This is a genomic window from Klenkia sesuvii, from assembly GCF_037083825.1.
GTDB classification, from domain to species: Bacteria; Actinomycetota; Actinomycetes; order Mycobacteriales; family Geodermatophilaceae; genus Klenkia; species Klenkia sesuvii.
This window is the reverse complement of the sequence record NZ_JBAPLU010000013.1, coordinates 56,881-114,039: the sequence shown is the minus strand read 5'-3', so window position 1 is coordinate 114,039 and position 57,159 is coordinate 56,881. Positions and strand designations below refer to the sequence as shown.

Annotated in this window: 55 protein-coding genes and 2 tRNA genes (1 of these 57 only partly in view); 43 read left to right on the top strand and 14 right to left on the bottom strand. The window is 74.7% G+C overall.

Going from position 1 to position 57,159, the window contains the following annotated elements; genetic code table 11:
* The first annotated feature begins 377 nt into the window (after positions 1 to 377).
* From TEK04_RS13875 to cimA, 3 genes are all read left to right on the top strand, one after another.
* Complete coding sequence (locus TEK04_RS13875; protein WP_336404935.1) at positions 378 to 3,923, top strand: S8 family serine peptidase; 3,546 nt, start codon at positions 378 to 380, stop codon at positions 3,921 to 3,923.
* Between the two features lie 104 nt (positions 3,924 to 4,027).
* Complete coding sequence (locus TEK04_RS13870) at positions 4,028 to 5,050, top strand: 3-isopropylmalate dehydrogenase (RefSeq protein ID WP_336404934.1); 1,023 nt, start codon at positions 4,028 to 4,030, stop codon at positions 5,048 to 5,050.
* Positions 5,051 to 5,472: 422 nt separating this feature from the next.
* The gene (cimA, locus tag TEK04_RS13865) at positions 5,473 to 7,059 is read left to right on the top strand and encodes a citramalate synthase (protein ID WP_336404933.1); all 1,587 of its coding nucleotides are present in this window, start codon (positions 5,473 to 5,475) and stop codon (positions 7,057 to 7,059) included.
* Here cimA and TEK04_RS13860 read toward each other — a convergent pair.
* Both TEK04_RS13860 and TEK04_RS13855 read right to left on the bottom strand, forming a co-directional pair.
* Positions 7,046 to 7,180, bottom strand: coding sequence for a VOC family protein (locus TEK04_RS13860; RefSeq protein ID WP_336404932.1), 135 nt, complete (start codon positions 7,178 to 7,180; stop codon positions 7,046 to 7,048). The genes cimA and TEK04_RS13860 overlap by 14 nt on opposite strands.
* Positions 7,181 to 7,205: 25 nt before the next feature.
* A complete protein-coding gene (locus TEK04_RS13855) occupies positions 7,206 to 7,337 on the bottom strand; it encodes a VOC family protein (RefSeq protein ID WP_336404931.1) in 132 nt (43 codons plus the stop codon).
* Between the two features lie 54 nt (positions 7,338 to 7,391).
* Between TEK04_RS13855 and TEK04_RS13850 the strand changes: the two genes are divergently transcribed.
* The 9 genes from TEK04_RS13850 (at position 7,392) to galK (ending at position 15,773) form a co-directional block, all read left to right on the top strand.
* Positions 7,392 to 8,195: a fumarylacetoacetate hydrolase family protein gene (locus TEK04_RS13850; protein ID WP_336404930.1), complete on the top strand. Its 804-nt coding sequence runs from the start codon at positions 7,392 to 7,394 to the stop codon at positions 8,193 to 8,195.
* Positions 8,192 to 9,682: a glutamate--tRNA ligase gene (gene gltX / locus TEK04_RS13845; protein WP_336404929.1), complete on the top strand. Its 1,491-nt coding sequence runs from the start codon at positions 8,192 to 8,194 to the stop codon at positions 9,680 to 9,682. The genes TEK04_RS13850 and gltX overlap by 4 nt, the downstream gene beginning before the upstream one ends.
* A gap of 347 nt (positions 9,683 to 10,029) precedes the next feature.
* On the top strand, positions 10,030 to 11,100 hold the full coding sequence (locus TEK04_RS13840) for a CPBP family intramembrane glutamic endopeptidase (RefSeq protein ID WP_336404928.1): 1,071 nt from the start codon (positions 10,030 to 10,032) through the stop codon (positions 11,098 to 11,100).
* 65 nt (positions 11,101 to 11,165) lie between these two features.
* A tRNA-Gln gene (locus TEK04_RS13835) sits at positions 11,166 to 11,237 on the top strand.
* A 45-nt stretch (positions 11,238 to 11,282) separates the two neighbouring features.
* Positions 11,283 to 11,355: transfer RNA gene (locus TEK04_RS13830), tRNA-Glu, on the top strand.
* Positions 11,356 to 11,473: 118 nt separating this feature from the next.
* Positions 11,474 to 12,652, top strand: coding sequence for an LLM class flavin-dependent oxidoreductase (locus TEK04_RS13825; protein ID WP_336404927.1), 1,179 nt, complete (start codon positions 11,474 to 11,476; stop codon positions 12,650 to 12,652).
* A gap of 84 nt (positions 12,653 to 12,736) precedes the next feature.
* The gene (locus TEK04_RS13820; RefSeq protein WP_336404926.1) at positions 12,737 to 13,528 is read left to right on the top strand and encodes an SDR family NAD(P)-dependent oxidoreductase; all 792 of its coding nucleotides are present in this window, start codon (positions 12,737 to 12,739) and stop codon (positions 13,526 to 13,528) included.
* A gap of 77 nt (positions 13,529 to 13,605) precedes the next feature.
* Positions 13,606 to 14,679 carry a galactose-1-phosphate uridylyltransferase gene (galT, locus tag TEK04_RS13815; RefSeq protein ID WP_336404925.1) on the top strand — a complete coding sequence of 358 codons (1,074 nt, stop codon included), beginning with the start codon at positions 13,606 to 13,608 and terminating at the stop codon, positions 14,677 to 14,679.
* Complete coding sequence (gene galK, locus TEK04_RS13810) at positions 14,676 to 15,773, top strand: galactokinase (protein ID WP_336404924.1); 1,098 nt, start codon at positions 14,676 to 14,678, stop codon at positions 15,771 to 15,773. The genes galT and galK overlap by 4 nt, the downstream gene beginning before the upstream one ends.
* A gap of 125 nt (positions 15,774 to 15,898) precedes the next feature.
* Here the strand turns inward: galK and TEK04_RS13805 are convergent, their stop codons facing one another.
* A complete protein-coding gene (locus TEK04_RS13805) occupies positions 15,899 to 16,633 on the bottom strand; it encodes a mechanosensitive ion channel family protein (protein ID WP_336404923.1) in 735 nt (244 codons plus the stop codon).
* Positions 16,634 to 16,813: 180 nt separating this feature from the next.
* Here TEK04_RS13805 and TEK04_RS13800 point away from each other — a divergent pair, with 180 nt between their 5' ends.
* The gene (locus TEK04_RS13800) at positions 16,814 to 18,493 is read left to right on the top strand and encodes a sodium:solute symporter family protein (protein ID WP_336404922.1); all 1,680 of its coding nucleotides are present in this window, start codon (positions 16,814 to 16,816) and stop codon (positions 18,491 to 18,493) included.
* A 10-nt stretch (positions 18,494 to 18,503) separates the two neighbouring features.
* Entirely contained in the window at positions 18,504 to 18,767 is a 264-nt protein-coding gene (locus tag TEK04_RS13795; RefSeq protein WP_336404921.1) for a hypothetical protein, read from the top strand.
* A gap of 15 nt (positions 18,768 to 18,782) precedes the next feature.
* Here the strand turns inward: TEK04_RS13795 and TEK04_RS13790 are convergent, their stop codons facing one another.
* Positions 18,783 to 19,472 carry an IclR family transcriptional regulator gene (locus TEK04_RS13790; protein WP_432277343.1) on the bottom strand — a complete coding sequence of 230 codons (690 nt, stop codon included), beginning with the start codon at positions 19,470 to 19,472 and terminating at the stop codon, positions 18,783 to 18,785.
* An 83-nt stretch (positions 19,473 to 19,555) separates the two neighbouring features.
* Between TEK04_RS13790 and leuC the strand changes: the two genes are divergently transcribed.
* Entirely contained in the window at positions 19,556 to 20,968 is a 1,413-nt protein-coding gene (leuC, locus tag TEK04_RS13785; protein WP_336404919.1) for a 3-isopropylmalate dehydratase large subunit, read from the top strand.
* The gene (gene leuD, locus TEK04_RS13780) at positions 20,968 to 21,561 is read left to right on the top strand and encodes a 3-isopropylmalate dehydratase small subunit (RefSeq protein WP_336404918.1); all 594 of its coding nucleotides are present in this window, start codon (positions 20,968 to 20,970) and stop codon (positions 21,559 to 21,561) included. The genes leuC and leuD overlap by 1 nt, the downstream gene beginning before the upstream one ends.
* A gap of 100 nt (positions 21,562 to 21,661) precedes the next feature.
* Here leuD and TEK04_RS13775 read toward each other — a convergent pair whose 3' ends face one another.
* Genes TEK04_RS13775 through TEK04_RS13765 form a run of 3 tightly spaced genes read right to left on the bottom strand, consistent with a single transcriptional unit; the run spans position 21,662 to position 25,434 of the window.
* Positions 21,662 to 22,591, bottom strand: coding sequence for an NUDIX hydrolase (locus TEK04_RS13775; RefSeq protein WP_336404917.1), 930 nt, complete (start codon positions 22,589 to 22,591; stop codon positions 21,662 to 21,664).
* Positions 22,575 to 24,647 carry an RNA degradosome polyphosphate kinase gene (locus tag TEK04_RS13770; RefSeq protein WP_336404916.1) on the bottom strand — a complete coding sequence of 691 codons (2,073 nt, stop codon included), beginning with the start codon at positions 24,645 to 24,647 and terminating at the stop codon, positions 22,575 to 22,577. The genes TEK04_RS13775 and TEK04_RS13770 overlap by 17 nt, the downstream gene beginning before the upstream one ends.
* 37 nt (positions 24,648 to 24,684) lie before the next feature.
* A complete protein-coding gene (locus TEK04_RS13765) occupies positions 24,685 to 25,434 on the bottom strand; it encodes a CofC family guanylyltransferase (protein ID WP_336404915.1) in 750 nt (249 codons plus the stop codon).
* Positions 25,435 to 25,741: 307 nt separating this feature from the next.
* Here TEK04_RS13765 and TEK04_RS13760 point away from each other — a divergent pair, with 307 nt between their 5' ends.
* The 7 genes from TEK04_RS13760 to TEK04_RS13730 all read left to right on the top strand — a co-directional run bounded on the left by TEK04_RS13760 (position 25,742) and on the right by TEK04_RS13730 (position 32,666).
* Entirely contained in the window at positions 25,742 to 27,592 is a 1,851-nt protein-coding gene (locus tag TEK04_RS13760) for an HNH endonuclease signature motif containing protein (protein WP_336404914.1), read from the top strand.
* Between the two features lie 97 nt (positions 27,593 to 27,689).
* A complete protein-coding gene (locus tag TEK04_RS13755; protein WP_336404913.1) occupies positions 27,690 to 27,896 on the top strand; it encodes a hypothetical protein in 207 nt (68 codons plus the stop codon).
* Positions 27,897 to 27,965: 69 nt separating this feature from the next.
* Complete coding sequence (locus TEK04_RS13750) at positions 27,966 to 28,772, top strand: lysophospholipid acyltransferase family protein (protein ID WP_336404912.1); 807 nt, start codon at positions 27,966 to 27,968, stop codon at positions 28,770 to 28,772.
* Positions 28,769 to 29,764, top strand: a complete 996-nt coding sequence (locus TEK04_RS13745; RefSeq protein WP_336404911.1) for an NAD(P)H-dependent glycerol-3-phosphate dehydrogenase — start codon at positions 28,769 to 28,771, stop codon at positions 29,762 to 29,764. The genes TEK04_RS13750 and TEK04_RS13745 overlap by 4 nt, the downstream gene beginning before the upstream one ends.
* A complete protein-coding gene (locus TEK04_RS13740) occupies positions 29,761 to 30,888 on the top strand; it encodes a cystathionine gamma-lyase (protein WP_336404910.1) in 1,128 nt (375 codons plus the stop codon). Before TEK04_RS13745 ends, TEK04_RS13740 begins: the two co-directional genes overlap by 4 nt.
* A 24-nt stretch (positions 30,889 to 30,912) precedes the next feature.
* A complete protein-coding gene (locus tag TEK04_RS13735) occupies positions 30,913 to 32,022 on the top strand; it encodes a D-alanine--D-alanine ligase family protein (protein ID WP_336404909.1) in 1,110 nt (369 codons plus the stop codon).
* Positions 32,019 to 32,666: a DUF7373 family lipoprotein gene (locus tag TEK04_RS13730; protein ID WP_336404908.1), complete on the top strand. Its 648-nt coding sequence runs from the start codon at positions 32,019 to 32,021 to the stop codon at positions 32,664 to 32,666. The genes TEK04_RS13735 and TEK04_RS13730 overlap by 4 nt, the downstream gene beginning before the upstream one ends.
* 15 nt (positions 32,667 to 32,681) lie before the next feature.
* Here TEK04_RS13730 and TEK04_RS13725 read toward each other — a convergent pair whose 3' ends face one another.
* The 3 genes from TEK04_RS13725 to TEK04_RS13715 form a co-directional block, all read right to left on the bottom strand.
* Positions 32,682 to 32,993, bottom strand: a complete 312-nt coding sequence (locus TEK04_RS13725) for a YchJ family protein (RefSeq protein WP_432277342.1) — start codon at positions 32,991 to 32,993, stop codon at positions 32,682 to 32,684.
* 68 nt (positions 32,994 to 33,061) lie between these two features.
* The gene (locus TEK04_RS13720) at positions 33,062 to 33,571 is read right to left on the bottom strand and encodes a DUF3515 family protein (protein ID WP_336404906.1); all 510 of its coding nucleotides are present in this window, start codon (positions 33,569 to 33,571) and stop codon (positions 33,062 to 33,064) included.
* Between the two features lie 116 nt (positions 33,572 to 33,687).
* Complete coding sequence (locus tag TEK04_RS13715; protein ID WP_091065957.1) at positions 33,688 to 33,921, bottom strand: Lrp/AsnC ligand binding domain-containing protein; 234 nt, start codon at positions 33,919 to 33,921, stop codon at positions 33,688 to 33,690.
* Between the two features lie 107 nt (positions 33,922 to 34,028).
* Between TEK04_RS13715 and TEK04_RS13710 the strand changes: the two genes are divergently transcribed.
* The 3 genes from TEK04_RS13710 to TEK04_RS13700 are packed head-to-tail and all read left to right on the top strand — an operon-like array spanning position 34,029 to position 36,176.
* Positions 34,029 to 35,051 (top strand): thiamine-phosphate kinase, encoded by a 1,023-nt coding sequence (locus tag TEK04_RS13710; protein ID WP_336404905.1) that lies wholly within the window; start codon positions 34,029 to 34,031, stop codon positions 35,049 to 35,051.
* Positions 35,038 to 35,535 carry a GNAT family N-acetyltransferase gene (locus tag TEK04_RS13705; RefSeq protein WP_336404904.1) on the top strand — a complete coding sequence of 166 codons (498 nt, stop codon included), beginning with the start codon at positions 35,038 to 35,040 and terminating at the stop codon, positions 35,533 to 35,535. The genes TEK04_RS13710 and TEK04_RS13705 overlap by 14 nt, the downstream gene beginning before the upstream one ends.
* Complete coding sequence (locus TEK04_RS13700) at positions 35,535 to 36,176, top strand: cytidylate kinase-like family protein (RefSeq protein WP_336404903.1); 642 nt, start codon at positions 35,535 to 35,537, stop codon at positions 36,174 to 36,176. The genes TEK04_RS13705 and TEK04_RS13700 overlap by 1 nt, the downstream gene beginning before the upstream one ends.
* On the opposite strand, the gene TEK04_RS13695 is transcribed toward TEK04_RS13700, so the two are convergent.
* Positions 36,148 to 36,765: a TetR/AcrR family transcriptional regulator gene (locus TEK04_RS13695; protein ID WP_336404902.1), complete on the bottom strand. Its 618-nt coding sequence runs from the start codon at positions 36,763 to 36,765 to the stop codon at positions 36,148 to 36,150. The genes TEK04_RS13700 and TEK04_RS13695 overlap by 29 nt on opposite strands.
* A gap of 157 nt (positions 36,766 to 36,922) precedes the next feature.
* On the bottom strand, positions 36,923 to 37,105 hold the full coding sequence (gene rpmB / locus TEK04_RS13690; protein ID WP_432277341.1) for a 50S ribosomal protein L28: 183 nt from the start codon (positions 37,103 to 37,105) through the stop codon (positions 36,923 to 36,925).
* A 151-nt stretch (positions 37,106 to 37,256) separates the two neighbouring features.
* On the opposite strand from rpmB, the gene TEK04_RS13685 reads away from it, so the two are divergent.
* The 12 genes from TEK04_RS13685 to TEK04_RS13630 all read left to right on the top strand — a co-directional run bounded on the left by TEK04_RS13685 (position 37,257) and on the right by TEK04_RS13630 (position 49,940).
* Positions 37,257 to 38,993, top strand: a complete 1,737-nt coding sequence (locus TEK04_RS13685; protein WP_336404900.1) for a DAK2 domain-containing protein — start codon at positions 37,257 to 37,259, stop codon at positions 38,991 to 38,993.
* A 1-nt stretch (position 38,994) separates the two neighbouring features.
* Positions 38,995 to 41,193 carry an ATP-dependent DNA helicase RecG gene (gene recG, locus TEK04_RS13680; RefSeq protein WP_336404899.1) on the top strand — a complete coding sequence of 733 codons (2,199 nt, stop codon included), beginning with the start codon at positions 38,995 to 38,997 and terminating at the stop codon, positions 41,191 to 41,193.
* 73 nt (positions 41,194 to 41,266) lie between these two features.
* Entirely contained in the window at positions 41,267 to 41,824 is a 558-nt protein-coding gene (gene rsmD / locus TEK04_RS13675; protein WP_336404898.1) for a 16S rRNA (guanine(966)-N(2))-methyltransferase RsmD, read from the top strand.
* Between the two features lie 7 nt (positions 41,825 to 41,831).
* A complete protein-coding gene (coaD, locus tag TEK04_RS13670; RefSeq protein WP_336404897.1) occupies positions 41,832 to 42,320 on the top strand; it encodes a pantetheine-phosphate adenylyltransferase in 489 nt (162 codons plus the stop codon).
* Complete coding sequence (locus tag TEK04_RS13665; protein WP_336404896.1) at positions 42,317 to 43,006, top strand: hypothetical protein; 690 nt, start codon at positions 42,317 to 42,319, stop codon at positions 43,004 to 43,006. The genes coaD and TEK04_RS13665 overlap by 4 nt, the downstream gene beginning before the upstream one ends.
* A gap of 101 nt (positions 43,007 to 43,107) precedes the next feature.
* Positions 43,108 to 43,704, top strand: a complete 597-nt coding sequence (locus TEK04_RS13660; protein ID WP_336404895.1) for a YceD family protein — start codon at positions 43,108 to 43,110, stop codon at positions 43,702 to 43,704.
* 2 nt (positions 43,705 to 43,706) lie between these two features.
* Positions 43,707 to 43,886 carry a 50S ribosomal protein L32 gene (gene rpmF / locus TEK04_RS13655; RefSeq protein ID WP_091242789.1) on the top strand — a complete coding sequence of 60 codons (180 nt, stop codon included), beginning with the start codon at positions 43,707 to 43,709 and terminating at the stop codon, positions 43,884 to 43,886.
* 20 nt (positions 43,887 to 43,906) lie between these two features.
* Entirely contained in the window at positions 43,907 to 44,647 is a 741-nt protein-coding gene (rnc, locus tag TEK04_RS13650) for a ribonuclease III (RefSeq protein WP_336404894.1), read from the top strand.
* A gap of 3 nt (positions 44,648 to 44,650) precedes the next feature.
* A complete protein-coding gene (gene mutM / locus TEK04_RS13645) occupies positions 44,651 to 45,547 on the top strand; it encodes a bifunctional DNA-formamidopyrimidine glycosylase/DNA-(apurinic or apyrimidinic site) lyase (RefSeq protein WP_336404893.1) in 897 nt (298 codons plus the stop codon).
* Positions 45,544 to 45,813 (top strand): acylphosphatase, encoded by a 270-nt coding sequence (locus tag TEK04_RS13640; RefSeq protein ID WP_336404892.1) that lies wholly within the window; start codon positions 45,544 to 45,546, stop codon positions 45,811 to 45,813. The genes mutM and TEK04_RS13640 overlap by 4 nt, the downstream gene beginning before the upstream one ends.
* A 179-nt stretch (positions 45,814 to 45,992) precedes the next feature.
* The gene (locus tag TEK04_RS13635; RefSeq protein WP_336404891.1) at positions 45,993 to 46,184 is read left to right on the top strand and encodes a hypothetical protein; all 192 of its coding nucleotides are present in this window, start codon (positions 45,993 to 45,995) and stop codon (positions 46,182 to 46,184) included.
* A 96-nt stretch (positions 46,185 to 46,280) separates the two neighbouring features.
* Entirely contained in the window at positions 46,281 to 49,940 is a 3,660-nt protein-coding gene (locus TEK04_RS13630) for an AAA family ATPase (protein ID WP_336404890.1), read from the top strand.
* On the opposite strand, the gene TEK04_RS13625 is transcribed toward TEK04_RS13630, so the two are convergent.
* Positions 49,909 to 50,706 (bottom strand): endonuclease/exonuclease/phosphatase family protein, encoded by a 798-nt coding sequence (locus tag TEK04_RS13625; protein WP_336404889.1) that lies wholly within the window; start codon positions 50,704 to 50,706, stop codon positions 49,909 to 49,911. The two genes, TEK04_RS13630 and TEK04_RS13625, sit on opposite strands and share 32 nt — an antisense overlap.
* A 51-nt stretch (positions 50,707 to 50,757) precedes the next feature.
* On the opposite strand from TEK04_RS13625, the gene TEK04_RS13620 reads away from it, so the two are divergent.
* Both TEK04_RS13620 and ftsY read left to right on the top strand, forming a co-directional pair.
* The gene (locus TEK04_RS13620) at positions 50,758 to 51,642 is read left to right on the top strand and encodes an NAD-dependent epimerase/dehydratase family protein (protein ID WP_336404888.1); all 885 of its coding nucleotides are present in this window, start codon (positions 50,758 to 50,760) and stop codon (positions 51,640 to 51,642) included.
* Between the two features lie 133 nt (positions 51,643 to 51,775).
* On the top strand, positions 51,776 to 52,981 hold the full coding sequence (gene ftsY, locus TEK04_RS13615) for a signal recognition particle-docking protein FtsY (protein WP_336404887.1): 1,206 nt from the start codon (positions 51,776 to 51,778) through the stop codon (positions 52,979 to 52,981).
* Positions 52,982 to 52,985: 4 nt separating this feature from the next.
* Here the strand turns inward: ftsY and nicT are convergent, their stop codons facing one another.
* Positions 52,986 to 54,074: a Nickel transporter NicT gene (gene nicT / locus TEK04_RS13610; RefSeq protein WP_336404886.1), complete on the bottom strand. Its 1,089-nt coding sequence runs from the start codon at positions 54,072 to 54,074 to the stop codon at positions 52,986 to 52,988.
* Between the two features lie 217 nt (positions 54,075 to 54,291).
* Here nicT and TEK04_RS13605 point away from each other — a divergent pair, with 217 nt between their 5' ends.
* From TEK04_RS13605 to TEK04_RS13595, 3 genes are all read left to right on the top strand, one after another.
* Positions 54,292 to 55,608 carry an ammonium transporter gene (locus tag TEK04_RS13605; RefSeq protein WP_336404885.1) on the top strand — a complete coding sequence of 439 codons (1,317 nt, stop codon included), beginning with the start codon at positions 54,292 to 54,294 and terminating at the stop codon, positions 55,606 to 55,608.
* Positions 55,608 to 55,946, top strand: a complete 339-nt coding sequence (locus TEK04_RS13600) for a P-II family nitrogen regulator (protein WP_336404884.1) — start codon at positions 55,608 to 55,610, stop codon at positions 55,944 to 55,946. The genes TEK04_RS13605 and TEK04_RS13600 overlap by 1 nt, the downstream gene beginning before the upstream one ends.
* 102 nt (positions 55,947 to 56,048) lie before the next feature.
* Positions 56,049 to 57,159 carry the start of a [protein-PII] uridylyltransferase gene (locus tag TEK04_RS13595; RefSeq protein ID WP_336404883.1) on the top strand. 1,277 nt of this gene lie beyond the right edge of the window, so the window shows 1,111 of its 2,388 coding nt (coding positions 1-1,111); the start codon lies at positions 56,049 to 56,051; its stop codon lies beyond the right edge, outside the window.

Here is a 57,159-nt window from a genome sequence, read left to right as displayed (position 1 = left end):
GCCGGGGCGCCGACCCCCCCGGGGGGGGGGGCGCCGCGTCGTCGTCGGGGCCCAGTGGGTTCCTCGGGGGCGGTCAGCTCGTCGCCAGGTGAGGTCGTTGAACGCTGCTGCACTCGGCGTCCGGCCCTGCGGCACTCGGCCGTTCGGCTCACCGGCCGGGCCGGACGGCGCCGACCGAGGTTTTTCGTGTAACCCCGGGTCACGCCTGCGTCCACTCGCGCCGGGCGGACCGTCGACGTACGGCCGAACGGGTCATTCTCCTGAGCCTGGCTCACGACCACCGTGGAACCCCTCCGGTGCTGGTCGTGCAGGCGGGGACCCGGCACCGGTCCGCCCGAGAAGTCCCTCCCAGCAGGCAACGTCGAACAGGGGTGCACGTGCTCTCCAGGACCACCACCACCCCCGGGCAGGGACGCCACCGCGTCCTCGCCCGGGGCGGGATCGTCGCGGTCGCGGCGGCCCTGACCATGACCGGGGGTGCCGGCCTCGCGTCGGCCGCCCCGGCCGACGTCGCGGCACGAGCCGGCCAGGACCCGGTCTCGCTCAGCCCCGACCAGCTCCGCCAGGTGCAGGACCAGGTGTCCGCTCGGCTGGCGGGCGACCGTCCGGCGGGCCTGCCGGCGAGCGGGCCGGCGTCCTTCTTCGTGGAGACGGCGACCCCGTCGACCTCGGAGGTCTACACGCAGGCGCTGCCCGGCGGGGAGGCCGCTGCCGGGGCTGCGGCCGCCCAGGCCCAACCGGCCGCGGAGGCCGCCGCCGCACAGGTCGCCGCCGAGGTCCCGGCCGCGGTGCCGGCCGCCGAGGTGCTCTACACGACGTCCACGGTGCTCTCGGGGGTGGCCGTCCGGGCCGACGCCGCCGACTACGACGCGCTCGTCGCGCTGCCCGACGTCGTGGCCGTGCACCCCATCACCCCCAAGCAGGTGAGCAACACCGGCGCCGCGTCGGTCGTGCAGGCCGTGCAGGCATGGCAGGACCTCGGCAACACCGGCGCCGGCGTCTCGATCGGCATCATCGACACCGGCATCGACTACACCCACACCGACTTCGGCGGCAGCGGCAGCGTCGACCAGTTCGACACGCTGCAGTCCTACGAGGCCCAGCCCGCCCCCGCCGGCGTCTTCCCGAACGCCAAGGTGGTCGGCGGCTACGACTTCGTCGGCGACAGCTACGACGCCGACCCCACCAGCCCGAGCTACCAGCCGGTCGCCATGCCCGACCCCAACCCGCTGGACTGCAACGGCCACGGCACCCACGTCGCGGGCACCTCGGCCGGCTACGGGGTGAACGCCGACGGCAGCACCTACCGAGGCGGCTACACCGACGGCGTGCCGGGCGACCTGCGCATCGGGCCCGGCATGGCGCCCGAGGCCGACCTCTACGCGCTCAAGGTCTTCGGCTGCGACGGCTCGACCGACGTCACCATGCAGGCCATCGAGTGGGCGCTGGACCCCAACTCCGACGGCGACCCCAGCGACCACCTCGACGTGGTCAACCTGTCGCTGGGCTCGGACTACGGCCTGGCCGACGACGCCGACTCCCTGGCCATCGACCGGGCGATGCAGCTGGGCATGCTCACCGTCCTGGCCGCGGGCAACGCCGGGGACAGCTACGACATCGGCGGCTCGCCGGGCAACGCCCCGCGCGGCATCGGCGTCGCGGCCAGCAACGACGGCTACGGCGTCTTCGACGGCTGGCAGGTGACCGCGCCCGCCGGCCTGGTCGACGGCACCCGGCCGGGCCTGCGGTCGATCGCCTACAGCGACGTCGACGAGGCCGGGGCCACCGAGCCCGACGTCACCGGCGACCTGCTGCTCCCGCCGGCTGGCAACGAGTCGGCCTGCGCGCCGCTCCCGGCCGGGTACGCCGACGGGCGCATCCTGTTGATCGAGGCCGACGGGTTCACCTGCGGCTCGGTGGCGAAGGGCACCAACGCCACGGACGCCGGCGCGACCGGCTTCCTCATCATCGGTGACGACGACCTGCTCGAGACCGGCATCACCGGTGTCGCGGCCATCCCGGGCATCCTCGTGCCGGCCACCGACGGGGCCGCCCTGCGCGACGCCGTCGCCGGCGGGCAGTCCGTCACCGTCACCTTCGGGCCGAGCCTGAAGGACGCCTCGACCTACACCGACCCCGAGCAGGTCGACCTGCTGGCCTCGTTCTCCTCGCGGGGCGTGCGCCAGGAGGACGGCGCCAAGCCCGACGTCACCGCCCCCGGTGTCACGCTGTTCTCGGCCGGTGTCGGGCAGGGTTCCGGCGGCGCGAGCCTGTCGGGCACCTCGATGGCCACCCCGGTGACCGCCGGCGTCACCGCGCTGGTCCGCGCGGCGCACCCGGAGTGGACCACCGAGGAGGTCAAGGCCGACCTCATGAACACCGCGACCCACGACCTCTACACCGGGCCGGGGCAGACCGGTGACCGGTACGGGCCCAACCGGGTCGGGGCCGGCCGCATCGACGCGGCTGCCGCGCTGCGCAACGAGGTGCTCGCCTACGCCGAGGCCGGCTCGGGCGTGGTGACGGCGTCCTTCGGCGTCGTCGAGGTCGACCAGGAGCAGGTCAGCGCGACCAAGACCATCACCGTCGCCAACAAGGGCGGCCGCGCCGCGGTCTACCGGGTCAGCTACGACGCCCTGGTCGACCAGCCCGGTGTGCAGTACGCGCTGTCCGCGCAGCGGCTCACCGTGCCCCCGGGCCAGAGCCGCACGGTCACCGTCACGATGACCGCCACCCAGGACCAGCTGCTCAAGGTGGCCGACCCGACCGTGGTCACCGACGACGGCCGGCAGTTCCTCGGCGAGGCCAGCGGCCGCGTCGTCCTCGCCCCGACCAACAACCGGGGCGAGGTGCTGCGGGTGCCGGTGCACGCCAACCCGAAACCGGCGTCGACCCTGCAGGCGTCGCCGTCCGAGGACGGGTCCACCCTCACCCTCACCCTCACCGGCGAGGGCGTGGCCAACGGCGACCTGTTCGACCCCACGAGCTACACCTCCCTGGTGAGCGGGTTCGAGCAGCTGGGCACCAGCCCCGAGATGCCGAAGTGCGCGGGTGAGCCGGCCAGCACCTGCTACAAGAGCGAGCTCGAGCGCTCGGTCGACCTGGCCGCGGTGGGTGTGGCCTCCGACGCCCGGCAGTACCGCGACGCCGGGCTGTACTTCGCGGTCGCCTCGCACGGCACGGAGACCACGCCGCTCGCGCCGATCTCGACCAGCATCGTGCTGGACGCGACCGGGGACGGCGTCTGGGACTACCTGGTCACCACGACCAGCATCACCGACTACGACCTGCCGCTGGTGGTCGTCGCCGACCGCGACGGCAACCTGGTCGGACCCGGTGGTGAGCCCTACGTGGCCCCGCTGAACCTCTACGACGGCCTGGTCGACACCAACGTGTTCGACTCCGACGTCAAGGTGTTCGGCGTGCCGCTGTCGGCCCTGCCCGAGGTCACCGGACGCATCACGTTCGGCGTCCAGTCGACCAGCTACACCGGCACCGTCGACGACGTCGGCACGGTCACCTCGGCCACCGGTCAGGTGGAGCTCGCGCAACAGGCGATGAGCTTCGACCCGACCGCGCCGGGCCTGTCGTTCACCAGCGACGGCGAGACCGCGCTGGTGGTGCCGGCGACCGACGGCACGCAGCTGGCCGTCACCCAGGACGCGGCCTCCTACGCCGCGGACACCGCGGTCGGCGGCGACAAGGGTGCGATGGTCGTGCTGCACCAGAACTCGGGCGCGGCCGGCCGGTACCAGTCGGTGCCGGTCGCCCCCGGCGCCGGGGCCGACGCGACCTCGACCGGGACGACGGCGCCGCCGGCGGACACCACCCCGGTGGAGCCGACGACGCCGCCGGACCAGCAGGTGACCGAGCCCCCGGCACCCCCGGCCTCGGACGCCCCTGAGGGGGCACCCGCGGGCTGATCACCGCACGGCACGCCGGCACCCCCCGCGACGCACCACCTGCGGGGGGTGCCGGTGCGTCCGGGTGCCGGTGGGCCGGGGGCGGGGCACTAACCTCTCGTCCCATGCGCCTGGCAGTGATCCCTGGAGACGGCATCGGCCCCGAGGTGGTCGCCGAGGGCCTCAAGGTCCTGGGCGAGGTCGCCCCCGACGTGGCGGCCACCCACTACGACCTGGGCGCGGCCCGCTGGCAGCGCACCGGCGAGCTGCTGCCCGACAGCGTGCTCGACGAGCTGCGCGGGCACGACGCGATCCTGCTCGGCGCGGTCGGCGACCCCGGGGTGCCCTCCGGCATCCTCGAGCGCGGCCTGCTCCTCAAGCTGCGCTTCGAGCTCGACCACCACGTCAACCTGCGCCCGGCCAAGCTCTACGACGGCGTCACCGGCCCGCTGGCCGCCCCCGGCGAGGTGGACATGGTGTGCGTGCGCGAGGGCACCGAGGGGCCCTACGTGGGCAACGGGGGAGTGCTGCGCCGCGACACCCCGCACGAGCTGGCCACCGAGGTCAGCCTGAACACCGCCTTCGGCGTCGAGCGGGTCGTGCGCTACGCCTTCGAGAAGGCCGTGACCCGCCCGCGCAAGCACCTCACCCTGGTGCACAAGACCAACGTGCTCACCCACGCCGGCTCGCTCTGGTCGCGCACGGTCGAGGAGGTCTCCACCGAGTTCCCCGAGATCAGCGTGGCCTACCAGCACGTCGACGCGGCGTCGATGTTCTTCGTCACCGACCCCGGCCGCTACGACGTGATCGTCACCGACAACCTGTTCGGCGACATCATCAGCGACATCGCCGCCGCCGTCACCGGGGGCATCGGCCTGGCCGCCAGCGGCAACATCGACGCCTCGGGCACGAACCCCTCGATGTTCGAGCCGGTGCACGGCTCGGCGCCCGACATCGCGGGCCAGGGCAAGGCCGACCCCACCGCCACCGTGCTGTCGGTCGGTCTGCTGCTGGACCACCTGGGTCGTACCGAGCAGGCCCGCAAGGTCAACGCCGCGGTCGCCTTCGACCTGTCCACCCGGGACGCGGCGCAGCCGGTGCGCACCGCCGAGGTGGGCGACCGCCTGGCCGCCCTCGCCGGCGGCTGATCCGCCGGCCGGCCTCGCGGGGGTCGGCGCAGCGGCCGTGTGGGCGCGCACCCGTCTCCCGGGTGCGCGCCCACGCTGCTGTCCAGCCCCGGCCCGCCGCAGGTTCGCGCACCCGCCGCCCCGGTGCGCGCCCACGCGACTCACCCGGAGCGGTCGACCGCCTGCGCGCGCAACGCGCGTCGCGGTGCGCCCGGAACGGGCAGCGCCGGGACGGGCAGTGCTGGGAAGGGCAGCGCCGGGACGGCAGCCCGCGGACGGCGGGTGGCTTGCCCGGCGCCGCGCCGGGGTGCGATCATCGGCGGCGATGCACACCACCGGCACGATCATCATCACCTAGCGCGCAGTCGTCCCCGACTGCGCGCTGACCTCCCGCACCCCGGGAGGTTTTTTTGTGCCCGGACCCGTCCTGCGAGGAGCACCCCGTGAACCCCACCCGTGTAGAGGTCTTCGACACCACGCTGCGCGACGGCGCCCAGCGCGAGGGCATCACCTACTCGGTGGCCGACAAGCTCGCCGTCGCCCGGCTGCTGGACTCCGTCGGGGTCTCCTACATCGAGGGCGGCTGGCCGGGCGCCCTGCCCAAGGACACCGAGTTCTTCGCCCGCGCCCGAACCGAGCTGCAGCTGCGGCACGCCGTCCTGGTCGCCTTCGGTGCCACCCGCAAGGCCGGCACCCGGGTCGAGGACGACGCCCAGGTGCGCGCCCTGCTGGAGTCGGAGGCCCCGGTGGTGTGCCTGGTGGCCAAGAGCGACCCCCGGCACGTGCGCGACGCCCTGCGCACCACGCCCGAGGAGAACCGGGCGATGGTCGCCGACACCGTCGCCTTCCTGGTCGGCCACGGCCGGCGGGTGTTCGTCGACTGCGAGCACTTCTTCGACGGCTACGCCGCCGACCCCGACCACGGCGTGGCCGTCCTGCAGGCCGCGTTCGACGCCGGCGCCGAGGTCGGTGTCCTGTGCGACACCAACGGCGGCATGCTGCCCGCGGGCATCACCCGGGTGGTCACCGAGGTCCGCGCCCGGGTGCGCGGGCAGCTGGGCATCCACTGCCAGGACGACACCGGCTGCGCGGTCGCCAACTCCCTCGCCGCGGTCGACGCCGGGGTCACCCAGGTGCAGGGGACGGCGAACGGCTACGGCGAGCGCGCCGGCAACGCCAACACCTTCACGCTGATCGGCAACCTGGTGACCAAGATGGGCCTGCCCGTCGTGCCCGAGGAGTGCCTGCCCGAGCTCACCCGGGTCAGCCACGCGATCGCCGAGCTGGCCAACCTGACCCCCGACGACCACCAGCCCTTCGTCGGCGCCTCGGCGTTCGCGCACAAGGCCGGCCTGCACGCCAGCGCCATCAAGGTCAGCCCCGAGCTGTACAACCACCTCGACCCCGCGGCCGTCGGCAACGACATGCGCATCCTGGTCACCGAGATGGCCGGCCGGGCCTCGGTCGAGCTCAAGGGCCGCGAGCTGGGCGTCGACCTCGCCGGGCAGGGCGAGGCCGTCGGCCGCGTGGTGACCGCGGTCAAGGAGCGCGAGGCCCGGGGCTGGTCCTACGAGGCCGCCGACGCCTCGTTCGAGCTGCTGCTGCGCAGCGAGCTGCCGGCCGCCCCGGCCCCGCTCTTCGAGCTGGAGAGCTGGCGGACCACCGTCGAGCACCGCGCCGACGGCGAGGTGGTCAGCGAGGCGGTGGTCCGGGTGGCCCTGCCCGACGTCGACGGCGGCACCGAGCGGGTCGTGGCGGTGGGGGAGGGCAACGGCCCGGTGAACGCGCTGGACAACGCGCTGCGCGCCGCCCTGGTGGGGCGGTGGCCGCAGCTGGCCGAGGTCGCCCTCAGCGACTACAAGGTGCGCATCCTGGGCTGGACCGGGGGTACGTCTGCGACCACCCGGGTGCTGGTGGACACCGCGGACAAGGCGGGGGAGTGGACCACCGTCGGGGTGCACGAGAACGTGGTCGAGGCCTCGTGGCTGGCCCTCGTCGACGCCCTCACCTACGCGGTCAGCTGCCGCTGAGCGGGTCGACCCGCGACCGCAGCAGGCAGAACTCGTTGCCCTCGGGGTCGGCGAGCACGTACCAGGTCATGTCCTCGGTGATCGGTCCCTGGCCGACGTCGGCGTGCACGGCGCCCCCCACGACACGCTCCGCGCGCCGCGGGCCCCTACGCCGGGGCCGAAGTGACGAGGTCGTCGTCGGCGTCCTGCACCTCCCAGCCGAGCACCCGGGCCCAGAACCCGGCCAGCGCGGCGGGGTCGGAGCAGTTGACGACGACCGACGTGATCCGGGCTGCCATGCCGCCCGATCATGGCCCGCCGCGTGCCCGGTCGCACATCAGTAGCCTCGACCCGTGCGCATCGTCCGTTACGCCTCACCCACCGGCATGTCCTTCGGCGTCCTCGACGGCGACGGCCAGGTCGCCCAGATCGAGGGCCACCCCTTCGGCCAGATCAGCTTCACCGGTCAGCGGCACGCCGCGGCCGACGTCCGGCTGCTCTCGCCCATCCTGCCCAGCAAGGTGGTCTGCGTCGGCAAGAACTACGCCGACCACGTCGCCGAGATGAAGACGGGTGACGCGCCGGAGCAACCGCTGATCTTCCTGAAGCCCTCCACCTCGGTGATCGGCCCCGGTGACGCGATCCGCATCCCGCCGGGCAGCACCAACGTGCACCACGAGGCCGAGCTGGCCGTCGTGATCGGCGCCCGTGGGGCCCGGCACGTCACCGAGGAGCAGGCGGCGGCCAGCATCTTCGGCTACACGATCGGCAACGACGTCACCGAGCGCGACATGCAGCGGGCCGACAACCAGTGGACCCGGGCGAAGGGCTTCGACTCCTTCTGCCCGATCGGCCCCTGGATCGAGACCGACCTGCCCGGCATCGGCAAGGACCCCTCCGACCTCGGCGTGACCTGCACCGTCGACGGCGAGCTGCGCCAGGACGGGCGCACCAGCCAGCTGCTGTTCGGCATCCCGACGCTGATCTCCTACATCTCGCAGGTGATGACGCTGCTGCCCGGCGACGTCGTGCTCACCGGCACCCCGGCCGGCGTCGGCCCGCTGCGTGCCGGGGGGTCGGTGACCGTCGCCATCGAGGGGCTGGGCGAGCTCACCAACTCCGTCACGGGTGCGGACACGACGTCCACCGCCCGATGAGCGCCGTGACCCCGGGCGCGGTCCGCACGCGCTTCTGCCCCTCGCCCACGGGCACGGTGCACGTCGGCGTCATGCGCGCCGCGCTGTTCAACTGGGCCTACGCCAAGCACACCGGTGGCCAGTTCGTCTTCCGCATCGAGGACACCGACGAGGCGCGCAACACCGAGGAGTCCTACCGGCACCTGCTCGACAGCCTGCGTTGGCTGGGCCTGGAGTGGGACGAGGGGCCCGAGGTCGGCGGCCCGCACGGTCCCTACCGGCAGTCCGAGCGGGGGGAGATCTACCGCGACGTGCTCGCCAAGCTCGTCGAGGGCGGGCACGCCTACGAGTCGTTCTCCACGCCCGAGGAGGTCGCTGCCCGTCGCGTGGCTGCCGGGCAGGACCCCAAGCAGGGGTACGACGGCGCCGACCGCGAGACCACCGACGCACAGAAGGCCGCGTTCCGCGCCGAGGGCCGCCAGCCGGTGCTGCGGCTGCGCATGCCCGACACCGACCTCTCCTGGGACGACCTGGTGCGCGGTGAGGTCAGCTTCGCCGCCGGCGCCGTCCCCGACTTCGTGCTCGCCCGGGCCGGTGGACAGCCGCTGTACACCCTGGTCAACCCGGTCGACGACGCCCTCATGGGCATCACCGACGTGCTGCGCGGGGAGGACCTGCTCTCCTCCACCCCTCGGCAGCTCGCGCTCTACACCGCGCTCACCGACGTCGGCCTCGCGCAGGGCGCCCCCCGCTTCGGGCACCTGCCGCTGGTCATGGGGGAGGGCAACAAGAAGCTGTCCAAGCGCGACCCGACGTCCAACCTGGACCTCTACCGCGAGCGAGGCTTCCTGCCCGAGGGCCTGGTCAACTACCTGGCGCTGCTGGGCTGGGCGATCGCCGAGGACCGCGACGTGTTCTCGCCCGCCGAGATGGTCGAGGCCTTCGACGTCCGGCGGGTCAGCCCGAATGCGGCCCGCTTCGACCTGAAGAAGGCCGAGGCGATCAACGCCACCCACCTGCGTGCGCTGCCGGTCGAGGAGTTCGTCACCCGGGTGACGCCCTACCTGGCCGACGCCGGGCTGGTCGAGGCCACCCCGACGCCGGAGCAGCAGCGGGTCCTCGACGCGATCGCGCCGCTGGCCCAGGAGCGCATGGTCGTCCTGTCGGAGGCGGTCGGACTGCTGGGCTTCCTGTTCGTCGACGAGGTGGCCTTCGACGAGGTGGCGGTCGCCAAGCAGCTCTCGGGCCCCGACGCGGTCGAGGTGCTCGACGCCGCCACCGCGGCGCTCACCGCGCTGCCGGAGTGGACGACCGAGGCGCTCGAGGCCGCCCTGCGGCAGGCCCTGGTCGACGAGCTGGGCCGCAAGCCCCGCCAGGCCTTCGGCCCGGTGCGGGTGGCCATCAGCGGCCGCACCGTCAGCCCCCCGCTGTACGAGTCCATGGAGCTGCTCGGGCGCGAGGCGTCGCTGGCCCGGCTGGCCCGGGCCCGGCAGGTCGCGGGCGCGTGACCCGGGGCGGAGGGGTCCACGACGGGTCCGTCGACGGGGGCGTCGACGGGGCACCCGACGGGGCCCCGGACGGGGACGGCGTCGGTGCCTACGCGGGTCCGCCGGCGACCGGGCGGTGGGGCTCGGGCGACCTGGTCCCGCGTGCCTGGGTGCCGGCACCCGGCCCGCCGCTGCACGGCCCGCCGCTGCCCGGACCTCCGCTGCCCGGACCTCCGCTGCCCGGACCTCCGCTGCACGGCCTCCCGCCGCCCGGGCTCCCGCTGCCCGGCCCGTCACAGACCGGTCCGCCGTGGTCCGCGCAGGCCGTGGCGGGCCCGCCGGCCGGGCGCCCGGTTACCCCGCCCGGGGTGCCGCCCTTCGACGAGCCCCGGCCCTACGCCTGGCTGATGCGGGCCCGCGACTGGGTCTGGTGGCGTCCGCTGCTGGGCCTGCTGCTGTTCACCGTGCTGTACGCGGTGGCCGCCGTCGTCGTGGTGGTCGCGGTCGCGTTCACCGGCGTGGTCCCCGTTGCCGACCTGCTCGAGCTGACCGACCCCGGTGTGCTGCTGATGACCAACCTGTCGCTCATCGTGGCCATCCCGATCGTGTGGGCCGCGTGGGCGGTCGCCCACGGGCTGGGGCGGGGGTGGTCGTCCTCGGTGACCGGGAAGCTGCGCCGCCGGCTGCTGGTGCCCCTCACCTGGCGGGCGCTGGCCACCGTCGGCGTGGGCGTCGTCGTCACCATCGGAATCTCGCTCACCGACGGCCCGGTCCGCCTCACCGGGCCCGACGGCAGCTACGTGTGGCTGCTGCTCGTCGTGCTGCTCACGACCCCGCTGCAGTCGGCCGCCGAGGAGTTCGTGTTCCGCGGGTACCTCAGCCAGACGGTCGCCGCGTGGTTCCGCACCGAGCGCACCGGGGCAGTGGTCGCGGCCGTGCTGACCGCGGCGCTGTTCTCCGCCGCGCACGCCCCGCCCGACGTCCTCACCTTCCTCGACCGCTTCGTCTTCGGCCTGGCCGCCTCCTGGGTCACCCGGCTCACCGGCGGGCTCGAGGCGGCGATCGTCCTGCACGCGGTCAACAACGTGGTGGTGTTCGTCCTCGCCGGCGCGCTGGGCGGCGACGTGGCCACCACCACCCCCGTCCTGGGCATCCAGTGGTTCGTGACGCTGCTCGACGTGCTGGTCATGGGTCTCTACGTGGCGGTCGTCGCCCACGCCCGTCGGCGCCTGCGGCCAGAGCTGGTCAGCCCGGCGGTGGACCTGCGGCGGCCGGTCGGGCCGCCTGTCTCGGCCCCGTCCTCGGCGCCGACGCAGGCCCTCACGCATGCCCCGACCTGGGCGCCCACCTGGGTGCCGGCTCCGCCGCTCCCACCGGTGACCGCCCGCCCCGCCCCGCCGGAGCCCGACGCGCGGTGGTCGCGCGAGGGGGGTGCGTGAACGGCTCCGGGGCATCAGGTACTGTCTTCGACGGCGCCGCAAGGCCCGCACAACAGCACAGCCCATGGGGTATGGGGTAATTGGCAGCCCGACGGTTTCTGGTTCCGTTAGTCTAGGTTCGAGTCCTGGTACCCCAGCGAGGAACGCTCCACCTCCTCCTGTACGATCTGCACTGAAGTTCTGGCCCCGTCGTCTAGCGGCCCAGGACGCCGCCCTCTCACGGCGGTAGCGAGGGTTCGAATCCCTTCGGGGCTACACCTCGAGAGCCCCCCACCTGCACAGATGGGGGGCTCTCGGCGTTCTGGGGGCGTTGACCGGGGGCTCCAGGTGGGATGTGATCGGGGTCTCATCCCACCTCAGCGCGGAGGCGTCCATGAGCAGGCTCCGGTTCGGTATCTTCCTGGCCCCGTTCCACCCGGCAGGGGAGAACCCCACCACCGCACTGCAGCGCGACCTCGAGCTGGTCGCGCACCTCGACCGGCTCGACTACGACGAGGCCTGGATCGGCGAGCACCACTCGGCCGGCAGCGAGATCATCGCCTCGCCCGAGATCTTCATCGCGGCCGCCGCCGAGCGCACGCGGCGCATCAAGCTGGGCACCGGGGTCACCTCGATCAGCTACCACAACCCGCTCTGGGTGGCCGAGCGCATGGTGCTGCTGGACCACCTCACCCGTGGGCGGGTGATGCTGGGGTGCGGCCCGGGCTCGCTGCCCACCGACTCGATGATGCTGGGCCTGGACCCCACGGCCACCCGCGAGCTGCTGGCCGAGAACCTCGACATCATCATGCGGCTGCTGCACGGGGAGACGGTCACCGCGACCACCCGCACGCACACGCTCGTCGACGCCCGGTTGCACCTGCGGCCCTACAGCGAGCCGCTCTTCGACGTCGCGGTCGCCGCGGTCGCCTCACCCACCGGGCCGCGCCAGGCCGGCACGCACGGCATCGGTCTGCTGTCGATCGGGGCCACGTTGAGCCCCGACGGCTTCGACGCCCTCGCCCACCACTGGGGCGTCGTCGAGGAGCGCGCCGCCGCCCACGGACAGAGCGTCTCCCGGGCCGACTGGCGGCTGGTCGGGCTCATGCACGTCGCCGAGACCCGCGAGCAGGCCTACGCCGACGTGCAGCACGGCATCGAGCAGTGGTTCCGCTACTTCCAGAAGACCGCCGCGTTCCCGCAGATGGCGGTCGAGGGCGGCGACGTCAAGGAGATGATCGACTTCATCAACGACGCCGGCATCGGCGCCATCGGGACCGTGGAGGACGCCCGCAGGCAGGTGCAGAAGCTGTGGGACCAGTCCGGCGGCTTCGGCGCCATGCTGCTGCTGGCGCACGAGTGGGCCAACCCGGAGGCCACGAAGCGCTCGTACGAGCTCATCGCCCAGCACGTCTTCCCGCACTTCCAGGGCGGCCAGGTCACCCACGCGCAGGCCACCCTCGACGCGAAGGAGCGGGCGGCCGGCAAGCGCGAGGACTACGCCGCCCAGCAGCTGGAGGCCGTGGCCACGATGACCGAGCGGTACCAGCAGGAGGTCGCGGCCACGAGGTGAGATCGGGGGTTGAGCTCCCGGCGTCCGGGGGACCACGTCCCCCGGACGCATCCAACCCCGGGTGCTCCGACGCTAGGAGCACGCATGGACCTCGGCATCGCCGGACGCACCGCCCTCGTCACCGGAGCCGACTCCGGCATCGGACTGGAGACCGCCCGGCTGCTGCTGGCCGAGGGCGTCCGGGTGGTGATCACCGACCAGGAGCAGGGACCCCTCGACGAGGCCGCGGCGGGCCTGACCGGTGACGTCACCGCGGTAGCCGCCGACCTGACCGACGCCGCCGACGTCGAACGGCTCCGTGCTGCGGTCACCGAGGCGATCGGCGACCCGGCCATCGTGGTGCACGCCGCCGGCGTCACCGGCGCGCAGGGCCTGTTCCACGAGATCGACGAGCAGGGCTGGCGGGACACCCTCGAGATCGACTTCTTCGCCGCCGTGCGCGTGGTGCGCACCTTCGTCGACGGCATGCGCTCGGCCGGGTGGGGCCGGCTGGTCCTGCTGGCCAGCGAGGACGCCGTCCAGCCCTACGTCGACGAGCTGCCCTACTGCGCCGCCAAGGCCGCCGTCCTGAGCCTGGTCAAGGGGCTGTCCAAGACCTACGGCTCGGACGGCGTGCTGGTGAACGCGGTGTCGCCGGCGTTCATCGCCTCGCCCATGACCGACACGATGATGGAGAAGCGCGCCGACGAGAACGGCACCAGCTTCGACGAGGCGGTCGAGTCGTTCCTGGAGGAGGAGCGGCCGGGCATGGAGCTGGGCCGACGCGGCCGGGTGGAGGAGGTCGCCGCGGTGATCGCGTTCCTCTGCTCCGAGCGCGCCAGCTTCGTCAACGGCAGCAACTACCGCGTCGACAGCGGCAGCGTGCAGACCATCTGAGCGGGCCGGCGGCACCCCGGCGTCGCGGCGCGCCGGGGTGCCGTCGCCCACCCACGGATTTGTTAACGTTCACAATCGTGATCAGCACCACGCGTCACCTCGCCGACGGCCGCGAGGTCGTCTACTTCGACAGCGTCCCCACCGCGCGGGAGGCGGTCGACCCGCGGGATCTCCCACCGGTGGCGACCGCCTCGCAGGTCCGCTTCGACCCGCTGCTGGGCGAGTGGGTGGTCATCGCCGCGCACCGGCAGACCCGCACCTTCCTGCCACCGGCCGACCAGTGCCCGCTGTGCCCGTCGACGCCCGAGCGGGCCACCGAGCTCCCCGAGGCCGACTACGAGGTCGCGGCCTTCGAGAACCGCTTCCCGTCGCTGTCCACCGAGGTCGACCGCGCCGTCCCCGCGCACGCCGAGGGCAACCCGCTGGTCGCGCTGCGCCCGGGCGAGGGGCGCTGCGAGGTCATCGTGTTCACCAGCGACCACCACCGGTCCTTCGCCGACCTCGGGCGTGGACGTGCCCGGCTGGTCGTCGACGCGTGGGCCCACCGCACCGAGGCGTTGTCGGCGCTCCCGGGCGTGGAGCAGGTGTTCCTGTTCGAGAACCACGGCGAGGAGATCGGGGTGACGCTGTCGCACCCGCACGGGCAGGTGTACGCCTACCCGTTCCTGGCCCCACGCGTGCAGAAGATCCTCGGCCAGGTCGGCGCGTACGAGGGCGACCTCTTCGCCGACGTCCTGGCCGCCGAGCGCTCGGGTCCGCGGGTGGTCCGCGCCAACGAGCACTGGACGGCGTTCGTGCCGGCCGCCGCACGCTGGCCCTACGAGCTGCAGCTGTTCCCGCACCGCCGGGTGCCCGACGTCGCGGCGCTCACCGACGCCGAGCGCGACGCGTTCGTCGAGATCTACCTCGACGTGCTGGGCCGCTTCGCGCACCGCTTCGACGAGCCGATGAACTACATCTCGTCCTGGAACCAGGCCCCGGTGCACGACGGCCGCGACGAGTGGTGGTTGCACCTGCAGCTGTTCAGCTTCCGCCGGGCGCCGGGCAAGCTGAAGTACCTCGCCGGCTCGGAGTCGGGCATGGGTGCCTTCGTGTCCGACACCTCGCCCGAGGGGGCCGCGGAGGCGCTGCGCGCGGTGGTCCTGCCGTGACCGGTTTCGCGGACGTCTTCGACACCGCCCCCGAGGGCGTGTGGCTGGCCCCGGGCCGGGCCAACGTGATCGGCGAGCACACCGACTACAACGACGGCTTCGTGCTGCCGATGGCCCTCCCGCACCGCGTGCTCGCGTCGGTGGCCCGGCGGACCGACGGCCTGCTCCGCATCGCGTCCGTGCAGCAGCCGGGTTCGGTCGTCGAGCTGCCGATGAGCGAGGTCCGGGCCGGTCACCCGGCCGGCTGGGCCGGGTACGTCGCCGGCGTCGCCGAGCAGTTCGACCTGCCGGGCGGGCTGTCGGTGCTCGTCGACGGCGACGTCCCCGCCGGTGCCGGGTTGTCCTCGTCGGCCGCGGTGACCTGCTCGGTGGCCCTCGCCCTGCGCGACCTGCTGCGCCCCGACCTCCCGGTCGACGCGCTCGTCGACGTCGCCCGGCGGGCGGAGAACGACTTCGTGGGCGCGCCCACCGGCATCCTCGACCAGTCGGCCTCGCTGCTGTGCGAGGCCGGCCACGCGCTGTTCCTGGACACCCGCGACCGCAGCCGGCGGCAGGTGCCACTGGACCTGGCCGCGGCCGGCCTGGCCATGCTCGTGGTCGACACCGGGCACGCCCACTCCCACGCCGACGGCGGGTACGGGGACCGGCGCCGCGAGTGCGAGGCGGCCGCGGCCGCCCTGGGCGTCCCGGCGCTGCGCGACGCCACGCCCGACGCGGTCGAGGGCCTGGCCGACGACGTGCTGCGTCGCCGCGCCCGGCACATCGTCACCGAGAACGCCCGCGTGCTCGAGGTGGTCGGCCTGCTCACCGGTGGGGGCGACCCGCGGGCCGTCGGGCCCGTGCTGACCGCGGGGCACGTCTCCCTGCGCGACGACTTCGAGATCTCCACGCCGGAACTCGACGCGGTCGTGGGGACCGCGCTCGCGCACGGTGCGCACGGGGCGCGGATGGTGGGCGGCGGGTTCGGCGGCAGCGCGGTCGTGCTGGTGGACGCCGCGGACGTCGACCGGGTGGCGGCCGCCGTCCAGCCCGCGGGTGGCAGCTACCGCACGTTCGTCGCCGTCCCGTCACCCGGGGCGCACCGGGTCGCCTAGCGCCACCGTCGAGCACCAACCCATCGAGCACGAGTCCAACCAGCACCACGGGGACCGGCACGGGACGGCGGACGTCCCGGGTGGGCGCTGGGCCACCCGGGACGCCCGCCGTCGAACCGGGGCGATCAGCTGCGGTACTGCTGCGCCTCGTCGCGGACGGCGGTCGCGGCGTCGGGGGTGTCCTCGACCTCGCGGCGGTCAGCCGGGGCCTCGGCCTCGACCTTGTCCAGGACCTTCTCCCAGCGGGCGCGCATCGGGACGATGCCGCCACCACCCACGGCCACGACGACGACGCCCACGACGGCGGCGAGCGTGGCGTAGAGGACGGCGTTGACCACGTTCTGGGCGATCTGCAGCTGGTCGAGGGCGGCGATGACGGCCAGCGCCAGGATGACCACGGACGCGGCGTTGGCCAGCACCCGGGCGTAGGAGAGCGAGCCGAGGGCGTTCTGCACCAGCAGCTTGGCGCCGGCGGCGATGGCCGACCCGATGACCAGGATGAGGATGGCGACGAACACACGCGGCAAGTAGCCGATGACCGCGGACAGGTAGTCGCTGATCGGGTTCTGGCCGAAGACCCCGAAGGCGGTCGACAGCACGAACAGCATCACGGCGTAGAAGACGATGCGGGCCAGGATCTCGGCGGCGTCGTACTGCGAGCGGGCCAGCAGGCGCTTGATGCCCCCGCGCTCGACGGCGCGCTCGAACCCGACCCGCTCCAGGGCCTTCACGAGGACCTTCTCGAGCGCCTTGGCCACGAAGTAGCCGATGGCCAGGATGACGACGAACAGCAGCAGGCGCGGCAGGAACTGCAGGACGGTGTCCAGGGCGTCGCGGGTGGACTGTCCGATGTCGTTCATGAGCTCTCCTCGACGGGGTGCACACCACGCCGGGGCTGCCGGAATGGGCCCCCGGCCGACCCGGGGTGCGGGGCATCCGGTGCCCGACAACCCGATCGCGAAACATCTTTCCTACGACGTAAGGCAGTTGGTCGGCGGCTCCGAGGTGCGGAACGCAACCGTCCCCTCCATGATCACGAGGTGCTCCTCACCGCCGCGGACGACACGTTCCGCCTGGACGCCAACCTGGTCGACTACCTGCTGGTCGCGATGTACTTCGCGGTCGTCATCGCGATCGGGTTCGCCGCCCGCCGCCGGGTCAGCGACTCGATCGACTTCTTCCTGTCCGGGCGGTCGCTGCCGGCGTGGGTGACGGGGTTGGCGTTCGTGTCGGCCAACCTGGGCGCGGTCGAGATCATCGGCATGTCGGCCAACGGTGCGCAGTACGGCCTGCCCTCGATGCACTACTTCTGGATCGGCGCCGTGCCGGCCATGCTCTTCCTGGGCGTGGTGATGATGCCCTTCTACTACGGGTCGAAGGTGCGCAGCGTCCCGGAGTTCATGCGCCGCCGGTTCGGCACCGGGGCGCACCTGGTCAACGCGATCAGCTTCGCCGTCGCCCAGGTGCTCATCGCCGGGATCAACCTGTTCCTGCTGGCCACCGTGGTCAACGTGCTGCTGGGCTGGCCCCTGTGGGTGTCGCTGGTGGCGGCCGCGGCGATCGTGCTCAGCTACATCACCCTGGGCGGGCTGTCGGCGGCGATCTACAACGAGGTGCTGCAGTTCTTCGTCATCGTCGCGGCGCTGGTGCCGTTGACCTGGATCGGGTTGTCCAAGGTGGGCGGGTGGAGCGGCCTGGTCGACCGGATCACCGCCTCCGGCGGCGCCGAGCAGCTCGACAGCTGGCCGGGGGAGGAGCTGTCGGGCTTCTCCTCGCCCATCTGGTCGATCGTCGGGATCGTCTTCGGTCTCGGGTTCGTGCAGTCCTTCGGCTACTGGACGACGAACTTCGTCGAGGTGCAGCGGGCGATGGCGACCAAGTCGATGTCGGCGGCGCGCAGCACGCCGATCATCGCGTCGTTCCCGAAGATGTTCATCCCGTTCGTGGTGGTCATCCCGGGGATGATCGCCGGGGTCGCGGTGTCGGAGGTCGTGGCGCTCAAGGCCGGGGAGGACGCCGGGGTCGAGTACAACGACGCGATCCTGCTGCTCATCCGCGACGTGCTGCCCAACGGTCTGCTCGGCGTCGCGATCGCTGGTCTGCTGGCCTCGTTCATGGCCGGCATGGCGGCCAACATCTCGGCCTTCAACACCGTCTTCAGCTACGACCTGTGGCAGACCTACGTCAAGAAGGACCGGCCCGACGGCTACTACCTGGCCGTGGGCAGGTGGGCCACCGTCGGGGCCACGGTCGTCGCGATCGGCACCGCGCTCATCGCCAGCGGGTTCTCCAACCTCATGGACTACCTGCAGACGCTGTTCGGGTTCTTCAACGCGCCGCTGTTCGCCACGTTCATCCTCGGCATGTTCTGGAAGCGCATGACCCCGACCGCCGGGTGGGTCGGCCTGGTCGCCGGCACCGTGTCGGCGGTGGCGGTGTTCGTCGCCAACGAGGTCGGGGTGTTCACCCTCCCCGGGCAGGGCGCGGCCTTCGTCGCCGCCGGGACGGCGTTCGTCGTGGACATCGTGGTCAGCGTCGCCGTCACGATGGTCACCGCGCCCAAGCCGGTGTCCGAGCTGGCCGGCCTGGTCTACTCCGAGACGCCCAAGGAGGTGCGCACCGACCCCGACGCGCACCGCCTGCCCTGGTACCAGTCCCCGACGAAGCTGGCCGGCATCGCGCTGGTCATGGTCGTCGTCCTCAACGTGATCTTCGACTGAGAGGCCCGTCGTGAGCGAGCAGCAGAAGCACACCGCCGGTGCCTTCGACGTCCGCAACGTCATCGCCGCGCTGATCGGTGCCTACGGCGTCGTCCTGGTCCTCATGGGCCTGTTCCACGACACCGCCGAGGAGTCCGAGCGCACCGGCGGCCTGGCCGCCAACCTGTGGGCCGGCATCGCGATGGTCGCTTTCGCGGCCGCCTTCGCGCTGTGGGCCCGGCTGCGCCCGGTCGTCGTCGACCCGCCGTCCGAGCCGACTGACGGGGAGGGCTAGGACCGCCCGCGCGTCTCAGCGGACGGCGCGGCCGATGGCGACGGCGGCGTCGAGCACCGCGCCGACCACCTCGGGGCTCGGACGGCGACCCAGGCGCTCCACCGGGCCGGACACCGACACCGCGCCCAGCACCCCGCCGGTGGCGTCGCGCACCGGGGCGGACAGCGACGCCACGCCCGGCTCCCGTTCGGCGACGCTGTGCGCCCAGCCGCGCCGACGGACGTCGAGCAACGTGCGCGCGGTGAACGAGGACGCGGGCAGCAGCGGGGTGACCTCGTCGGCGGGGGCGAAGGCGAGCAGGGCGTGCGCGGCGGAGCCCGCGGTCATGGGCAGGCGGGCGCCGACCGGGACGGTGTCGCGCAGGCCGGTCAGCCGCTCGGCGGCGGCGACGCACACCCGGACCGCGCCGTCGCGGACGTAGAACTGGGCGCTCTCGCCGCTGGCGTCGCGCAGGGTCACCAGGTGCCGGGTGGCGGCGTCGGCCAGCCGGTCGGCCAGGCCGGCGCCGCCGCGACCCAGCTCGGCCAGGGCTGCGCCCGGGGCCCAGGACCCGTCGGGGAGGCGGCGCACCAGGCGGTGGCCCTCGAGCGCGACGGCCAACCGGTGGGCGGTCGCGCGGGGCAGGCCGGTGCGCTCGACCAGCTCGGCGAGGGTGGCCGGCTCGGACGCCACGGCGTGCAGGATCGACACCGCTTTGTCCAGCACGCCGACGGGGTTAGGCTGTCCCACGAGCTGATACTTGCATCCCACACAATGGGAAGGCAAACCGAGCCGGAGGAGGCGCAGCCGTGGGACGGACCCTGGCGCAGAAGGTCTACGAGCAGCACGTGGTGCGGCGCACCGAGGGCGAGCCCGACCTTCTCTACATCGACCTGCACCTGGTGCACGAGGTCACCAGCCCGCAGGCCTTCGACGGGTTGCGCGCGGCCGGGCGCACCGTGCGCCGTCCGGACCTGACGATGTCGACCGAGGACCACAACGTCCCGACGACCGACCTGCTCGCCCCCATCGCCGACCCGGTCAGCCGGGCCCAGGTCGAGGCGCTGCGGCAGAACACCGCCGAGTTCGGCATCCGGCAGGCGCCGATGGGCACCCGCGACCAGGGCATCGTGCACGTCATCAGTCCGCAGCTGGGGCTCACCCAGCCCGGCATGACCATCGTGTGCGGCGACAGCCACACCTCCACGCACGGCGCCTTCGGCGCGCTGGCCTTCGGCATCGGCACCAGCGAGGTCGAGCACGTGCTGGCCACCCAGACGCTGCCGCAGCGCCCCGCCAAGCAGATGTCGGTGCGCGTCGACGGCCAGCTGCCGGTCGGCGTGACCTCGAAGGACATCATCCTGGCCGTCATCGCCGAGATCGGCACCGGCGGTGGCCAGGGGCACGTCATCGAGTACCGCGGCAGCGCGATCGAGGCGCTGTCGATGGAGTCGCGGATGACGATCTGCAACATGTCGATCGAGGCCGGTGCCCGCGCCGGGCTGATCGCCCCCGACGAGACGACCTTCGCCTACCTGGCCGGCCGCGACCACGCCCCGACCGGTGACGACTGGGACGCCGCCGTCGCCGCCTGGCGCGAGCTGCGCACCGACGACGACGCCGTCTTCGACCGCGAGGTCGTCATCGACGCCGCGTCGCTCACCCCCTACGTCACCTGGGGCACCAACCCCGGGCAGGGCCTGCCGATCGGTGCCTCGGTGCCCGACCCGGCCTCGTTCACCGACGAGTCCGAGCGCGACGCCGCCGAGTCGGCACTGGCCTACATGGGCCTGACCGCCGGCACCCCGCTGCGCGAGATCGGCGTCGACACCGTCTTCCTCGGCTCGTGCACCAACGGCCGCATCGAGGACCTCCGGGTCGCCGCCGAGCTGCTGCGCGGCCAGCACGTCGCCGAGGGCACCCGCATGCTCGTCGTCCCCGGGTCGGTGGCGGTCAAGCAGCAGGCCGAGGAGGAAGGCCTGGACGCCGTCTTCACCGCCGCCGGGGCCGAGTGGCGCGGGGCGGGGTGCTCGATGTGCCTGGGCATGAACCCCGACCAGCTGTCCCCGGGCGAGCGGTCGGCGTCGACGTCCAACCGCAACTTCCAGGGCCGACAGGGCAAGGGCGGCCGCACCCACCTGGTGTCGCCCGCCGTCGCCGCGGCCACCGCCCTCACCGGGAAGCTGACCGCCCCGGCCGATCTGCAGGGAGCAGCTGTCTGATGGACGCCTTCACCACCCACACCGGCACCGCCGCCCCGCTGCGGCGCAGCAACGTCGACACCGACCAGATCATCCCGGCCGAGTACCTCAAGCGGATCACCCGCACCGGGTTCGAGGACGGCCTGTTCGTCGCGTGGCGCACCAACGAGCCCGACTTCGTGCTCAACAAGCCCGAGTACGCCGACGCCTCGATCCTGGTCGCCGGGCCCGACTTCGGCACCGGGTCCTCGCGCGAGCACGCCAACTGGGCGCTGCTCGACGGCGGGTTCAAGGTCGTCATCAGCCCGCGCTTCGCCGACATCTTCCGCAACAACTCGACCAAGTCCGGCCTGCTCACCGTGGTGCTGCCGGCCGCCGACGTCGAGGCGCTGCAGGACGCCTGCGAGGCCGACCCCGCGCTGCCGGTGACCGTCGACCTGGTCCAGCGGGAGGTCCGTTGGGCCGACCGCACCGTCGGGTTCGAGATCGACGACTACACCCGCTGGCGGCTGCTGGAGGGGCTCGACGACATCGGTCTCACCGAGCGGCACCTCGACGACGTCGACGCCTTCGAGGCCGCCCGGCCCAGCTGGAAGCCCCGCACGCTGGCCTGACGCCGTCGGCGGCACCGGAGGCCGTCGTCCCACCCGGGGACGGCGGCCTCCGTCGTCCCCGGGACCCGGCGGTGCCCGCCGGCCCGGCCTGCTGGCCGGCTCAGGAGGGGGCGTCGGGGTCGGCCGGGAAGTCGCGGTAGTAGTCGGCCAGCAGCGCACCGGGGCGGCCGCCGAGCACCCAGGCGCTGCCCTTGGCCGAGGGCGGCCACAGCGAGCCCGTCGTCCCCGGGTACCGGACCCCCAGGGCCATCAGGATCGACGGGATCGCCCCGCCCTGGCTGCACACGAGGGTGACCCCGGGTGACGGTCGGGGCTCGAGCCAGCTCTCGACCAGGTCGACCCCGGCCTGGGGGTCGTCGCCGAAACCCTCCTCGCCCAGCTCGGGCACCTCACCGACCGGGAGGCCCAGCTGCTCGGCGAGCGGGGCCACGGTCTGCCGGCAGCGCACCGGCGGAGCGGCGAGCACCTCGGTCGGGGCGAACGCGGTGAGCACCTCGGCCAACCGCCGCGCCTGGGACCGGCCGCGGCCGTCGAGCGGGCGCAGGTCGTCCGGGCCGTCGAAGTCGGCCCGCTCCCCGGCGCTGGCGTGCCGCACGAGCACCAGGGTCGGGGTGCGGGGGACGTCGGTGCGCGCCAGGTCGGCCAGCACCGCCGCGTCGTGCGGGTGGGTCACCAGCGACGACGCCGCGGGCACGGGCAGCCAGCGCAGCTCGTCGACCTCGTCGTTGGCGACGAACTCGCCGCCGACGTGCTGCATCGTCCAGTAGTCGACGCGCTTGGGGCCGTGCCGGTGGGTGTAGCGGGTCTGCACGCTGCGCCGTCCGACGGCGACGTCCAGGCCGGTCTCCTCGCCCACCTCGCGGACGGCGGCCTGCAGCGGGTGCTCCCCGGCGTCCAGCTTGCCCTTGGGCAGCGACCAGTCGTCGTACTTGGGCCGGTGCACGACGGCGGTCTCCAGGACGCCGCCGGCACCGGTCCGCCACACCGCGCCGCCGGCGGCCGGCTGCAGCCGCTCAGCCAGCGAGCTCACCGGCCATCACCCGCGCCTGGAAGTCGTGCTGGCCGGTCTGCGTCCAGCCGCCGTCGGCGCCGAGGGAGAAGCTGCGGACGTCGTCGGCCATGGCGCCGTCGAACATGCGCTGGAGCTGGTCCTGGGCGTGCTGGTCGCTGATGCGCAGCAGCACCTCCACGCGACGGTCGAGGTTGCGGTGCATGAGGTCTGCGCTGCCCAACCACCACTCGGGCGAACCGTCGTTGGCGAAGTGGCAGACCCGCGAGTGCTCGAGGAAGCGGCCCACGATGGACCGCACCCGGATGTTCTCGCTCAGCCCGGGCACCTGGGGCCGCAGCGCGCAGATGCCGCGGATCCACAGCTCCACCGGCACGCCCGCCGCCGAGGCCTCGTAGAGGGCGTCGATGAGCTGTTCGTCGACCAGCGAGTTGACCTTGATGCGGATGCCGGCGGGGCGGCCCTCGGCGGCGTGCCGGGCCTCGCGGCGGATCTTCTCCAGCAGCCCGGCGCGGATGCCGTGCGGGGCCACCAGCAGCGAGCGGTAGGTGGTCTGCCGCGAGTAGCCGGTGAGGGTGTTGAACAGGTCGGTCAGGTCGGCGCCCACCCGTGGGTCGGCGGTCAGGATGCCGAGGTCCTCGTAGATGCGCGCGGTCTTGGGGTTGTAGTTGCCGGTGCCGATGTGGCAGTACCGCCGCAGGACGCCGTTCTCGCGCCGCACCACCAGCGCGGTCTTGCAGTGCGTCTTCAGGCCGACGAGGCCGTAGACGACGTGGCAGCCCGCCCGCTCGAGCGTCTTGGCCCAGCTGATGTTGGCCTCCTCGTCGAAGCGGGCCTTGATCTCGACCAGGACGACGACCTGCTTGCCGGCCTCGGCGGCCTCGATGAGCGCCTGCACGATGGGGGAGTCGCCCGAGGTGCGGTACAGCGTCTGCTTGATCGCCAGCACGTGCGGGTCGGCGGCGGCCTGCTCGATGAAGCGCTGCACGCTGGTGGCGAACGAGTCGTAGGGGTGGTGCACCAGCACGTCGCCCTCGCGCAGGGTGGCGAAGAAGCTCTTGGGTGCCTCGCCGTCGGCCAGCCTCGGGTGCGTGCCGGGCACGAACGGCTCGTCCTTGAGCTCGGGCCGGTCCAGGCCGTAGAGCGCCATGAGCGAGGCCAGGTCCAGCAGACCCGGCACGTGCAGCACGTCGGCGGGGGAGACCTCGAGCTCGTGCAGCAGGACGTCGAGGATTTGCGGGTCCATCGAGTCGGTCACCTCGAGCCGGACGGCGGGGCCGAAGCGCCGCCGCTGCAGCTCGCGCTCCAGGGCCTGCAGCAGGTCCTCGTCGCGGTCCTCCTCCACCTCGACGTCGGCGTTGCGGGTGACCCGGAACAGGTGGTGGTCGATGACGTCGAGGCCGGGGAACAGCTGACCGAGGTGGGCGGAGATGAGGTCCTCGAGCGGCAGGAACACCGACTCCTCGTCCTCGGTGTGCACCGGGACGAAGCGCGGCACGTTGTCGGGGACCTTCACGCGGGCGAAGCGCGGGGCGCCGGTCTCGGGGTCGCGCACCGACACGGCGAGGTTCAGCGAGAGCCCCGAGATGTAGGGGAAGGGGTGCGCGGGGTCGACGGCCAGCGGGGTGAGCACGGGGAAGACCTGGTCGCGGAAGTACTCGCGCAGGCGCATCGACTCGGCGTCGCCCACCTCGCCCCAGTGCACGATGCGGATGCCGTTCTCCTCCAGCCGCGGCAGCACGTCGTCGACGAACACCCCCGCGTGCCGGGCGACCAGCTCCTGGGTGCGGGTCGCGATTCGGGCCAGCTGCTCACGGATGGTGAGGCCGTCGGGGGAGCGCACGGTCAGGCCGGTGTTCTGCCGCCGCTTCAACCCGGCGATGCGCACCATGAAGAACTCGTCGAGGTTGCTGGCGAAGATCGACAGGAACTTCACGCGCTCGAGCAGGGGCGCGTCGGCGTCCTCGGCCAGTTCCAGCACCCGGGCGTTGAAGTCCAGCCAGGACAGCTCGCGGTTGAGGAAACGGTCGGTGTGCTGGCCGGCGGGGGTCACCGGCTCGGTCTGGGTGTCGGACACGCCGACATCCTCGCCTACTCAGGTGAACGGCTGACGATCACGCACAGGCGCGGGGTGCCCGCTCCGCCGTGCGGGGGCCGCAGCCCAGGTGGAGGGCCTGCGCGAGGTGGGCCGGCGTGTCGACGTCGCGGCGCAACCCGGGCCACGCGCCGCCGAGGGGAACGGCCCCCGACGCCGCGTGCGCCGCCGCCGACCCCGGCCCGAAGGCCGGCTCCAGCGGACCGTCCGTGGTGGCGAGCAGCACCGTGCCGGTGCCCTCCGCGTCGGGGACCGACGACCGCGGGAGCGCGGCCGCCAGACCCAGGGCCTCGGCCAGCTCGGCGGGGCGCAGCGCCGGCAGGTCGGAGTGCAGGGCTGCCAGGCGGACGGCGGGGCCGGCCTGCTGCGCATCGTCGGTGAGGGTCCGGTCGACGGCGTCCGCTGTCCGGTTCCGGCGGACGGCGGCTCGGGTCCGGCGGACGGCGGCCTCGGCCCGGGTCGGGTGGACGGCGGCCTCGGCCCGGGACCGCCGGAGGACGGCGTCGGCGTGGGCCAGCGCGGGGTTGAGGCCGGCCGGGGCGCCCGCGAGCACCCGGGCTCCCAGCTCCGTCGCCACGGCCGCCGCCCGGGCGTCGTCGGTCACCACCCACAGATCGGCGACCACCGGGCAGGCTGCGACGGCGTCCAGGGTGTCCCCGAGCAGGGCCAGGACCAGCTCGTCGTGGTCGCGCCGCGAGCCGGTTGGGCCCAGGCGGGTCTTCGCGTCGGTCAGCCCCTTGGCGGGGACGACGACGGACCAGCGCTGCACACGGTCACGTTGCCACAGCGCGCCGAGGTGCACCGTGCGCCCTGGGCCGGCGCGGCCGGCCGAGCGCCGATCCCTGGCTGCCGCCGATCCCTGTCTGCCGCAGCGTTGATCAGGTGGGTGCACAGGAGTCCATCCCCCTCCACGAGCGTTGGTGGAGGGGGATTGACTTTCGTGCGCCCCCCTGATCGAGGACGGCGCCCGACGGCGTCGCGGGTCACGGACCGTGGCCACCACGTTGCGGAGAATTACCTGCTCACAGGCCTGTTCTGGGCCCGTTCCTGTCAGACCCACCTGGTCGAATGGCTCCATGACGACGGGCCGGCGGTTCTGGGTGGAGGTGCTCCCTCGCTTCGCCGCGCCCGTCGACCCGCCTGCTGCCGAGGGGGCGGTGCCGCGGTTGACCGCGCTCGCCGTGGCGGCGGGCCTGGACGGCGCGGAGCTGGACGCGGAGTTGGCGTCGGTGCACCGGCAACGCTCCTCGCTGGCGGCGTACGAGCTGGGTCTGATCGAGCGCAAGGCCGCACTCGGTGCCCGGCAGCCGTTGCCGTTCGCGCCCGTCGCCCGCGCCGGGTCGGTGACCGATCTCCTGGACGAGGAAGAAGCACTGCAGGCGTGCGATGACTTCCTGCCCGAGGAGGTGGCGGTGCTGCTGGGCACCTCGGTGCCCTCGACCCGCTACCACGTCGAGTACGCCCTCACCCTCGTCCGGCAGCTGCCGGCGGTGTGGCATGCGCTGGCCGACCAGCGGATCGACGAGTCAGCGGCACGGGCGATCGTCAAGGCCCTGAAGCACCAAGCCGCCTCGGCCGGTGGCCCGGTCGACGACGGCATCGTCGATGCGCTGGCCGGGTGCGGTGTCGGGTGGGCCGAGCGAGGCTGCGGCCCGACCGCGCTGCACGACCGCCTGCTCGCCGCGCTGATCGCCGCCGACCCTGCCGCGGCCGACCGGCGGCGGGAGACCAGCAAACGCGGCGCTGATGCCATCGTGGTGCCCACCGGCGACGGGCTGGGCGAGCTGCGGCTGCTGCACGTCGACGTCGCCGACCTGAAGCTGGCCCGCGCCCAGGTCAACGCCTACGCGCGGGCGTTGAAGGCCGACGGTGACGAGCGGCCGATCGGGCAGATCCGGATCGCGGTGATCCTGGCGCTGATCATGCGGCCGTGGGAGGCCCGGGACCCGGCGGTGGCGCACCTGACGGTCAACGCCGACCTGGCCGACCTGCTGCTGCCCGACCTCGAGGACCTCATCCCCGACGACCCCTGCGACGAGGACGCGACGACCAGCGACGAGGCCACCGACAGTGAGGCCACCGACGACGAGGCCACCGACGACGAGGCCACCGACGGCGAGGCCACCGACGACGAGGCCACCGACGACGAGGCCGCCGACGACGAGGCCGCCGACGGCGAGGCCGCGCCCGGCGAGACCGCCCGCGTGGGCACCCAGGATCGCGAGGGTGCTGCCGGCGCGGACGCCCAGGCCGGCGGCGGCGATCTGGCCGCCAGCAGCATGCGGCCCGATGCTCAGGGGACAGGTCTGCCCGGGGCCGAGGGGACAGGTCTGCCCATTGTCGGGTCGCAGGTCGGTGACGTCGACGGGCAGCCCGTCAGCCCGGCCGCGGTCAAGGAGCTGCTGCGCCGCATCGACGCCCTCGGCCTCACCCACCCCGCAGGTGGGCACCTGGCCTTCACCATCACCGGCACCGACCGACGACTGCTCGCGGTGGCCACCCCCGAAGAACTCGAAGCCGCCGCCCGCACCGGCCACGGCCTCGGACCACCACCCGCCACCCCCACCTACCGGCCCACCGCAGCCCAGTACCGGTACCTGCGCGCCCGCGACCGGCACTGCCGCTTCCCCGGCTGCCGCCAGACCGCTCTGCGCACCGAAGCCGACCACGTCGTCCCCTACGACCACCGCAACCCCGCCCGCGGCGGCCGCACGTGCGTCCGCAACCTGGCCCTGCTGTGCAAGCGGCACCACCTGCTCAAGACCCACGCCCCCGGCTGGGCCTTCCGCCTCGACCCCGACGGCACTCTGCACGTCACCACCCCCGGCGGCACCACCCGCACCACCACACCACCGGCCGCCGACGACGTCCTCGACCTCCTCGCACCACCACCCCACGACCCCACCGCAGACCCGCCGCCCTTCTGACGGACCGGCAGGGTGGTGTGCCAACGACAGGTGAACAGATCAGGTCAGTGGCGTGACCACGAGTGTGTGCTGCCGCCGGGACCTCTAGCGTCTGGTCGTGAGTGTCGGTGGATGGGTCGTGGTGCTGCTCGTCGTGCTGGCCGTCGTCGTGCTCGGCGGTCTGCTGCTGCGCCGGGCGGTCCGCCGCCGGCGGCAGGGTTGGTACGACGTCGACGGCAGCGGGCCGAGCAGCACCGACGCCCGCGGCGCGGTCAACCGCAACAGCTGGATGCTCGGCGGGGGCGGCGGAGGCGGCGGGGGCTGATCCGCCGCAGTCGTCGGTCCAACGACCCCGTTCCACCACCCGCGGGGTGTGACGGGGCAAACTGGCCGGGTGAGCCGCGACCTCGACCGCCCCCCGGGTACCTCCTGGCCCCGGCGCCGGTGGCGGCCCCGCCCGCGCCTGGACTGGTCGCTGGCCATGTGCCTGGCCGTCGTGTGGCCGGTCACCACGGTGCTGTACGACCTGCGGCTGCGCCACGCCGAACGCATCCCGGCCACCGGCGGCGTGCTGCTGGTCGCCAACCACGTGTCCGTGCTCGACCCGCTGTCCTGCGCGATGCTGGTCTACGACGCCGGCCGGGTGCCCCGGTTCCTGGCCAAGCACGCCGTGTTCAAGGGCCTGGCCGGCACCATCCTGCGGTCGGCCGGGCAGATCCCGGTCTACCGCGGCACCTCCGCCGCCCAGTCGTCGATGAGCGCCGCGGAGCAGGCCCTCGCCGACGGCGAGGTCGTCATCATCTACCCCGAGGGCTCGGTCACCCGCGACCCCGACTGGTGGCCCATGGAGCCCCGCAGCGGCGCGGCCCGCCTGGCCCTCGCCTCCGACGCCGTCGTCGTCCCCCTGGCCCAGTGGGGCCCCCAGCGGGTGCACGACTACCACGAGAAGAAGCTCCACCTGAGGTTGCGCACCCGCGCGGACTACCTCGTCGGCGAGCCCGTCGACCTCGACGACCTGCGTGCCCAGGTGCGCGCCGGCCGGCCGGTCACCGCCGCCTTGCTGCACGAGACCACCGACCGCCTCATGGGCCGGGTGCGCGCCCAGCTCGGCGAGGTCCGCGGCGAGCAGCCCCCGCGGGCGGTCCACCCCCGGCCGGGTCGCACCCCCGGTGACCTGCCGGGCGCGGCGGGCGCCGCGTGACCCGCGCCGCCGTCCTGAGCGCCGGCTCCTGGGGGACGACGTTCGCCAAGGTGCTCGCCGACGCCGGCACCGAGGTCACGCTGCACGCCCGCCGTCCCGAGCTCGCCGCGGCCATCACCGCCGACCGCGAGAACGCCGACTACCTGCCCGGCATCCGGCTGCCCGACGGCATCACCGCCACCGCCGACCCGGCGCAGGCGCTGGACGGCGCCGACCTGGTGGTGCTGAGCATCCCGTCGCAGACCCTGCGCGAGAACCTGGCCGGCTGGGCCCCGCACATCCCCGCGCAGGCCACCCTGCTCTCGCTCATGAAGGGCATCGAGCTCGGCAGCACCCGCCGCATGAGCGAGGTGGTCTGCGAGGTCACCGGCGCCGCGCCCGAGCGGGTCGCGGTGCTCAGCGGACCCAACCTGGCCCGCGAGATCGCCGAGGAGCAGCCGGCGGCCACGGTCGTCGCCTGCACCGACCCCGACCGCCTCGAGGCCCTGCAGGCGGCCTGCCACACCCGCTACTTCCGGCCCTACACCAACCCCGACCTCGTCGGCTGCGAGCTCGGCGGCGCGGTCAAGAACGTCATCGCGCTCGCGGCCGGCGTCGCCGAGGGCCTCGGCTTCGGCGACAACACCCGAGCCTCGCTCATCACCCGCGGTCTGGCCGAGACCGCCCGCCTCGGGCAGGCGCTCGGCGCCGACCCCCTGACCTTCGCCGGTCTGGCCGGGCTCGGCGACCTCGTGGCCACCTGCTCCTCGCCGTTGTCGCGCAACCGCACCTTCGGCGAGCACCTGGGGCGGGGCATGAGCCTCGAGGAGACCGTCGCCGCCACCAAGCAGACCGCGGAGGGCGTCAAGTCCTGCCGGTCGGTGCTCGACCTCGCCCGCGCCCACGGCGTCGAGGTGCCCATCACCGAGGCCGTCGTCCGCGTCTGCCACGACGGGGAGTCCCCGGTGCAGATGGTCCGCGAGATCATGAGCCGCGAGGCGAAGCCCGAGTGACCGCCGACGGCACCCGGGTGGTGCGGGGCGGCGACGAGCCCGTCGTCCCCGGCACCCCACTGCGCCCCAGCCCCGTCTTCGCCGCGCCCTACCACCTCGGCGAGGACCCGCTCGCGGCCGACTTCTACGCCCGGCCCGGGCACCCCACCCTGCGGGTGCTCGAGCGGGCCGTCGGCGACCTCGACGGCGGCGACTGCCTCGTCTTCGCCACCGGCATGGCGGCCATCAGCGCTGCGGTGCTGTCCGTCGTCCGCGCCGGCGACCGGGTCGTCGTCCCCAGCGACGGGTACTACCAGACCCGTGCGCTCGCCGCGGCCGACCTGACCCGGTTCGGCGTCGTCGTCGAGCAGGTGCCGACGCTGGAGATCGCCGACGTCGCGGCCCGCGGCGACCTCGACGGTGCGGCCTTCGTGCTGCTGGAGACCCCGTCCAACCCCCAGCTCGACGTCTGCGACATCGCCGCCGTCGCCGCCGCCACGCAGGCCACGGGGGCCGTGCTCGCCGTCGACAACACCACCGCCACCCCGCTGGGCCAGCGCCCGCTGGAGCTCGGCGCCGACCTCGCCCTGGCCGCCGACACCAAGGCCCTGACCGGCCACAGCGACCTGCTCATGGGGCACGTCTCCACCGCCCGCACCGACCGCGGCCGCGAGCTGCACACCCGCCTGAAGGGGTGGCGCGACCGCACCGGCAACGGCCCCGGCGCCTTCGACGCCTGGCTGGCCCACCGCTCGCTGTCCACCCTCGACCTGCGACTGACCCGCCAGGCGCAGACCGCGGCCGCCGTCGCCGAGCTGCTCGCCGCCCACCCCGCGGCCACCGGCGTGCGCTGGCCCGGCCGGGTCGCCGACCCCTCGTACCCGATCGCGTCCCGGCAGATGCGGCGCATGAACGGCGTCGTGTCGGCCACCCTCGCCGACGAGGCCGCCGTGCACGCCCTGGTGCGGCACAGCGACCTGTGGCTGGCCGCCACCAGCTTCGGCGGGGTGCACTCCACCGTCGACCGCCGCGCCCAGTGGGGCGGGGATGCCGTGCCCGCCGGTTTCGTCCGGTTCTCCTGCGGGATCGAGGACACCGACGACCTCGTGGCCGACCTCGGCGCGGCGCTGGACGCGCTCGTCTGACCGCGGCCGATAGGGTCCCCGACGATGACCGATCAGCCGCGCAGGACCAGGGTCGCCGTCGTCTTCGGGGGGCGGAGCGCCGAGCACGCGATCTCCTGCGTCTCGGCCGGCAGCGTCATGGCCGCCATGGACCCCGACCGCTACGACGTGGTGCCCGTGGGCATCACCCGCGACGGCCGCTGGGTGCTGCACGACGGCAGCGGCCTGGCCATCGTCGACGGTCGCCTGCCCGAGGTCACCGGCGGGACGGCGGTCGCGCTGGTGGGCGACCCCACCGGTCGCGGTCTGCTGCCCCTGGGGGGCGGCTCCCCGCTGGTCGAGGTCGACGTCGTCCTCCCGGTGCTGCACGGCGCCTTCGGCGAGGACGGCACCGTCCAGGGCCTGCTGGAGATGAGCGGCCTGCCCTACGTGGGCTCCGGGGTGTTCGCCTCCGCGGCGAGCATGGACAAGGAGTTCACCAAGAAGCTGCTCACCGCCGCGGGCATCGAGCAGGGGGACCACGTCGTGCTGCGCGACGCCGCGGGGGCGCTCACCGCCGACCCGTCGGCGCTCACCCAGGCCCACCGCGACCGGCTCGGCCTGCCGGTGTTCGTGAAGCCCTCCCGCGCCGGCTCGAGCATCGGCATCACCAAGGTCGCCGACTGGGCCGACTTCGACGCCGCCGTCGCCACCGCGGCCGCGGTGGACGCCAAGGTGGTCGTCGAGGCCGCCGTCCCCGGTCGCGAGGTCGAGTGCGGAGTGCTGGCCGGCCGCGACGGCGGCCTCCCCGAGACCAGCCTGCCCGCCGAGATCCGGCTCAAGGACGGCGTCGACTGGTACGACTTCGACGCCAAGTACCTCGACGACGCGGTCGACTTCGACGTGCCCGCCCGCCTCACCCCCGAGCAGACCGCCGCCGTGCAGGAGGTGTCCCGCCGCGCCTACCTGGCCCTGGACTGCCAGGGCCTGGCCCGGGTCGACTTCTTCCTGGGCACCGACCCGGTCACCGGCGCCGACCGGCTGGTGGTCAACGAGGTCAACACCATGCCCGGGTTCACCCCCATCTCGATGTTCCCGCGCATGTGGGCGGCCAGCGGCGTCGCCTACCCGGAGCTGGTGGACCGCCTCGTGACCGGCGCACTGGGCCGGGGGTGACCCGCCGCGCCCACGCCGTGCCTGCGCTCGTGGCCGCGGCGCTGCTCCCGGGGTGCTCGTCGGTGGTGCCGGGCACGGCGACCCCGGTGGCCACCGCCGCGGTGGGGGCGATGCCGCAGGACGTCGACGGCCTGGGCGACCTGGTGCTCACCGACGTCCCGGCCGGGTTGCCGCGGTTGCCCGACGACGAGCTCGACCCCCCGGCCGGCGCCAAGTCCCTCGAGGACGTCGCCGGGTACGCCGAGGACGCCGAACGCGAGGCCGACGTCCTCGACGACTACGGCTACCGCTGGGGCTGGGAACGGTTCTGGGGTGCCGACGACGCGATCACCACCGTCTTCGTCGACCAGTTCGACGGCCCGGACGGCGCCACCTCCTACGCCGCCGACCTGGCCCGCAACGACACCGACTACTACGGCGGGAACCCCGACCGCGAGCCCGACGAGCTGCCCGCGGGCTGCGCGACGCTCGCGGTCCAGCACCCCGCCGAGGACACCGGGCTCACCGGCCCCGCGGCGTTCGCCTGGTGCGCGCACGGGCCCTTCACGGTCTCCGTAGCCGTGACGGCGGAGTCCACCGATGCCGCACGCGACCAGGTCGAGCAGCTGGTCGACGAGCAGCTGGACCGCCTGCCCCGCGGCTGACTGCGGCTGACCAGGTCAGCCCGTGGCGACGCCGTCGAGGTAGTGCCACCGTCCGCCGACCTTCGTGAAGCGACTGCGCTCCTGCTGGATGCCGGGCCGGCCGTCCCTCCGGTGCGAGGCGCGGAACTCCACGACGCCCTCGGCGGCCAGCAGCCCACCACCCTGGACGTCCAGGATGTCCAGACCCGTCCAGCGGATGTCCTCGTCGAGCTCGAGCGACGGGGGACGCGTGTCCGGGTGCCAGGTGGCCACCAGGTAGCCGGGGTCGCCGACGACGAAGGCGCTGTAGCGGGAGCGCATGAGCGCCTCGGCCGTGGGCGCGGGCACCGTGCCGTCGTGGCGAGGACCGCAGCACTCGTCGTAGGGCAGCCCGGTGCCGCACGGGCAGCGGCTGCTCACGCGGCCGGGACGGCGCTGACGATGGCCGGCCCGAGCGCGGCCGCGGCGGCCCCGTCGGTGCTCGCCGGGATCCGCAGCTCCACGGCCACCTGGCGGCCGACCGTGCGCCACACGTTCACCGTCGGGTCCGAGGTGTCGACCCACCAGGTGAGGTCGGTGACCGTGACGAGCAAGCCGTCCGGTGGGACCGCCGGTTGGTCGATGCCGCAGACCAGGACGGTCGCCGGGTCGCCCCAGGCGTAGGCGTAGGGCGAGTCGGAGGCGACCCGGCGCGACGGGTCGCCGACCAGGTCGAGCGGCAACTGGCTCATCAGGCCCGGGCAGGTCGCGTCGGCCTCCGGGGTGATGGGTGGGGTGTCGACCTCGACCGGGCTGTCGTCGCGCTGGGTCGGGGTCGCCCCCGCCACGGCGGCCGCGCCGCCGTCGTCGTCCGAGCCGTCCGGTCCGAGCACCCGGACCAGCACCAGCAGCACGACCACCACCGGGACGGCGACGGCCGTCGCCACCAGGGCGGCCCGTCGCGTCGGGTCGGCCGACCGGCGGCGCCCCGTGCTGCCGGTGCCGGCCGCCGGGTCCTCGCCGAGCTCGCCGGTGGGCTGGTCGTCGCTCAGGGCACTCGACCTCAGAGGTTGACGACCGGGCAGGTCAGGGTGCGGGTGATGCCGTCGACGGACTGCACGCGGGCGACCACGAGGCGGCCCAGCTCGTCGACCGACCCGGCCTCGGCGCGCACGATGACGTCGTAGGGACCGGTGACGTCCTCGGCCTTGGTGACGCCGGCGATCCCGCTGATGGTCTGGGCGACCGCGGCGGCCTTGCCGACTTCGGTCTGGATCAGGATGTAGGCGTGGACCACGGGAGAACCTTCTTCGGGCAGGGCGGCGGTGCCGCCATCGGGCCCGGCGGCGCGGCCGCCGGAGCACGGACAGGACGGCAACGTACCCCAGCGCTCCGGGGTGCCCGGTGACTCGCCCCCGACCCGGCACCGGCCCGGGGGACGCCGACACGGTGGGCTCGGTGGGGGAGTTCGGCGTCATCGACCGGGTCGTCGCCCTGGCCGGGACGGCCACGGCCGCGGAGGTCGGGCCGGGGGACGACGCCGCGGTCGTGCGGGCCCCCGACGCACGCGTGGTGGCCAGCACCGACGTGCTCGTGGAGGGTCGGCACTTCCGGCGGGACTGGTCCGCGCCCGAGGACGTCGGGCACAAGGCCGCCGCGGCCAACCTGGCCGACGTCGCCGCGATGGGCGCGGTGCCCACGGCGCTGCTGGTGGGCCTGGCGTGCCCCGCGGACACCCCCACGAGCTGGCTGGAGGGCGTGGCCGCGGGGATGGCCGCCGAGTGCGCGCCGCACGGGGCCGCCGTCGTCGGCGGGGACACGGTGGCCAGCGCCCCCGACAGCTCGGCGGTCGTGCTGTCGGTGACCGTGCTGGGCGACCTGCAGGGCCGGGCGCCGGTGACCCGCGGCGGCGCCCGCCCCGGTGACGTCGTCGCCGTGGCCGGCCGGCTGGGCTGGGCCGCGTGCGGGTGGGCGGTGCTGCGCCGCGGGTTCACCTCCCCGCACGCCGCGGTGGCCGCCCACCGCCGGCCCACCCCGCCCTACGCGGCCGGCCCCGCCGCGGCCGACGCCGGCGCCACGGCCATGTGCGACGTCAGCGACGGCCTGCTCGCCGACGCCGGGCACCTCGCGACCGCCTCGGGGGTGGTGCTGCACCTCGACCGCGGCACGCTGGCCTCGTTCGTGGCACCCGAGGGTCCCCTGGCCCAGGTCGCGGCGGCCCTGGGCGGCGACCCGCTGGCGTGGGTGCTCACCGGGGGCGAGGACCACGCCCTGCTCGCGACCTTCCCCGCCGCCGCGGACCTGCCCGCCGGGTTCGTGCGCATCGGGGTCGTGGAGCCCGGCCGGCCGGGCGTGCTGGTCGACGGGGTCGCCGCGGCCGACGTCGCCGAGGGCCTCGGGGAGCGCAGCGGGCATGTCCACTTCTGACCCGGGTCCGGCGCGGCTGCCCGTGGTGCTGCGCCCCGCCGGCTACGACGACCCGCAGGTGCAGGTCCTCGTGGAGGCCGTGCAGCAGGAGTACGTGGCGCGCTACGGCGGACGCGACGCGATGGAGGTAGACCCGGCCGAGGTCCTCCCACCGCGCGGGCTGCTGCTGGTGGCCGACGTCGACGGCCGGGCCGTGGGCTGCGGCGCCTGGCGGGTGCACACGGTGGGCACGGTGGAGCTCAAGCGGATGTACGTCGTGCCCGCGGCCCGTCGGCGCGGGGTGGCCGAACGGTTGCTGGCCGCGCTCGAGGCGACGGCCCGCGCCGCCGGCCACCGGCGGGTCGTGCTCAACACCGGGGACCGGCAGCCCGAGGCCCTGGCGCTCTACGCCCGGGCCGGGTACACACCGGTGGTCGGGTACGGCGTGTACGCCGACGCCCCCGGCGCGGTGTTCCTCGGCAAGGACGTGGAGGGTGGGGTCTGATGGGGGTCGTCACGGTGTCGGCGACGTTCGGGTGCGGCGGTGCCGACATCGCCCCGGCGGTGGCCGCCCGCCTCGGCCTGCCCTTCCACGACCGGGTCATCCCGGCCCAGGTGGCGCTGCGGATGGGGGTCCCGGTCGAGGAGGCCGAGGCCAACGACGAGAGCGTCGTCCGCGGCCTGTGGCGCGTGGTGGCCTCCCTCGGCACCATGCCCGACCCGGTCGGCGGGGTGCTGCCCGGCGCCGGGGCGGTCGACGAGCGCAGCTTCCGCCTGCACACCGAGCACGTGCTGACCGAGCTCGCCCAGGTGGGCGGGGTGGTGCTGGGCCGGGCGGCGGCCATCGTGCTGGGCGACCGGCCCGACGCGCTGCACGTGCGGCTCGACGGCCCACCGCAGCGCCGGCTCGCGGCCGCCGTGGCCCACCTCGGCCGCCCCGAGGACGACGTCCGGCGGGAGATGCAGGCCACCGACCGGGCCCGCGCGGCCTACGTGCGCCACTACCACCGCTGCGACCCCGCCGAGGCGCGGCTCTACCACCTGGTCGTGGACTCCACCGCCTTCGACCACGACCTCGTGGTCGACCTCGTCGTGGCCGCCGCCCGGGCGCGGGGGATCAGCGGGGGGACAGCAGCGGGAGCATGACGTCGTCGACGACGGCGGGGGCCAGCTCGTCGTCCAGCGGGCGGCCCAGCACCAGCCAGCGCTGCATCACCACCGCGGGGCCGGCCTCGGCCGCGACGCTCCCCAGCCGCGCGGGGTCGACCTCGCCGCGGGCCGCGGCGGCGCCGACGACCGCCACGAACGCGTCCCGCCAGACCCCGAGCGAGCCCTCGCGGAAGGCCGTCGCCAGGTCGGGTTCGTGCTCGAGCACACCGATGACCGCGCGGGAGGCCTGCCCGAGCGGGCCGCGCAGCGTGGCCACCATCGCGCCCACGATCTCCAGCAGGTCCGCGCGCAACGAGCCGGTGTCGGGCACGGCCACCTCGCCCGAGTTCAGCTCGCCGATGGTCTCGGCGACCATCTGCACGCGCGAGGACCACCGCCGGTAGATGCTGGCCTTGCCGACCCGCGCCCGGGCCGCGACGGCGTCCATCGACACCCCGTCCCACCCGCGCTCGGCGAGCAGCTCCAGGACTACGCCCTTCACCGCCTCGTCGACGGCGGGGTCCCGGCGACGGCCGGGACGGGTAGGGGTGTCGTCGGTGGGCTCGGGGTCACGGCGGAACTGCACCACTGCCACGCTAGCCCCCGGCCCCGCGACGCCGGACACGCACCGGCCGGGACCCCGTGGGCGCCGGCCGGGCTCCTCGGACGCCGACGACCCCGGCCGCCGAGGGCGACCGGGGTCGTGGGTGCAGATCGGACCGGGACCCGTGCGGGTCCGCGGCTCAGGCGCGAGTGAGCTTGCCCGCGCGGATGCAGCTGGTGCAGGCGTTCACGCGACGGCGGGTGCCGTTGCCGAGGACGGCCCGGACCGACTGGATGTTCGGGTTCCAACGGCGCGGCGTCCGGCGGTGCGAGTGCGACACCGACATGCCGAAACCGGGCCCCTTGCCACACACGTCGCACACGGCAGCCACGGTGGATCACTCCTAGAGAAGAACGTACGGAAGAAGGGCGGGGACGAGTCACCCGCACGGATTGCTCGTCCACTGTAGCCGGTCGGGGACGGCGGTGTCCGGCGGCCCCGGGGTGTCGGTGGCCACCGGTAACCTCCGGCACGTGCTCACGGCGCTGGACGAGGCCGCGGTCGGCCGGTGGAGCCGGGCCGCCGTCGACGCGCTGCGCGCCACCCGGGGCCGGCTCGACGAGCTCAACGTCTTCCCCGTCCCCGACGGGGACACCGGCACCAACCTGCTGCTCACCGCGCAGGCCGCCGCCGAGGCCGAGGCCGGTGGTGAGCAGGACGACCGGGACGTCCGGGGGGCGGCCTGGACGCGGTGGGCGCGCGGGGCGGTGCTGGGCGCCCGCGGCAACTCCGGCGCCATCCTGGCCCAGCTGCTGGCGGGGCTGGCCGACCGGTTGGCCGGCGTCGCCCAGGTCGACGGCGCGGCCCTGGCGGCCGCGCTGCAGCACGCCGCGCGCAGCGCCTACGAGGCCGTAGCCGAGCCCGCCGAGGGCACCTTCCTCACCGTCGCGCGCACCGGGGCCGAGGCCGCCGCCGCTGCCGTCGCCGAGGGCCGGGACGCCCTGGCCGACGTCGTGCGGGCCGCCGCCGACGGGGCGCGGCGCGCGCTGCACGGCACCACCGACCAGCTCGCCGAGCTGCGCGCGGCGGGGGTGGTCGACGCCGGCGGGGCGGGCTGGTGCGTCGTCCTCGACGCCCTGGTGGCCACCGTCACCGGCACCGAGCCCGACCGGCCGCCGCTGGCCCGCCGAGCCGGGCACACCCCCGGGCAGGCCGTCCGGCACGCCCACCGGCACACCGACGGCCACGGTGCCGCGCACCTGCACGCGCCGGCCCCCGACGCCGGCAGCGAGGTGCAGTTCCTGCTGGCCGACTCCTCCGACGCCGCCGTCGACCGGTTGCGCACCGAGCTGGGCTGGCTCGGGGACTGCCTCGTCGTGGTCGGGGTCGACACCCCCACCGGGCGCGAGTGGAACGTCCACGTGCACGTCCACGACGTCGGGGCCGCGGTCGAGGCCGGCATCCGCGCGGGCCGGCCGCACCACATCTCGGTCACCGCCCTCGCGCCGGTCCCGGTGGTGCCGGTGCGGCCGGGGTCGCGGGTGGTGCTCGCCGTGGTGCCGGCCGGCCCGACCGCCGAGGGCGCCGCCGCGCTGCTGACCGAGGAGGGCGTGCAGGTGCTCACCGTCGACCTGCCCGGCACCGGCGGCCACACCGGCGACCACACCGGCGGCGGCACCGACCGCGCCGGTGACCACACCGCTGACGAGACCGGCGCCGACCGCGTGCGTGCCGCCGTCCGCGAGGCCGCGCTGGCCACCGGCGCCGCCGACCTCGTCCTGCTGCCCGGTGACCCCGCCCTGCTCGGACCCGTCGGCCGGGCGGCCGCCCAGGTGCGCGACGAGGGCCGCGAGGTGGCGGTCGTGCCCACCCGGTCACTGGTGCAGGGCCTGGCCGCGGTGGCCGTGGCCGACCCCCGGTTGCGCTTCGCCGACGACGTCATCGCCATGACCGAGGCGGCCTCGGCCACCCGCTGGGCGGAGGTGCTGCTGGCCGGCACCGAGGCGCTCACCTCCGCCGGTCGTTGCCACCCCGGTGACGCGCTGGGCGTCGTGGAGGGCGAGGTGGTCGTCATCGGGCCCGCCCAGGTCGCGGTCACCTGCGAGCTGCTGGACCGGCTGCTGGCCGGGGGCGGGGAACTGGTCACCCTGCTCGGCGGTCGGCTGGCCGAGGCGGCGGCCACCCACCTCGCCGCCGTGCACCCCACCGTCGAGGTGGCCGTGCACGCCCTGGGGCCCGGCGCGCAGCCGCTGCTCATCGGGGTCGAGTGACGTGCTGACCCTGGACACCCCGCTGGCCAAGGTCGTCGGCGACCGCACCGCCAAGGCCATGGCCGAGGACCTCCACCTGCACGTGGTCCGCGACCTCGTGCGGCACTACCCGAGCCGGTACGCCCGCCGCGGGGAGATGACCGCGCTCACCGACCTGCAGGTCGGTGACCGGGTCACCGTGCTGGGCCAGGTGCGCAAGGTCGACACCCGGCCGATGCGCAACCGGCGCGGCAGCATCACCGAGGTCACCGTCGGCGACGGCGCGGGGTCGATGCGGCTGGTGTTCTTCAACCACAAGCACGCCCGCATGGTGGTCGGCGCCTGGGGCCTGTTCGCCGGCACCGTCAGCAGCTGGCACGGGCAGCTGCAGTTCAACCACCCCGACTGCCAGCTGCTCGACGACGCCACCGACGCGGGGGAGTGGGCCTCGGCGATGCTGCCGATCTACCCCGCCAGCAAGAACGTCTCCAGCTGGGTGCTGCAGAAGTCGCTCAAGCTGGTCTTCGCCTCGCCCGAGACCGCCGACCAGCTGCTGGACGCCGACCCGGTGCCCGCGCCGGTGCGCCGCCGGCACGGGTTGATGCCGCTGGCCCGGGCGATCTGGCTCAAGCACCACCCCGAGACCCCGGAGGACGTCGAGCAGGCCGACCACCGCCTCAAGTGGGACGAGGCCCTGGTCCTGCAGGTCACCCTCGCCGCCCGTCGCCGGGCCGCCGCCCTCGAGCCCGGGATCGCCCGTCCGCGCCGCGCCGGTGGGCTGGTCGACGCCGTCGACCGGGTGCTGCCCTTCGAGCTGACCGGGGGTCAGCGTGAGGTCGGCGAGGCCCTGGCCGCCGAGATCGGCCGGGAGCAGCCCATGCACCGCCTGCTGCAGGGCGAGGTGGGGTCGGGCAAGACCGTCGTCGCGCTGCGCGCGATGGCCCAGGTGGTCGACGCCGGTGGCCAGGCCGCGCTGCTGGCGCCCACCGAGGTGCTCGCCGCGCAGCACGCCCGCGGCATCGCCGGCCTGCTCGGCCCGCTGGGCCGGGCCGGTGAGATCGACGGTGACCCGGCGGGCACCCGGGTCACCCTGCTCACCGGCTCGCTGCGGGCCGCGGCCCGACGGACGGCGCTGGCCGAGGTCGCCGACGGCCGGGCCGGCATCGTCGTGGGCACCCACGCCCTGCTGTCCGAGGGCGTCGAGTTCGCCGACCTGGGGTTGGTGGTGGTCGACGAGCAGCACCGCTTCGGCGTCGAGCAGCGCGACCGGCTCCGGGCGAAGGGGGCCCGCCCGCCGCACGTGCTGGTGATGACGGCCACCCCCATCCCGCGCACCGTCGCGATGACCGTCTACGGCGACCTCGAGACTCTGACCCTGCGACAGCTCCCGGCCGGTCGCGGCGGGGTGTCCAGCTCGGTGGTCCCGGTGGGGGAGAAGCCGGCCTGGCTGACCCGGGCGTGGGAACGGGTGCGCGAGGAGGTCGCCCAGGGCCGGCAGGCCTACGTCGTCTGCCCCCGCATCGGCGACGACGAGGCGGCGTCCGGCGACCAGCCCGACGACGCGGACGGCGCGCCCGAGGTCACCGCCGAGGCCGCCGCCGACCGTCGTCCCCCGCTGGCCGTGCTCGACGTGGCCGAGCAGCTGCGGTCGGGGCCGCTGGCGGGGCTGCGCGTCGAGGTGCTGCACGGCCGGCTCGCGGCGGAGGAGAAGGAGGCCCGCATGCGCGCCTTCGCCGCCAGGGAGGTCGACGTCCTCGTCGCCACCACCGTGATCGAGGTCGGTGTCGACGTCCCCAACGCGACCGTCATGGTGGTCATGGACGCCGACCGCTTCGGGGTCAGCCAGCTGCACCAGCTGCGCGGCCGGGTCGCCCGAGGCAAGCACCCGGGCCTGTGCCTGCTGGTCAGCGAGGCCTCGACGTCGTCCTCGACGGGGGTGCGGCTCGCCCAGGTGGCGGCCACCGCCGACGGGTTCGAGCTGGCCCGCCTCGACCTGGAGACCCGCCGCGAGGGCGACGTGCTCGGCGCGGCGCAGTCGGGCCGGCGCTCGGGGGTCAAGCTGCTGTCGCTGCTGCGCGACGAGGACGTCATCGCCCAGGCCCGGTCCGAGGCAGCCGCGCTGCTGGAGGCCGACCTGGGGCTGGCCGCCCACCCGGAGCTGGCCGCCGCCGTCGCTGCGCTGAACGCCGGCGACCGGGCCGACTGGCTGGAGCGGGCGTGAGCGAGAGGGCCGGGGGCCGGGCGGGTGGTCCCGTCCGCGACGGCGCCCCCACGGCGGTCGGGGTGAGCCCAGCGTGACCCGGGTCATCGCAGGGGCGGCGCGCGGGCGGGTGCTCAAGGTGCCCGCCAGCGGTGTCCGCCCGACCGGCGACCGGGCCCGCGAGGCGTTGTTCAACTCCCTCCGGTCGCTGCTGGACCTCGAGGGTGCCCGGGTGCTCGACCTGTACGCCGGGTCGGGCGCGCTGGGGTTGGAGGCGCTGTCGCGGGGCGCCGCCGAGGTGGTGCTGGTCGAGTCCGGGCCGAAGGTGCTGCCCGTGCTGCGCGGCAACGTCGCGGCGGTCGGCCTCCCGGGGGCGCGGGTGCTGCCCGGGTCGGTGCCGGCCGTCGTCGGGAAGCCCCCCGGCGGGGCCCCCTTCGACCTGGTGCTCGCCGACCCGCCCTACGCCGTCGAGCCCGGGGTCGTACTGCAGGTGCTCGGCGGGTTGGTGGACCACGGCTGGCTGGCGCCCGGTGCGGTGCTGGTGGTCGAGCGGCCCGCGCGGGAGGCCCCGTGGGAGTGGCCGACACCGCTGGTCGGTCTGCGCGACCGCCGCTACGGGGAGGCGTTGCTCCGGTACGGTCGCGCAGCGTGAGGACAGCATGAGGCGCGCGGTCTGCCCGGGCTCCTTCGACCCGGTGACGAACGGGCACGTCGACGTCATCACGCGGGCTGCGGCGCTGTACGACGAGCTGGTCGTGGCCGTCCTGGTCAACCCCGGCAAGGCCGGCCTGTTCGACGTCACCGAGCGCATGGACCTGCTGCGCGAGGCCACCGCGGGGCTGCCCGGCGTACGGGTCGACTCCTTCTCGGGTCTGCTGGTCGACTGGTGCCGCGCGCACGACGTCCCGGTCATCGTCAAGGGTCTGCGTGCCGTCGGGGACTTCGAGTACGAGCTGCAGATGGCCCAGATGAACCGCGAGCTCGCCGGCATCGAGACCCTGTTCGTGCCCACCGCCCCGCAGGTGGGGCACCTGTCCTCCAGCCTGGTCAAGCAGATCTCCGCCTTCGGCGGGGACGTCTCGCACCTGGTGCCGCCCGGGGTCAACGCCCGGCTGCTGGCCAGGCGCGGTGAGGAGGGGACGTCGTGACCGAGGTCGTGTACCGCCTGTACGAGGTCGTCGACGAGCTGGCCTCGGTCATCGAGAACGCGCGCAGCGTCCCCATGTCCTCCTCCTGCATGGTCCCCCGCGACCTGGTGCTGGACCTGCTCGACGACCTGCGCGAGGGGCTGCCGGAGGAGGTGCAGCAGGCCGGCGCGATCGTCGAGCAGCGCACCGAGATCCTCGAGCAGGCCCAGGCCGAGGCCGAGCGCCTCACCGGCCGCACCCGCTCCGAGGCCGAGCAGGTGGTGGCCACCGCCCGCCGCCAACGCGACGAGCTCATCGGCACCGCCCGCCGGCAGCGCGACGAGCTCATCACCCAGGCCCAGGCCGAGGTCGAGGACCTGCTCTCGCGCGCCGAGGCGGAGGCCGACCGCATCCTGGCCGAGGCCGAGGAGCAGCAGGCCGCCCTGCTGTCCGACGCGCGGGCCCAGCACGCGACGATCGTGGCCGCCGGTCAGGCGGAGCACGACCGGCTGGTCGCCGAGACCGAGGTCTACCGGGGGGCCGTGGCCCGTTCCGACGCCCTCGGCGAGCAGACCGCGGCCGAGGTGGCCCGCATGCGCGCCGAGGTCGACGAGTACGTGGACAGCCGGCTCGCCGACTTCGGCACCACGCTGGGCCACATGGTGCGCTCGGTGGAGGCCGCGCGCAGCCAGCTCCGCCAGCCCTGACCGCACCGCAGCACGGGGCTGGGGTAGCCTGGGGCGCTCCCGCATGCGTTGCCCTGCACGCCCCGCGGTGAGCCACCGACCCCGAGCACAGAGAACCCGTCATGCCTGCTGCCCCGATGCCCCGTCGCGGCGCCGCGTCCACCGACGTCCGGCGCCCCGGTGGTGACCCCTGGAAGGTCGACCTGCGCGAGCTGGGTCGACGGGCGGGGTCGATGCGTGAGTGGGACAGGACCGTGCCGGCGCCCGCGGGCTGGGGCGTGGAGATGATCGGCGTCCCCGAGGGTGCGCCGGTGCAGCTGCACCTGCGGCTGGAGTCGGTCATGGAGGGCGTGCTCGTCACCGGCGAGGTCGACGTCCCCGTCACCGGCCAGTGCGCCCGCTGCCTCGAGCCGGTCGAGGACACCCTGCAGCTCGACGTGCAGGAGCTGTTCGCCTACGAGGGCAGCACCACCGAAGCCACCAGCGAGGAGGACGAGGTCCGCCGCATCGACGGCGAGCACCTCGACCTCGCGCCGCTCGTCCGGGACACCGTCGTCCTGACGCTGCCGCTCTCGCCCACCTGCACCCCGGACTGCTCGGGTCTGTGCGTCGACTGCGGCCAGCGGATCGACGACCTCCCGGCGGACCACTCGCACGAGCAGCTCGACCCCCGCTGGGCCGGGCTCGCCGACCGTTTCACCCCATCGAAGGAGAACTGACCGTGGCTGTCCCGAAGAGGCGCATGTCGCGCTCGAACACCCGCTCGCGCCGCTCGCAGTGGAAGGCCACGGCCCCCACGCTGGCGCCGTGCCCGAACCGCGCCTGCGGTGAGCTCAAGCCCCCGCACATCGCGTGCCCGACCTGCGGCCAGTACGACGGCCGCCAGGTCATCGCGGTCTGAGACCACCCGCACGAACCGTCGTGACCGGCGACCCCAGCACCCCCGGGGGGCCCGAGCACGCCGACCAGGCCGCCGATTGGCTGCGTGACGCCCTGGGCGTCACGCTGCCCGGCGGCCTGCTGGCGTTGGCCCTGACCCACCGCTCCTACGCCTACGAGCACGGTGGGCTGCCCACCAACGAGCGCCTGGAGTTCCTCGGCGACTCGGTGCTCGGGCTCGTGGTCACCGACGAGCTCTACCGCAGCCAGCCCGACCTGCCCGAGGGCCAGCTGGCCAAGCTGCGCGCGTCGGTGGTCAACATGACCTCCCTGGCGGGCGTGGCGCGGGCTCTGGGCACCGGGGGCATCGGGCCGCACCTGCTGCTCGGTCGCGGGGAGGCCGCCACCGGCGGGCACGACAAGGACTCGATCCTGGCCGACGCCCTCGAAGCCCTGCTGGGGGCCATCCACCTCGGACTGGGGCTCGACGCCGCCGCGGCGATCGTGCACCGGCTGTTCGACCCGCTGCTGGTGGAGTCGGCCAGCATGGGTGCCGGGCTGGACTGGAAGACCAGCCTGCAGGAGCTCGGCGCCGCCCAGGGTCTCGGTGCCCCGGTGTACCGGATCGAGTCCGAGGGCCCCGACCACGCCAAGACCTTCACCGCCACGGTGCTGCTGGCCGAGCAGCCCCGCGGCGACGGCCACGGCCGCACCAAGAAGGCCGCCGAGCAGATGGCCGCGCAGAACGCCTGGCGCGCCCTGTCCGCGGCCACCCGGGGCTGAGCCGTGCCCGAGCTGCCCGAGGTCGAGGTGGTCCGCCGCGGGCTCGAGCGCTGGGTCGCCGGCCGCACCGTGGCCACCGTCGAGGTGTTGCACCCGCGTGCCGTGCGCCGCCACCTGGAGGGCGTCGACCACTTCGTCGCCGACCTGACCGGGGCCACCGTCGCCGCCGCCCACCGGCGTGGCAAGTACCTCTGGCTCCCCCTGGCCCGCGACGGCGTGCCCACCGGTCGCGTGCTGGTCGCCCACCTCGGCATGAGCGGCCAGCTGCTGGTCGAGAAGCCGAGCGAGCCCCCCGAGAAGCACCTGCGGGCCCGGTTCACCTTCACCGACGGCGGCCGCGAGCTGCGCTTCGTCGACCAGCGCACCTTCGGGGGCCTGGCCACCGAGGACGCCGGGGACGACGGCCTCCCGGTCCGGGTGGCGCACATCGCCGTCGACCCGCTGGCCGACGACTTCGACGCCGACGCCTTCGCCGCCGCCCTGCGCCGCCGCCGCACCGAGGTCAAGCGGGCGCTGCTGGACCAGACCCTCATCGGCGGGGTGGGCAACATCTACGCCGACGAGTCGCTGTGGCGCGCTCGGCTGCACGGCGCCCGGCCCACCGACAAGCTCACCCGCCGCCAGGTCGAGGACCTGCTGGAGGGCATCCGCGACGTGCTGGCCGAGTCACTGGCCCAGGGCGGCACCTCGTTCGACTCCCTCTACGTCGACGTGAACGGCCAGAGCGGGTACTTCTCCCGCTCGCTGGCCGTCTACGGTCAGCTCGACCGCCCGTGCCCCCGGTGCGGCACCCCGATCCGCCGGGAGTCGTTCATGAACCGCTCCAGCTACAGCTGCCCGGTGTGCCAGCCCCGACCGCGGGCGGTCCGTGGGGACGGCCCCCGGGTGCGCCGGTCGTGACGCGCCGGGTCGTGGCGCTGGTCTCCGGCGACGTGCAGGGCGTGGGTTACCGCTGGTTCGTGCGCGGGCAGGCCGGCGAGCGCGGGCTGGCCGGGTCGGCGACCAACCTGCCCGACGGACGAGTCGAGGTCGTGCTCGAGGGGCCGGACGACGACGTCCATGCCGTGCTGGAGGCGCTGACCGGCCCGGTGGCACCCGGCGCACCGCGCCACGTCGTCCTCACCGACCACGACCCGACCGGGTCGACGGGGTTCACCACCGGCTGACCCGTCATCCCGGTGTGACCGAGATGACACGCCCCCGTCACGGTGACGGCGCCGTCCGGTCCGTTGACCTGCGTCGGCGGGGCTGTCACCCTGGCAGCACCAGCCCGGCTCCGTCGTCCCGGCCAGCACGCCCGGACGCCGTGGGGCCACCCCCGCTCCCTCGAAAGGCCGCTGTCGTCATGGCCAAGGCCCTGTTCGGTTCCGTCGCCGCCCCCAGCCAGCTGCGGGCGGCCGAGGAGATCGCCGCCCTGCGCGCCCGGGTCCGGCGGCTGGAGGCCGAGGTCGCCGAGCTGCGCGCCGAGCGCGACGAGCGCATCGCCCACGAGCTGCTCACCATGGCGCACCCCGAGGCCGAGCCCGTCCTCGCCTGACGGAGGACCTCGTCGCCCCCCACGACGCGCTCCGCACGCCGCGGGCCCCTGCGACGAGGCCGTTCCAGCAGGTTGGTTGATCGATAACCTTCTGCTGTGCATCTGTCGAGCCTGACGCTCAAGGGCTTCAAGTCCTTCGCGTCGGCGACGACGCTGCGGCTCGAGCCCGGCATCACCGCGGTGGTCGGGCCGAACGGGTCGGGCAAGTCCAACGTCGTCGACGCGATCGCCTGGGTGCTGGGTGAGCAGGGCGCCAAGAGCCTGCGCGGCGGCAAGATGGAGGACGTCATCTTCGCCGGCACCGCCGGCCGGGCCGCGCTGGGCCGGGCCGAGGTGACCCTCACGATCGACAACGCCGACGGTGCGCTGCCCATCGACTACACCGAGGTGGCCATCACCCGCCGCATGTACCGCTCGGGCGAGAGCGAGTACGAGATCAACGGCGACAAGGTGCGGCTGCTCGACGTCCAGGAGCTGCTCAGCGACTCCGGCATCGGCCGCGAGATGCACGTCATCGTCGGTCAGGGGCAGCTCGACGCGGTGCTCTCCGGGCGCCCCGAGGACCGTCGCGGGTTCATCGAGGAGGCCGCCGGCGTCCTCAAGCACCGCAAGCGCAAGGAGAAGGCGCTCCGCAAGCTCACCGCGATGCAGGCCAACCTCGACCGGCTGGCCGACCTCACCGTCGAGCTGCGCCGCCAGCTCAAGCCGCTGGGCCGGCAGGCCGAGGTGGCCCGCCGGGCCGCCCGCATCCAGGCCGACCTGCGCGACGCGCGGCTGCGGCTGCTCGCCGACGACCTGGTCGCGCTGCGCACGGCCCTGGAGTCCGACGTCGCCGACGAGACGGCGGCGCGCGAGCGGCGGACCCGGACCGAGGCGGAGCTGACCGCGACCGCGCAGCGCCAGGCGGCCCTGGAGGCCGCGCTCGCCGCGGACGCACCGGCGCTGGCTGCGGCGCAGGACACCTGGTACCGGCTGTCCACCCTCGGCGAGCGCTTCCGCAGCACCGGCCAGCTGGCCGCCGAGCGGCACCGCCACCTGTCCGCCCCGCTCGCCGCGACCGGCGGGCGCGACCCCGAGGCCCTCGACGCCGAGGCCGGCCGCATCGAGACCGCCGAGGCCGAACTGGCCGACCAGTTGGCAGCCGAACGGGCCCGGCTCGCCGGCGCCACCGCGGCGCGCACCGACCTCGACGCCGCGCTCGCGGTGGCCGAGCGCGAGCTGGTGGCCGCCGCCCGCGCGCTGGCCGACCGGCGGGAGGGGCTGGCCAGGTTGTCCGGACAGGTCGCGGCGGCCCGCAGCCGGGTGGCCGCCGGGGAGGCCGAGGTCGAACGGGCGCGGGACGCCGCGGCCGGTGCCCGGGCCCGGGCGGAGGCCGCGGCCGGCCGCCTGGCCGCGGCCCGGCCCGACGACGACGGCGGTGGCACCGACCACGACGGCGCGGGAGTGGGCTCGGGAGGGGGCTCTGCAGGGGGCTCTGCAGGGGGCTCGGACGGCGGAGCGGACGGCGGCGCGGACCCGCACGCCCGGGCGCACGAGGCGGCGCGCGCGGCGCAGGTCGAGGCCGCCCGCGTGGTCGCCGAGCTGGCCGACGCCGAACGGTCCGCCGAGCGTGAGCGCGGGGCGGCCCGCGCCCGCCGCGACGCCCTCGCCCTCGGGCTGGCCCCGGTCGACGGCGCGGCCGCGGTGCTCGCCGGCGCCGCCGGGGGCGACCTCGGCGGGGTGACCGGCCCGCTGGCCGAGCGGCTGGCCGTGCACCCCGGTGACGAGGTGGCGGTGGCCGCTGCCCTGGGGGGTCTGGCCGAGGCGGTCGTCGTCACCGCGCCGCGCGCGGCCGCCGACGCCCTGGCGCACCTGGCCGACACCGGCGGGGGCCGGGTCTCCCTCGTGGTCAGCGACGCCGCGGGTGGTCCACCCGCGCCCGCCACCGCGCCGGGGGACGGGTTGCCGGCCGGCGCCCGCTGGGCTGCCGACCTGGTCGACGTCCCGGCCGAGCTGCGCCCCGCAGTGGCGCGCGCCCTGGCCGCCACCGTCGTCGTCGCCGACCTCGCGGCCGCGGTGGCGCTGGTGACCGCGCACCCGGGGATGCGGGCGGTGACGGCCGGGGGGGACGTGCTGTCGGCCGACCGGGCCACCGGTGGTCAGGCCGACGCCCCGTCGGGCCTGGAGGTGCGGGCCCGGGTCGACGCGGCCGAGGGCGAGCTGGCCCGCGCGACCGCGCTCGCCGAGGACCTCGCCGAGGAGCTGGCCCGCGCCCGCGAGGTGCACCGCGAGGCCGGCGTCGCCGTCGAGGCCGCCGCCACGGCCCGCCGCGAGGCCGAGCGGGCCCGGGCCGCGCGCGACCGGGAACTGGCCGGCCTCGGCGCCGACCTGAGGTCGGCCACCGCTGAGGCCGAGCGGGCCGACGCCGCCCGCGTGCGCGCCGAGCAGGCCCTGGACGAGGCCGGCGAGGCCGCGGCGGGGCTGGCCCAGCGGCTCGCGGCCGCCGAGGCCGAACCGGTGGCCGACGAGCCCTCGCCCGCCGAGCGGGACCGGCTGCGGGCCGAGGTCGCGGCGCTGCGGACCACCGAGACCGAGGCCCGGTTGGCGGTCCGCACGGCGGAGGAGCGAGCCCGTTCCCTGCACGGCCGGGCCGACTCGCTGCGCCGTCAGGCCCGCCAGGAGCGGGCCGCCCGCGAGCGGGTCGAGCAGGCCCGCCGCACCCGCACCCGGGGCGCCGAGGTCGCCGCGCAGGTGCGGGCGGGGGCCGAGGCCGCGCAGGCGGTGCTGGCCACGTCGCTGGCGTCGGCGGCGGCCGAGCGCGACGCCCTGGCCGCCGCACGCACCGGCCGGGAGGCCGAGCTGCTCGCCGTCCGCACGCGGGTGCGGGAGCTGACCACTGACCTCGACCGGCTGACCGACGAGGTGCACCGCGACGAGGTGGCCCGCGCCGAGCAACGGCTGCGCATCGAGACGCTGGAGACCCGTGCGGTCGAGGAGCACGGCATCGAGCTGGCCGAGCTGGTGCGGGAGTACGGCCCCGGTGCCCCGGTGCCCCCGACGGCGCCGCAGGTCGCCGCGGCCGAGGAGGCCGGCGACCCTGTCCCGGACCCGGTGCCCTACGTGCGGGCCGTGCAGGAGCGGCGCGCGGCGAAGGCCGAGAAGGACCTCGCCGCACTGGGCCGGGTCAACCCGTTGGCGCTGGAGGAGTTCGCCGCCCTCGAGGAGCGCAGCACGTTCCTGACCACCCAGCTGGAGGACCTCCGGGCCACCCGCCGCGACCTGCTGACGGTGGTGCGCGAGGTCGACGACCGCATCCACGAGGTGTTCGCCGCCGCGTTCGCCGACGTGCAGCGCGAGTTCGAGCAGGTCTTCCAGACCCTCTTCCCCGGTGGCGAGGGGCGGCTGCTGCTCACCGACCCCGAGGACATGCTCACCACCGGCGTCGAGGTCGAGGCGCGGCCGCCGGGCAAGAAGGTGAAGCGGTTGTCCCTGCTGTCCGGTGGGGAGCGGTCGTTGACCGCCGTGGCCCTGCTGGTCGCGATCTTCCGGGCCCGCCCCTCGCCGTTCTACGTGCTCGACGAGGTCGAGGCCGCCCTCGACGACGTCAACCTCGGTCGGCTGCTCACCCTCGTCGAGCAGCTGCGCGACACCTCGCAGCTCATCGTCATCACCCACCAGAAGCGCACGATGGAGATCGCGGACGCCCTCTACGGCGTCTCGATGCGCGGCGACGGCATTACCGGCGTCATCTCCCAGCGTCTGCGCCCGGCGAGCTGACCGGCCCGCCCCGCACCAGCAGGTCGACCTGCAGGGGGTGGTGGTCCGAGCAGCCCGACCCGTCGAGGACGGCGGCGCCCACCACCTGCACCTCGGGGGTGACCCACACCTGGTCGATGCGCAGGCGGGGACGCCGGGCCGGGTGGGTCAGGCCGGCGTCCCGGTTCCACAGCTGCCACCGGCGACCCTGGTCGCGGCGCCGACCCGCCCGGCCCCACGCGTCGGCCAGCCGGGCGCGCAGGGGCACCAGCTCGGTGGCGGTGGCCGCGCAGTTGAGGTCCCCGGCGACCACGGCGGGCCGGCCGGGCGGGGGCAGCAGCTGCACCAGCGCCTGCGCCTGGGCGGCGCGCGAGCGCGCCGAGTCGCTGGACAGGTGGGTCGTCAGCACCGTCAGGGCCCCGCCCGCCACGACCAGGTCGGCCCGCAACGCGGCGCGCGGCTCGCCCTCGCCGGGCAGCCGGTGCGCGGCGTCGTCGGCGACGGGCAACCGGGTGAGCAGTGCGTTGCCGTACCGCTTGGCCGGGCCGTCGGCGCGCGGCGCCTCGATGGCCGAGGCCCACACCAGTTCCCGGCCCAGGGCCCGGGCCAGCAGCTCGGCCTGGTCGACGCCCTCGCTGCGTGCGCCGAAGGCGCGGTCGACCTCCTGCAGGCAGACGACGTCGGGGTCGGCCGCGGCCAGGACGGCGGCGATGCGGGCCAGGTCGTGCCGGCGGTCGTCGCCGACCCCGTGGTGGATGTTGAAGGTCACCAGGCGCACGGACGTCACCGGCCCGAGCCTGCCAGGCGGGACGGCGCCGGGCCGGGTTGCATGGCGGGCATGCGCATCTTCTTCACCGGCGGCAGCGGCAAGGCCGGCCACCACGTCGCCCCCCACCTCGCCGAGCAGGGCCACGAGGTCACCAACGCCGACCTGACCCCCCTGGGCCACGACGGGATCGCCGACCTGCGTGTGGACCTCACCGACCTGGGCCAGACGTACTCGGCGCTCGCCGGAGCTGCCCGCCCGGCGGAGCTGGAGGGCCCGGCCGTGCCCGCCTACGACGCCGTCGTCCACTTCGCCGCGATCCCGGCCATCCTGATCGCACCCGACGCGACCACCTACGCCACGAACGTGCTGAGCACCTACAACGTGCTGGAGGCGGCCACCCGGCTGGGCGTCCCGAAGGTGGTGTTCGCCTCCTCGGAGACCACCTACGGGGTCTGCTTCGCGCAGGGGGAACGGAAGCCGCTCTACGTCCCGGTCGACGAGGATCACCCGACCGTGCCCGAGGACTCCTACGCGATGAGCAAGGTGGCCGGTGAGACCACCGCGCGTTCGTTCCAGGCCCGCAGCGGCGCCGACGTCTACGGGCTGCGGATCAACAACGTCATCGAGCCGCACGAGTACGAGCAGCTGTTCCCCGCGTTCCTGGAGGACCCGGCGCTGCGTCGGCGCAACCTGTTCGCCTACATCGACACCCGCGACCTGGGGCAGATGGTGCAGCGCTGCCTGACCACCGACGGCCTGGGCTACGAGGTGTTCAACGTGGCCAACGCCGACATGTCGGTCGCGGTCACCACCGACGAGGTGCGGCAGCGGTTCTACGCCGGGGTCGAGCAGCGCCGTCCGATGGGCCCGGACGAGACGTTCTACTCCATCGACAAGGCCCGCCAGCTGCTGGGCTACGAGCCGCAGCACTCGTGGCGGGACGTGCTCGGGTAGAGGTCGGGCCAGCTCGGCGTCCAGCACGGCGTCCAGCACCTGGGTCCGGGTCCCGGTACGGGGCCCGGACCACGACGACGGCGTCGTCCACCGCGGCGGGTGGCGCCCGGCGCGGGCTGGGAGACTGGGCCGCATGGAGTTCGTGATCATCGCCGTCGCGATCGTCGTCGTCGCGCTGCTGGTCGGGGTCGGCCTGCTCGTCGGCCGCGGCCGACGCACCACCCGCCTGGACGACGACACCGCGCAGTCGCTGGGCCGGGGCGCCGGCACCCTGACCCGACCCACGGACGAGGTGCCCCCGACGGCGCCGCCGCTGACCGTCCCGCCGGTGGGGACCGAGGACGTCGCTGTCCCGCCGCTGGACCTCCCCCCGGCCGAGCCCGAGCCGGGGCTGACCTTCGAGACCCCGCCGCCCTCGGCCGGTCGCCTGGTGCGGTTGCGCGGCCGGTTGGCCCGGTCGCAGTCGTCGCTGGGCCGCGGCCTGCTGTCGGTGCTCTCGCGCGAGAAGCTGACCGAGGACGACTGGGAGGAGGTCGAGGAGACCCTCCTGGCCGCCGACGTCGGCGTCGCGGCGACCACCCAGATCGTGCAGCGGCTGCGCACCCGGTCGATGGTGCTGGCCACCGGGGACGCCGGTGCGCTGCGGGAACTGCTGGTCACCGAGCTGGCCGCCGTCCTGGGGCCCGACCTCGACCGCACGCTGGCCACCGACCACGACCTCGACCGCCCGGCGGTCGTGCTCGTCGTGGGCGTGAACGGGGCCGGCAAGACCACCACCTGCGGGAAGATTGCCCGGGTGCTTGTGGGCGACGGGCGCAGCGTGCTGCTCGGCGCGGCCGACACGTTCCGCGCGGCCGCGGCCGACCAGCTGGAGACCTGGGGCGAGCGCGTGGGCGTGCCCACGGTGCGCGGCGCCGAGGGCGGGGACCCGGCGTCGGTGGCGTTCGAGGCGGTCAAGACCGGTCGCGCGGCCGGTGTCGACGCCGTCCTGGTGGACACCGCCGGCCGGCTGCACACCAAGAGCGGGCTCATGGACGAGCTGGGCAAGGTCAAGCGGGTGGTGGAGAAGCAGAGCCCGGTCGACGAGGTGCTGCTGGTGCTCGACGCGACCACCGGGCAGAACGGCGTCGTGCAGGCCCGGGTGTTCACCGAGGCCGTCGCGGTCACCGGGGTGGTGCTCACCAAGCTCGACGGCACCGCCAAGGGCGGCATCGTGGTCGCGGTGCAGCGCGAGCTCGGCATCCCGGTGAAGCTGGTCGGGCTGGGGGAGGGCGCCGACGACCTGGCCCCCTTCGAGCCCCGGGCGTTCGCCGAGGCCCTCGTCGGTCCGGGCGAGTAGCCGCTCAGGCCGAGTAGCGCTCCTCGACCCGGCCGTACCGCCAGACGGCCAGGGCCACGCCCCAGGTGACCACGAAGAGCCCCACGATGCCGAAGCCGACGTAGTCCAGGTCCCACGAGGCCAGCCAGGCCAGCGGGCCCGAGGTGATCCCGAACCGCTCGACGAGCAGGCCGACGAGCACCAGGGAGCCGACGCCGAGGGCCACCGTCACCGACAGCACCGTGACGGTGAGGTTGTAGAAGACCTTGCGCACGGGCTTCACCAGGGCCCAGCCGTAGGCGCGGGTCATCAGGACGCCGTCGGCGGTGTCGAACAGGCTCATCCCGGCCATGAACAGCACCGGCAGGACGACGATGGCGTACCAGGGCAGCACGAAGGCCGCCGAGCCGGCGATGAGCACCAGCAGCCCGACCTGGGTGGCGGTGTCGAAGCCCAGGCCCATCAGCAGGCCCACCGGGTAGAGGTGCCAGGGCCTGGAGACCCGGCGGGTGGCCCGGCCCAGCACCCGGGCCATGAACCCGCGGTTGTGCAGGTGGTGCTCGAGCTGAGCCTCGTCCAGCTCGCCCGAGCGCATGCCGCGCAGCACCTTGGCGATGCCGACGACGGCGACGAGGTTCATCGCGCCGATGACCAGCAGGAAGGCGCCGGCGACCAGGGTGCCGACCAGGCCGAGCACGGACGCCGCGGAGGAGTCGCCGTCCTGGATGACACCGGCGACCGACTGCACGCCCACGGCCAGCAGGACGCCGGCGACCAGCACGACGCTGGAGTGGCCGAGGGAGAACCAGAACCCGGTGCTCACGGCGGGCGTCCCGTCGCCGACCAGCTTGCGGGTGGTGTTGTCGATGACCGCGATGTGGTCGGCGTCGAAGGCGTGCCGCACCCCGAGCAGGTAGGCGGTGAGGCCGACCCCGACGCCCAGCACACCCGCGCTGCCGAGGTCCAGCCGCTGCGGCGCGACGGCCAGCACCAGGACGCCCCAGCCCAGCACGTGCAGGCCGACGACGACCGCGGCCATCGTGGCGATGCTGCGACGGTCGCGCCGGCTGAACCCCTGCGCCGGGACGACGGGTGCGGGTGCGGTGGTGGTCACGGCCGGACCTTAGTGCGAGGAGTTGGCATGTGCACAGATCTGGCATCAGGGCGGCCGACCATCCGTGCAACACCAGCGCAACACGCCTGCCCGACACGCAGGCGGGAGTTCACGGGGGCGAAACACGTGCGGGCAGCCCCCCGAAACACAGGATCGGCACCGTATCGGCACACCCCCCGACGCGGCCGATGGCCGACGACCCGAATCAGGAGATGCCGTGGTCGACACCGGCAACACTGCCTGGATCCTCACCAGCGCGGCCCTCGTGCTGCTGATGACCCCGGGCCTGGCGCTCTTCTACGGCGGCATGGTCCGCGCCAAGAGCGTCCTCAACATGATGATGATGAGCTTCGGCGCGCTGGCCCTGATCAGCGTCCTGTGGGTCCTCTACGGCTACTCCGTCGCCTTCGGCAACGACGTCGGCGGTGGCCTGCTGGGCGACCCGACCGAGTACCTCGGCCTGGAGGGCCTGTTCGACACCGTGACCAACGGGTTGCCCGACATGGCCTTCGTCGGGTTCCAGGCGGTCTTCGCCATCATCACCGTCGCGCTCATCTCCGGTGCCATCGCCGACCGGGCGAAGTTCGGTGCCTGGATGGTCTTCGCCGGCGTCTGGGCGACCATCGTCTACTTCCCGGTTGCGCACTGGGTCTTCGCCTTCGACAACGAGGACCTCGGCGTCACCGGGGGTTGGATCGCCAACCAGCTCGCGGCCATCGACTTCGCCGGTGGCACCGCGGTGCACATCAACGCCGGTGCCGCGGGCCTGGCTCTCGCGCTGGTGCTCGGCAAGCGTCGCGGCTTCGGTCGCGAGGCCATGCGGCCGCACAACCTGCCCCTGGTCATGCTGGGCGCCGGCCTGCTGTGGTTCGGCTGGTTCGGGTTCAACGCCGGCTCGGCCCTGGGCGCGAACGAGGCGGCCAGCCTGGTCTGGGTCAACACGCTGGTCGCCACCGGCGCGGCCATCCTCGGCTGGCTGCTGACCGAGAAGATCCGCGACGGCCACTCCACCTCGCTGGGCGGGGCCTCCGGTGCGGTGGCCGGCCTGGTCGCCATCACCCCGTCCTGCTCGGCGGTCTCGCCGATCGGCGCCATCATCCTGGGCGTCGTGGCCGGTGTGCTCTGCGCGCTGGCCGTCGGCCTGAAGTACCGCTTCGGCTACGACGACTCCCTCGACGTGGTCGGCGTGCACCTGGTCGGCGGGCTGTGGGGCACCATCGCCGTCGGCTTCCTCGCCACCGACGCGGCCGCGGCCGGGGTCGACGGCCTGTTCTACGGTGGCGGTGTCGACCAGCTCTGGCGCCAGGTCGTCGGGGCGGTCGCGGTGCTGGTCTTCTCCTTCGTCCTCACCTACGTGATCGGGATCGTGATCCAGAAGACCATGGGCTTCCGCATCACCGAGGAGGACGAGGTCGCCGGGATCGACACCGTCGTGCACGCCGAGTCCGGGTACGACCTCACCAGCCTGAGCGGCGGCAGCGGCTCCGCCCTGCACCAGGCCACCACCGCCAAGACCGTGGAGGGTTCCCACTGATGAAGCTGGTCACCGCGATCGTCAAGCCGTTCAAGCTCGACGACGTCAAGAACGCCCTGGAGCTGATCGGCATCGCCGGGCTCACCGTCAGCGAGGTGCAGGGCTTCGGCCGGCAGCGCGGGCACACCGAGGTCTACCGGGGCGCCGAGTACCAGGTGGACTTCGTGCCCAAGGTGCGCATCGAGGTCGTCGTCGGCGAGCACGACGCGGCCCGCGTGGTCGACGCCGTGGTGGAGTCCGCCTCCACCGGCCAGATCGGCGACGGCAAGGTCTGGGTCACCACGATCGACGAGATCGTGCGGGTCCGCACCGGCGAGCGCGGGGCCGACGCCCTCTAGCCCGCACGTTCCACCGGCGTCGGCCGGGGTGGTGGACCCCCACCGCCCCGGCCGTCGTCGTCCCGCCCGCTGCCGTGCGCTCGTCATCGTGAGAGGTGCCCCGTGGCCGATGCCGTCCCCGCGCCCGCCGTCCCCGCCCCGTCCCCGGGGGACCTGGCCGCGCTGCCCCGCGCCGAGCGGGTGGCCGCGCTCGACGGCTGGCTCACCGGGTTGCTGGACGCCGCCCTCGCTGCGGCCCCGCCGGCGGCCGGGCGCCGCGGCCAGCCCGACCCGGCGTCCGGCGCCGGGGTGGCGCTGGTGGCCGTGGGCAGCCTCGGTCGCGGTGAGCCGCCCCCCCACGGCGACCTGGACCTCGTGCTCGTGCACGACGGCCGGCCCGGGGTGGCCGAGCTCGCCAACGCGCTCTGGTACCCGATCTGGGACGCCGGCCACAAGCTCGACCACTCGGTGCGCACGGTCGGCGAGGCCGTGCAGGTCGCCGGCACCGACGTGAAGGCCGGCCTGGGACTGCTGGACGCGCGTCCGGTGGCCGGTGACGCCGAGCTCGCCGCCGAGCTGCGGACCGCGACCCTGGGCGCCTGGCGGGCGTCGGCCGGCCGGCTGCTGCCCGAGCTGCGCGACCTGCGCAGGGGTCGCATCCGCAGCGTCGGCGAGCTGGGCTTCCTGCTCGAGCCCGACCTCAAGGAGGCCTACGGCGGCCTGCGCGAGGGGCAGGTGCTGCGGGCCCTGTCCGCCGCCCAGCTGGTGGACGCCCCACCGGCCGACGCCGAGGACGCCTACCGCTTCCTGGTCGACGTCCGCGACGAGCTGCGCCGCCGCACCCGGCGGGCCACCGACGTCCTCGTGCGCCAGGAGCAGCCGGGCATCGCCACCACCCTCGGGCTGCCCGACGACGACGTCCTGCTGCGGCGGGTCAGCCTGGCCGGACGTCGCCTGGCGTTCGTCGCCGACGAGGCGTGGCGGCGCGTCGACGCCGCCCTGGTGCGCCGACCGCGGGCCCGGTACCGGCGCGTGCGTCGCGAGCCGCTCGCCGAGGGCCTCGTGCGCCACGGCGACGAGGTGGTGCTGGCCCGCGACGCCCGCCCGGCCGCCGACCCCGGGCTGGTCCTGCGCGGGGCGGCCGCGGCCGCGCACGCCGACCTGGTCCTCTCGCCCTACACGCTCAAGGTGCTCAGCGCGCACTCCCCGGCGCTGCCCGAGCCGTGGCCGGCCG

Excerpts from the sequence above, each read along its gene's own strand:
- TEK04_RS13805 (WP_336404923.1), bottom strand. The coding sequence starts at position 16,633 with ATGAACGACATCGGACAGTCCACCCGCGACGCCCTGGACACCGTCCTG.
- ftsY (WP_336404887.1), top strand. The coding sequence starts at position 51,776 with ATGGAGTTCGTGATCATCGCCGTCGCGATCGTCGTCGTCGCGCTGCTG.
- TEK04_RS13760 (WP_336404914.1), top strand. The coding sequence starts at position 25,742 with ATGACGACGGGCCGGCGGTTCTGGGTGGAGGTGCTCCCTCGCTTCGCC.
- TEK04_RS13870 (WP_336404934.1), top strand. The coding sequence starts at position 4,028 with ATGCGCCTGGCAGTGATCCCTGGAGACGGCATCGGCCCCGAGGTGGTC.
- leuD (WP_336404918.1), top strand. The coding sequence starts at position 20,968 with ATGGACGCCTTCACCACCCACACCGGCACCGCCGCCCCGCTGCGGCGC.
- TEK04_RS13820 (WP_336404926.1), top strand. The coding sequence starts at position 12,737 with ATGGACCTCGGCATCGCCGGACGCACCGCCCTCGTCACCGGAGCCGAC.
- TEK04_RS13705 (WP_336404904.1), top strand. The coding sequence starts at position 35,038 with ATGTCCACTTCTGACCCGGGTCCGGCGCGGCTGCCCGTGGTGCTGCGC.
- TEK04_RS13855 (WP_336404931.1), bottom strand. The coding sequence starts at position 7,337 with ATGGCAGCCCGGATCACGTCGGTCGTCGTCAACTGCTCCGACCCCGCC.
- gltX (WP_336404929.1), top strand. The coding sequence starts at position 8,192 with ATGAGCGCCGTGACCCCGGGCGCGGTCCGCACGCGCTTCTGCCCCTCG.
- TEK04_RS13600 (WP_336404884.1), top strand. The coding sequence starts at position 55,608 with ATGAAGCTGGTCACCGCGATCGTCAAGCCGTTCAAGCTCGACGACGTC.
- TEK04_RS13660 (WP_336404895.1), top strand. The coding sequence starts at position 43,108 with ATGCCTGCTGCCCCGATGCCCCGTCGCGGCGCCGCGTCCACCGACGTC.
- coaD (WP_336404897.1), top strand. The coding sequence starts at position 41,832 with ATGAGGCGCGCGGTCTGCCCGGGCTCCTTCGACCCGGTGACGAACGGG.
- TEK04_RS13700 (WP_336404903.1), top strand. The coding sequence starts at position 35,535 with ATGGGGGTCGTCACGGTGTCGGCGACGTTCGGGTGCGGCGGTGCCGAC.
- TEK04_RS13620 (WP_336404888.1), top strand. The coding sequence starts at position 50,758 with ATGCGCATCTTCTTCACCGGCGGCAGCGGCAAGGCCGGCCACCACGTC.
- TEK04_RS13825 (WP_336404927.1), top strand. The coding sequence starts at position 11,474 with ATGAGCAGGCTCCGGTTCGGTATCTTCCTGGCCCCGTTCCACCCGGCA.
- TEK04_RS13735 (WP_336404909.1), top strand. The coding sequence starts at position 30,913 with ATGACCGATCAGCCGCGCAGGACCAGGGTCGCCGTCGTCTTCGGGGGG.
- TEK04_RS13635 (WP_336404891.1), top strand. The coding sequence starts at position 45,993 with ATGGCCAAGGCCCTGTTCGGTTCCGTCGCCGCCCCCAGCCAGCTGCGG.